Below are 57671 nucleotides of genomic sequence, written 5' to 3'. Positions count from 1 at the left end.
CGCGCAAGTGGTGGGCGCACTGTTCGTGGACACCACCGAATTCCGCCCGACGGTATGGGGCCGACTGCGCCCGAAGCGATTGCGGACCACCCCGTGACGACCGTGCTGGACCGGCTGACCCGGCTCGGCCGCACCCCGGACGGCCCGCTGCCCTTCCGGACGCCCTCGGTGGATCGGCTGGGTCAGCTCGCGGTCCTCGCGGCCGCCATGATCGTCGGGCTCGGGGCCATGCTGGCGGTATCCCCGAAGGCCCCCGGCGGAATCGGCACGGTCGCGGCGGCGGGCGGTATCGCCGCGGTGCTGGTCGTGATCGGCCTGCGAGATCCCCGGTGGGCCTTCGTCTTTCTGATGGTCGCCACCTTCCTGCGCCCGGCGATTCCCAAGATCCTGCCGACCACGGACCCGTTCATCCTGGCGTTCGGCGGTCTGCTCATCGCCACGCTGGCCTGGGTGCGCGGACATCCCGAGCGCCGGGTCTCGCTCGGTGCGCTGGAATGCGCGATGGCGCTGTACCTGCTGTGGAATATCGATTCGATTCTGCAACCGCACGAGTACAAGCCGATCCTGTATCCGCTGACCGGGGTGATGCTGGATCTGTGGCGGTATCTGATCATCGGCACCGGTATCCCGTTCGCCACCTATCTGATGTCGCGGATGATCTTCGATACCCGGCGCGCCGTCGGCTTCCTCATCACCACACTGCTGTCCTGCAGCGCGTATTCGGCGTGGGTCAGCATCATGCAGTTCCACGGTCCGAAGGCGCTGGTGTGGCCGAAATACATTGTGCTGGCGCCCGCCTGGTCCGATCGCGCGGTGGGGCTGCCCAATCAGCCGGAGGTCAACGGGCTGATTCTGATCGTGGGCTATGTGCTGGCGCTGGTGCTGCTCGGGGCCGAACAGCGGCCGCGCCGGCATAAGATCCTGCTCGCGGTGATCGCCGCCGCCTGCGCGTATTCGGTGTTCCTCACCCATACCCGTTCCATCTGGCTGGATTTCGCGGTCGTGGTGGTGGCCGGAATCGTCCTGGGCCGGGGGTATCGGACCGGATTCGTGGCGACCGCGCTGGGCACCCTGGCCATCATCGGCATGAACTGGAGCACCTTCACCAGCTCCGACCGTAAGGCGGGCGGCGTGGCCTCCACCAATGAGGTGTACGACCGGCTCAACGCCGATGCCACCGCGGTGTGGGCATTCCTGCAGAAACCGTGGAGCGGCTGGGGCCTGGGCCGCTTCGTCTCGGTGAATACCTATCGGCACCAGCAGTATTCGCCGACCACGCCGTGGGAGCGCGGGCTCGGCATTCCGGCCCACGAGACCGAACTCGGCATCCTCGCCGAACTCGGCATTATCGGTCTGCTGCTGTGGCTGACCGTACTGGTGCTGCTGACCCGCCGACTGATACTCGCGTTCGTGCGGCTACCGGCGGACGGCCTGATGGGCCGCCCGCTGGCATTCATCGCGCTCACCGCGCTCATGTGCCTGGTGCTCGGCGGCCTGTTCGTGGATCTGCGACTCTTCGACTATCCGAGCACCATGGTGTTCGCCCTGGTGGGCGCGGCGGTCGGAGCGGCGGATCGGGCGTCCGAACGCACGCTCGCCGATCCGCTCGCCGCCGGTGCGGATCAGCGCGCGGCTTTGCGCGCGCGGAAGACCCGCGCGTAGAACTCGACCAGGTTCTGTCGCGAAGTGTCCCAAGACAATTCGCGTTCGACCCGGGCCCGCCCGAACGCGCCCATGCGTTCTCGCCGGGCCGGATCATCGAGGAGTTCGGCAATGGCCTCGGCGAAGCCGAGTTCGTCATTGCCCGCGACATAGACCGCCGCCGCACCCGCCGAAACGCGGGCCTCGGTGAGTTCGAAGGACACCAGCGGCCGCGACATCGCCATGTACTCGACCACCTTGTTCATGGTCGACACGTCGTTGAGCGGGTTATGCGGGTCGGGCGAGAGGCAGATATCGGCGGTGGAGAGTCCGGTCTGCACGAACTCGTCCGGCACCCGGCCGGTGAATTCGACCAGATCCTCCAGGCCCAGTTCCTTGGACAGCGCGACCAGATCGTCGAAGGCGTCGCCGCCGCCCATGAACAGGAAGTGGGTATCGGTGCGCCCCAGCTTGTCCCGCAGCAGCGCGATCGCGCGCAGCGCGTAATCCACGCCGTCCTGCGGGCCCATCACCCCGAGATACGCGCCGAGATAGGTCTTTCCGCGCTTGAGCGACGGATCCGGTTCGCGCGGTACGAATCTGCTCAGATCGGGTGCGCTGCGCACCACCGTCACCAGTTCGGGAGCCATATGCCCGCGCCGGATGGCGACCTGCCGATAGCTCTCATTGGTGGAGATCACCGCGTCCGCGCAGGCGAAGGTGATGCGCTCCAGCAGTTTCGACACCCGGTACAGCGGTCCCCCGCCCCCGCCGAAGCGGGACAGGAACAGCTCGGGCACCAGATCGTGGTGGTCGAAGACGAATCGGGTGCCGCCGAGCCGCAGCACCAGTGCGATCAGGAACAGCAGATCCGGCGGATTGCAGGCCTGCACCACATCGATCGGCCCCTCCCGCCGCACCTTCCAGGCCAGGCGCAGGGTGTGCCAGAGGGCGAGGGAGTATTCGCGCAGATATCCGGCGGGTCCGCCGGTGGCGGCGCGCAGCGGATAGCGCAGGATGCGCACGCCTTCCAGGGTCGCCTCGGGTTCGCGATCCTGTTTGGCGCCCATGGGGCAGATGACGGTGACCCGGTATCCGGCCTCGACCAGGGCCCGGCTCTCCTGCCAGACCCGGCGATCGAAGGGCACCGAGAGGTTTTCGACCAGTATCAGAATGTGTCCGCTGTGTTCGCTCACCGATTCACGACTTCTTCCAGGGCCTGCTCCGCGGCCGCGATGCTTGATTTCAGGGTGAAATTCGCTTCGACGCGATCCCGCGCCGCCAAGCCCATGCGTTTGCGGGCCTGAGGATCGCCGAGCACCTCGAGCAGGCGCGCGGCCAGTTGTTCCGGATCACGCGGCGGGACAAGGTATCCCGTCTCGCCATCGGCGATCATCTCCGGGACGCCGCCGACCGCCGTGCAGACCGCGGGCCGGGCCGCGGCCATGGCCTCGAGCAGTGCCATGGGGAAGCATTCGACGCTGTAGCTGCTCAGGACCACGACGTCCATGGCGCGCAACAGATCCGGAATATCGGGGCGGTTGCCCGCCAGGATGACGCGCCCGGTCAGGCCGAACGCCTCGATGCGGGCTTCGACGGCGGCGCGTTCGGGACCGTCGCCGACAATGAGAAACCGTGCCGCCGGGAGCTTCTCGGCGACCAGGCGGGCCGCGGTCAGAAAGGCCACGTGGTCCTTCTCGGGGCGCAGCGCCGCCACGATGCCGACGACGAGATCATCGGGGCCGATGCCGAGGGGCGCCGCCGCCGTGCGATCGTCGGCGATCTCGAACAGCGCGGGTTCGACACCGTTGTAGATGATCTTGATCTTGGATTCGGGATAGCCGAGATCGTCCGCCATATAGCGGATCTGCGCGCGGGCGACTCCGAAGTACGCGCTGGTAGGCCGATCCAGGACGCGATCCACCACGGTCCGGAATCGCCCGCGCGGTTCCACATCGCCGTAGTTGTGCACCCACACCACCGAATTCGGCACTCCCGCGCGCCAGGCGGCGATCCGGCCGAGCGCCTCGGCGTTGTAACCGCGCGTGATCACCACATCCGGACGCTGTTCGCGCATGGCCCGGATGAGATCCCGCAGCGCGGGGGCCGCCTGCCGCTTGGTGTAGCCAAGTGCCCGTGCGGGCACACCCCCCGCGGCGAGGTCGGCGAACAGGTCGCCCTGCTCGCCGATACAGATGACCGAGGGTTCGAAGCGGGTGCGGTCCAGGTTCGGCAGCAATGTCGTCACATGCCGTTCGGCCCCGCCCACGCGCAGGTCGGGTACCACGTAGAGCACTCGAATCGGCTGTCGCGCGGCGCTGTTCATCGTGCGATCTCCCGATAGATGCCGTCGAAGCGACGGCAGACGACCTCGATATCGAATTCGTCGCGCACGCGTTGCAGGGCGGCCGCGCCCAACCGCGCGCGCAGCTCGGTATCGCGCACCACCCGACCGAGCGCCTCGGCCAGCGGTTCCACCTCGCCCGGCGGCACCATGAGCCCGCAGGTCTCGTCGATGAGATCCGGAATACCGCCGACCGGGCAGGTGACCACGCACAGTCCGCGCGCCATGGCCTCCAGGATCGCCATCGGCTGACCCTCGCGGTGTGAGGGCAGCACCAGCACCTGCGAGGCGGCGATGAGCGCCGGAATCTCCTGCGGGCCGATCCATCCGGTGATCTCGACGCCGGCCCCGATACCGAGTTCGGCAACCATCTCGCGCGCGCGGTCCACCGCGCCGTCACCGGCGACGATCAGCCGGGCGGGCGATTCCGGATCGAGCGGCAGCATTCGCCGCCAGGCTTCGAGCAGGGTGAAGGTGCCCTTGCGTTCCCCGATCTCACCCAGAAACAGCACCTGCACCGGTGCGCCGGAATGCTGTTCCACCTGCTGCGCGGGCCGAATGGCATTGGACACCACGATGATCCGCGATTGCGGCGCGATAGCGCGCAGCGCCACCGCCCACGGTTCGCCGAGCGCCACCACCACCGCCGCCCCGCGCAGCGCATCGCGGATGGCGGTCTGGAGCAGGCGCGGCGACCGGTCGTAGAAGACGCTGAAGTCCGAACCGTGCACATGCAGCACAACGGGTTTGCGGACCACGCGCGCGATCAGCTCGAACAGGTATTTGCGCGGGAAGCTGCCGTAGGACGACAGGTGCAGGTGCACGATCGAGGGCCGGTGTACCGCCAGCCGATAGAGGTAGACGAAGACCGCCTGCGTATAGGCGGCCAGTTTGGTGGCGATGCCACCGTCGCGATGGGTGGCGACATGTCTGATGTCCCATTCCATCCAGATGGGCGTCTCACGCATCTCCCGCACGAAGGTCGCTACCCCGCCGCGCGTGGACATGCTCGTCGACACCCACAGGGCCCGTTGCCGTTTCATAGCCCGTCCGTGGTTATTCGGGACCGCGCGAGGGGGTGAAGACCCGCTCGCCCGGCACTGCCTGCTGCGCCGGGGGACGGGCGGCCACATCGCCGCTCGCCTCCTGTGGCGCATCGATCAGCACCGCGCCGAGCACGGTGGTGTCCAGCGCCGCGAGTAGGCGGTGCGCCCGCCGGGCCGCGGCGGCCACGGTCGTGTTCTGTTCCAGCACGACGACGGTCAGTCCGGTGGTGGCCGCGATCACCTGCGATTCGACGGCATCCAGCAGCGGTGGCGCGATCACCACCACGAAGTCCGCGCGTTCGTGCAGTTGCGTCAGCAGCCGGGAGAAGCGCTCGCGGCTCAGCGCGGTGAACGGGTCCGCCCCGGTGCTGCCGGGCGGCAGTTCGGTCAGATACGGATTGCGCGTCTGCAGCAGCGCCTTGCCGAGATCAGCTCGGCCCGTGAGCAATTCGGCGACACCGACGCCGCGGGTGCGGCGCAGATCGGCGTGCACCAGAATCGTGCGCACGCCCTGGCGGGCGCGTTCGTCGGCGATGGCGCGCGCCACGATATCGGCTCCGGTGCCGGGTCCGGGCGCGGCCACCGTCACCGCCGCCCGGGTCGCGGGAGCGGCCAGGCCGACCGCGGTGACCACCTGTTTCAGCGCCCGATCCCGTTCGGCGGCAGTCTTTTCGGTATCCGGCGGCACCACGGCCAGCGCGGTCATACCTGCCTTGCGCTCGATATCGTCGGCCGTGCGCAGCCGCCGCGACACCGTGCCCACCACCAGTGCGATCGCACAGCCGATGAGCAGTCCGCCGACGCCGTACGCCAGCAGCGTCGGCCACGTCGTCGGATTCGTGCGCACCACATCCGAGGCCAGTTGCAGATCGATGAGCTTGTTCGAGGTGTCGGCGTTGATGCGGTTGATCTGATCCTGCATCTGGGTCAGCGAGACATCGCTGACCACACCGTTGGCGGCGCGAATATCGTCGAACGGTTTGCGCACGGCCGCGATGGCGGCGTCCTGGGCCGCGCGCAGCCGGGCATTGATCTCATCGCGGAAAGCGTTGCCCGCCTTGGCCGCGGCGTCCTGGGCGAGCTGCGGTGTACTCGCGGTGGCCTCGATGTAGAGGATCGGGCTCGATGCCACGGTCCGGGCCGCGAGGGTCACCGATTTCGGCAGCCCCGCGGTGGATTTGAGCTTGGCCTGGTACGCCGGATCACCGAAGTACTGGGCATAGCCCACCGAGAGCACCGCGTCCTGGTCCGGGGCGCGGTTGGGCGAGCCGACGGTCATGGCGACCCGGCCCGTATACGTCGGCTGCGCGTCGCGGGTGCTCAGGAATCCCAGCGCCACCGCCAATGCGACAGCGGCCAGCACCAGCCATTTGCCGCGCCAGATTCGTAGTAGGTGAACTCGTGCGGCGCTGTTCAATTCTTCTCCCTCGAAGAGCGGGGCTCCGCGTTCCCGGATATCGCCGTCCGGGAGTCGTCGTTACGTCTGGGCTTCAATCGCGCTGCCAGCCTGGCGAATCCGCGGACCACATCCGGGGCCAGGACGGCCAGCACGAGCAAGTAGATCGCGGTGAAGGCGAGCGTGTCCAGGATCAGCAGTCCGACCGCGAGCAGCAGTGATCGCGAATCCGAGTGCAGCACCTGATGTTCCAGATACCAGGTGGCCGCCAGGGCCAGCGCCGCGGCGGGCAGCGGGGGTCCGATCGCGCGAATCAAGGCGAACAGCGGCACTCCGAGCGCGGATCGCGCCAGCGTGGTCACCACCACCGCGACCACCATCGCGGTGCCCGAGGTCGCGAGTCCGACACCGGTCAGACCGTAGAACTTCACCAGCACCAGCAGCAGGCCGATGCCGAGGAATATCTCTATCGCGGTCTGCCAGTTCAGCAATTTGGTGCGACCCGCGCCCTTGATGGCTTCCTCGCTCACACTCATCCAGGCTTTGCCGAGTCCGAGTCCGGCCATGGCGACCACGAGCGCACCGGCCGCGCGCCAGCGCTCACCGAAGACCACCACCACCGCCGGTTCACCCAGCGCGATGATCAATCCGGTCAGCGCGGCCGCACCGATGGTGGCGAGCCGGATGGCGCGCAGGTACGCGGCTTGCAGCCGGGCCCGGTCGCCTTCCTCGGCAATGCGCGCGAACGCCGGAAACAGTGAGAAGGCACCGACTTCCACGATGAACCGCACCGGAATCTGCGCGATGCGCTGCCCGTACCGGTAGTGCCCGAGCGCCGCCGAACTGAGCCCGCGCCCGACCACCGCGGCTTCGACGGTGCTCTGTACGCGCGAGCCGAGCATGTTCACCACCACCGGTGAGCCGTAGCGCGCGAGCTCGCGCCACAGCTTGATGGACGCGCGCCCGCGTCCGGGCCGCCAGCGGGCCAGCCACCACACCGTGATCGCCCAGACCACATAGGAGGCGTAGCTGCCGATGACCATGCTCCAGACGCCGAAGCCGAAGATGGCCAGCACCACCGATACGACGGCGAAACTGATCGATACCGCCGGTCCGACGATGATTCGGCGTTTGACGCTGAAATCGCGCTGTAGCAGGGCTTCCGGCACATTGGTGAGCGCGAAGATGAGCAGGAATCCCGAGGTGGTCGCGGCGATCAGGCCGATGGTGCGATTGTGGAAGACCATGCCGATGATCGGCGCGGCCGCCAAAGCGCCCAGCGTCATGGCCAGACCGTTCACGAACGAGGCCCGGAACACCGTTTCGGCGGCGTCCTCGACCTGCGATTCCCGCTGTACCAGACCGGATCTGAGCCCGCCTTCGACGAAGGTGGTCAGCAGCATGGTGAGCACGGTGCCCGCCGCGAAGATGCCCACCTCGGCGGGACTGAGCAGCCGCGCCAGTGCGATGGTCTGCCCGAAGGACACCACCTCGCTGAAGGCCAGCGCCGCCGCCGAGGCCAGGGCCACCCGGCCGACCTGTTTGGTGAGGGTGGAATCGCCTGCGGGCACACCGGTTTCGGCGGTCACCGCCACCGATTCGACCGTGGGCGGTGCACCGGGTTCGATGCGGGTCAGCGCGGTGGGCAGGTAGATCTGGACGGTATCGGCATCGTGCACGTGCCGCAGGATCAGGTCGTAGGCTCGGATGGAGCCTCGGCCCGGAACGTCGCCGTCGTGTCTATGCATGCTCGATATGCGTTCGTTCGAGCAACTCGAATAGTCGGTCGTAGACCTGCTGGCTGCTCGCCACCTGTTCATCGGCCCTGGCGCACAGGGTGTCCCGCAGTGCGGGCGCATCCTCCCAGGCGTCGGCGATGGCGGCGCGCAGCCGCTCACCGAATTCGGGATCGTCGAAGTGGATCAGGCGCACACCGCCTTTGAACATATCGTCCAGGCCGAGGAACTTGTCGTCGTAGTACTCGGTGGAGGTGAGCGCGACCACCGGAATGCCCTGGCTCAGCGCGAAGACCGCGAGATGGTAAGCCCCCGTGACCAGTACCCGGCACCGCGACAGCTGTGCGGCGACGTCGGCCGGGCGCACGAATCGGTCCAGGGGCGCTACCGGATTCGCACTGCCGCGCACCAGCGGGACGGTGGTGGCGCGGTCCGGTGAGCCCGGGGTCTCGGCGATGATGAGCGGTACCAGTCGCGCGCCGAATTCGGCGGCGGCGGCGCGCACGGCGATGCCGACGCCGTCCTGTGCCAGGCGGGCCACCGGTGAGTATTTGGCGACCCGCAGGCAGACGCCGATATCGCGGCCGAGTTCGCCCGCCCGCTCATCGCGCGCGAGTTCGATGGCGTCATCCCCCGTGACGGTCACCGCTCCCGGCGAAACCCCGAGCGATTCCAGCAGTTCCGGTCCGCGCCTGCGCTCGCGCAGGGCGATGAGCGGCAGCTTGGTCAGCGCCCGCGATGCCTGTGCGGTGAGCTCAGGATCGCGCAGCGGCCCGATCCCCTGCCCCACCAGCGCCACCGGAATGCCCGCGTCACTTGCGTATTCGAGCAGGTCGAGCACCCGCCCGGCCTGCGGGATATCGGCATCGGTGAGATAGCCGCCACCCAGCCCGATGACCAGCGACGCCTCGCGCACGGCCCGAGCCGCACCCGGATGACGGCGCTCGATCCGCGGCGCTGTGTCATCGGAAAGCGGCGCTGCTCCATCAGGCAGCAGCGCTGTGTCATCGGAGAGCGGCACTATGTCCCCGGCGAGCGGCACGGCGTTCTCGGAGCCGGGCACATCGGGCTCCGCCGCCGGGCTCGCACCCCGATCACGCAGCTGATCGCGCAGTCGAATCGCCTTGGACAGCAACCAGGCTCGCGCCCGCAGCCATGCGATGGCCACCGGCCCGATAATCGCCGGACCCAGAGCCGCCGCCACACGTTCATTCAGCCGGGGCTCGCCCCAGGGATCGCGATCGCCGACGGTGATTCCGACCGCGCCCGGAAAGTACGCCGCCACCAGGGCGGGCGATTCGGTCATGATGCCGATGCGCGCCAGCGGCCAGCGGGCGCGCACTCGGCGCACCGTCACCTCGAGCATGGCCACATCGCCGTAATTGCGCAGCCAATACTCACTGTTCTCGATGAGCACCCGATGCCCAGATCCCCCGCACGGCAGTCCGGTTCCCATCTTCGACCTCCCCCGGCCACACCCGTGCCGTAGCTTGCGTTCGGCTTCGACTGCACTCGCAACAGTAACTCAATTAGCCACACCCACAACCGCTTTGCAACTCTTGGCACACAGCTACGCAGCGGTGCGCAGCGGATTTCCGGTAACGTCGATCGCATGCCGCAACGCGCCGCGGTCACCGGGTCCGCCCGCCGCCGCATCGAGCTCGGACCGGTGCTCGTCGCCGGACATCGGGTAGCACTGCGCGAGACCCGGCTATCGGATTTCGAACCGTGGCGACGGCTGCGCGCCCGGGATCGCGAATTCATCGAACCGTTCTGGACCACCTCGGCGCTGAGCTGGGAGCAGCGGCATTCGCGGGCCTGGTGGGTGCGCGAATACCTGCGCCAGCGCCGGGCGCGGGCGGCCGGGTACGCGGTGCAATTGAGTGTGCTGGTGGACGGCGAATTCGCCGGTCAGTGCGCGCTCGCGCCCATCGATCACGCCAATCACGCCGCCGAACTGGGTATTTGGCTGGATTCGCGACGGGCGGGACACGGGGTGGGGACGGTCGCGGGCGCGCTCATCACCGATCACGGTTTCGGCGATCTGGGCCTGCATCGCATCACCGCGCCGGTGTGCGTCGGCAACAAGCCGGCGCGCCGGTCGGCTATTCGGGGCGGGATGTGGCTCGAGGCCACCATGACGCGCGGTATGAGCGTGGGCGGACAACCCCGGGACCATGAGCTGTGGGCCGTCACCGCGGATAGGGCACCAACCGGCGGGTATGTGACCGCACTCATATCCACCGGCGTTGCCGCCGAACGCGTTTCACCGCGTTCCCCATCCGTGCTCTCCCGGATCACTGATCACCGGCGCACCCTCGGCACGGTCTCGCCGACGGTTCTGCTCATCGCCGCGCGGTACTACCTGGGCGCGCGACTGCGCCGGAATGTCACCGGCGGCCCGGCGCTGCCGGACGCGCTCTACACCCACGACAGCGCGGATCAGCGCATCTCGCTGCGGAAACATCAGTCCCGCCTGCCATCTCGCCGCGGCCCGCGCATCCGCTACGAGGTCACCGCGGCGGGCCGCCCGATCGGCAATCTCATCATCAACACCGCGGGCGCGCACCCCCGGCTCACCCTCGAACTCGATCCGGATCCCGCGCATACCAAGGCCGCTGCGGCCGGGCTGGCCCTGCTGCTCGACTACACCCGCGATGAACTCGCCCTGGATCGGATGGAGGCGCTCATCGATCCGGCCGCGACCCACCTGCCCGGTATCGCCGCGGCCGCCGGATTCCAGCGCGAGGGCGTCCTCACCGGAGCCCGCCTGGGTCCGGACGGCCGCTTCCACAATGTCGAACTCTGGGCCGCGATCACCGAGAATCAGTCGCGCACAAGCGCTCCCGGATAGGTAGAGTGCCGCGTAGCCCAGGTCTGCGGGGGACGGCTGTGGGGGTGACGCATCGAGGAGCACACGTTGGGCCTGAACGTTGTCATGATCGCGACCTATCCGTTCGAACCCGGAAAGATCGTGGGCGGGATCGAATCGGTGACGAGCACCCTGGTGCCCGCGCTCGCGGCGCGCGACGAGATCGACAGGCTCACCGTGCTGCGCTTCCACACCGGTGAGGTGCCCGTGCACACCCGGCAGGAGGGTCCCAAGGTCGAGATCCGCTATCTGCGCGGACAATCCCGGCTCGGTGTGGCTACGGGCTCGTATCTCGATGTGCGCCAGGCCCGCCGGATCATCGCCGAGCTGAATCCCGATGTGGTGCACGCGCAGGAGATCGGCCTGCGCGGCGATATCGCCACCCAGATCAGCCTGAACACCATTGTCACCGTGCACGGCCTGGTGCATCTGGAGACGAAACTGCAAGCGCGCGCGAGCATCAAGGAGCGGGTGCGCTATCACCTGGTGGCCGCCATGGTGCGCCGGGTGCTGCGCCGGGCGAAGGTCGTCATCTCCATCTCCGACTATGACGCGAAGGCGCTGGCGGGCATGGTGCGCGGGGAGCACATCAGCATTCCCAATCCCACCGCGCCGGAGTTCTTCGCGCTCGCGCCCTCGGCGTCGACCGAGCCGCGACTGCTGTTCGCAGGTGTGCTGTCGCCGCGCAAGAATCCGGAGGGTCTGCTGACCGCGTTCTCCCTTGCGGTACAGCGGGTTCCGAAGGCCCGGCTGACGATTGTCGGCCCGCAGCCCGATGCCGAGTACGCGCGCGCCATTCGCGCGCACGCCACCGCGCTGGGGCTGGACGACAACCTGGAATTCACCGGCATGGTCGACAATGACCGGCTGCGCGAGGAGATTTCGGCCGCCCGCGCCGTGGTGCTGTTCTCCCAGGAGGAGACCTCGCCCACCATCCTGGCTCAGGCCATGGCCGCCGGGAAACCGGTGCTGTCCTCGCGCGTCGGCGGTATCGGGGAGATGGTGACCGACGGTGAGAACGGCTATCTGGTCGCGCCCGACGATGTCACCGCACTGGCCGCGCGCATGGTGGAACTGCTCGAAAATCAGGAACTGGCACTGGATCTCGGCCGGCGCGGCCATGAGATGGCCCTGGAGAAATTCGAACCGGACGCGGTCGCGCGCCGCACGGTAGAAACATATCGCCGGGTCGCCGGGATGTAGTGGACGTCGAGACCGCAACGGGGAGAGACCGTGACCGCATCGCAGCAAGATTTCAACTGGACCGGGGCCGCCGTACTGGTGACCGGCGGGGCCGGATTCATCGGATCGCACCTGGTCGAACTGCTCGTCGCCGCCGGGGCACGGGTCACCGTGCTGGACAACTTCACCTCGGGCAGCCGGGACAACCTCGCGGCCGTGGCGGACGCGATCACGCTGCGGGAGACCGATATTCGGCAGCTGGACTGGCCGGAGTACCTCACCGAGCACCCGGCCGATTTCATCTTCCACCTGGCCGCCAACGCCTATGTGCCGCCCTCGGTGGAGGATCCGGCCTTCGATCTCGAACTCAATTTCCAGACCACCTTCCGACTACTGGAAGCGCTGCGCGGGCTGAAATGGCCGGGCCGCCTGGTCTTCGCCTCCAGCGCCGCGGTCTACGGCAATTCGGTGCGCATCCCGATCAGCGAGGACGATCCCACCGTGCCCATCTCCCCCTACGGGGTGGGCAAGCTGGCGGCCGAACGGTATCTGGCGGTGTTCGCGAACCTGTACGGCCTGAATATGGCCTCGGTGCGGTTCTTCTCGGCGTTCGGGCCGCGCCAGCGCAAGCAGGTGGTGTTCGATCTGCTTGCCAAACTGGATCGCGATCACGAACGGCTCTTCATTCACGGCGACGGCACCCAGGTGCGCGATTTCCTGTTCGTCGGCGATGCCGCGCGCTCGGTGATGATCGTGGCCGCCAATGCCCCGCTGCGCGGTGAGGTCTACAACGTGGGCGCGGGCCGCGAGTACACCATCGATCAGCTGGCGAAATCGCTGTGCTCCATCACCGGATTGCATCCGGATTTCGATTACAGTGGCAGTAATCGGCCCGGTGATCCGGAACAGCTGGTGGTGGACATCTCCCGGCTCAATGCCATTGGCTACCAGCCGCATACCGACTTCGATCAGGGCTTGACCACGACTGTAGCGTGGTACGAGTCGCTCACCGGCGCGAGTTGGCGCCATTCACCACAGGAGTAGCTCGTTGCGGTTCGCCCGCGCCTTCGGGGTCCTGCTGCTCGCCGTGCTGACGGGCTGCGGAGCGCCGGATGTCACCGTGGTCTCACCGACCCCCGATGTCACCACCGTCGCCGAACCCTTCGTGGCGGATCGGTTCGTCGGCGATTTCGAGACCGGTAATTTCGATCAGTGGGCCGACTGCCAGAACATCGCGGTCCGCAGTGAACCGTGTACCAGCTATCACGATCAGTCCGATCGCATGCAGGTGGAGACCTCGATGGTGCGCCAGGGCCGCTATGCCGCCAGATTCGAAGTGCACCAAGGCGATACGCCCGGCAGACTGTGCTGCGGTGATCGCGCCGAGGTGAGCGGTGAAGAAGCCACCCGCTCCGATGAGGGCGATGACCGCTGGTATCAGTGGAGCACCCGCTTCGAGAACGGCTTCCCGGCCGATCACGGCTGGACCGTACTGTCGCAGTGGCACGCCAACGAGGACGGTCCGCCCCCGCTGGCGGTGGCGTCCGGGCCGACCAATGTGGGCGTGAACCGCTGGGGCGTGGTGGTTTCCACCTATGACGCCCCCGGGCATCCGGGCGCGACGTATACGCCGTGGAGCACCCCGCTGATCACCGATACCTGGCTCGACATCAAACTGCATGTGCTCTGGTCGACCCGCGATGACGTGGGTTTCATCGAACTGTGGATCGGCGGCGTGCGGCAGGTGTTCGACGCCGAACCCTGTGCGGGACAGACGCGCTGTATGGTCCGCACGCTCATGCCGCACGGCGGCGGCACCTATTTCAAGCAGGGCTACTATCGCGATCCCACCATCGGCGGCCCCGGCGTGGTGTTCCACGACGGATTCACCGCCGCGAAGAACGAGGCGGCACTGGCCCCGCTCTAGGGCCCGGCTATAGCGCCTGCCCCCTGGTCACCGCACCGATGGATTTGGCGATCATCACCAGATCCAACACCGCGGACCAGTTCTCGACATAGGACAGGTCCAGTCGCATGGCGTCCTCGGGCGTGAGATACGAACGACCGCTGACCTGCCAGAGCCCGGTCACACCGGGCCGCATCAGCAGACCGCGCAGTGTCGCGTCATCATCCGGATCGGCGTGCAGCCGCACCTGCGGGCGCGGGCCGACAATGCTCATCTCACCGCGCAGCACATTGAGGAACTGCGGCAGTTCGTCCAGCCGATGGCGGCGAATCACCCTGCCCACCGGCGTCATTCGCGGATCGGCCCCGGTGCCGAGCAGTGCGTCGATATGCACTTCCGGCTCGGCGTACATACTGCGGAATTTCAGCATGCGGAACGGGTGGCCGTCCCGGCCGACGCGCTCGGACCGATAGAAGACCGGCCCGCGACTGGTGGCCTTGATGGCGGCCGCGATACCCAGCAGCATGGGCGCGATGGCGATCAGCACCAGCAGCGCGAAGCAGAAGTCGAAGGCGCTCTTGCGAATCGATTTGGAGTGGCCGTACCGCGGTTTCGTCACCTGGAGCACCGGCATATCGGCGACGATGCGATGCGTGAGCTGGGTTCCGGAGATGCCGATCAGCCCGGGCGCGACCAGCAGTTCGATGCCGTGCTCATCCAATTCCCAGGCCAGACCGCGGAAGTCGGCGAGATTCAGGGTGTCGGTGACGGTCACGGCCACCGCCTCCGCGCCGGTGCCGCGGGCCGCGGCCAGCACCGCACCCGACCCGTCCGCACCGGTGCACACGCCGATGACCTGGTACGCGCTGTGCGGATCGCGAGCGAATACCGCCGCCATTTCCTGTGCCGCATCGGGATTGCCGACGATCAGCAGATCGCCGCGGTGCACACCCTGCCTGGCCGCCCAGCCCCGCCAGCACCGTCGCCCCGCCAGCAGTCCGGCGCCGCCGAGCAGCAGCGCCGCTATCAGGTAGGACCGGGAAAGGCCCAGGCCGAGCAGCATGGACGCGATGGCCAGGCCGCCGAAGAGCTTGAGCGAGACCGACACCACATGCCGGTATTCGTCTGTGCCACTGCCGATCGCGCGCGATACCCGGGTGCCGGTGAGGGTGAGCACGGTGCCCCACGCGGCGACCAGCAGTACCGATATCACGGCGTAGGGAATGCCGATGGGCAGCGATCGCGGCGCACAGGCACACTGTGCCAGGACTACGGCGACGGTGAGGACGGCCAGATCGCTCACACCCACCCGGCGGGCGTAATCCGCTTGCCGCCGTTCACGATCCGAGCGCGGCACGGCTCGGGCGAAACGGGTCGAGCGCACGATGCGACCGGCGGAAATCTCGAAACTCATGTACGAACGCACCTCCCCCACGGGAGAACTGGGTTCCGATCCCCACTGATCAGTTCCTCAAACGGGCTGATGCCGGTCCCCGCGTGGCATACCGCTGGGGCCGCCGACTCTTTCGGTGGTAAGAAGCCGAATGTTACACACCCCGCGCTCACGCGACGGCGAAAACTGCGGGCTACCAATGTTTCCGGAGGATTGCGGTAAGCGTCGCAACCGGTTTCCCGTTTGTTTCCCCCATCCCTCCCCCGAACGCGTAATCGCAGGCCGCCGCATATGGTTTCGAGCACATTAGATACGCGTAACCCTTGAATTGCAAGACTCGCGAGGTAGCCGATCGACTACCGACTTCTGCGAGTCGCAGAAATCCACTTCCCGGATGCCGGGAGGTCACCCGCAGACCCGGCGGTGGCGGCCAAACCTGTTGTAACGTAAGGCCGGACCGAGCCGACCACAGTTCAGCCGGCCTTTGCCGCCGGGTCGGTATCGGTGAAAGGTGGGGATTTCGCGTGCACTGCCGTCTGTGCTCTTCCAGCAATTTGGTGAGCGTTCTCGATCTGGGGGCGACACCGCCCTGCGAGAAATTCCTGACCGCCGCGGAGCTGGATCAGCCGGAGCCCACCTATCCGCTGCATCTGCGGGTCTGCGCGGACTGTCTGCTGCTGCAGATCCCGGCGCTGATCACCCCGGCCGAAACCTTCACCGAATACGCCTACTACTCTTCGTATTCCGACAGCTGGGTGCAGCACGCCAAGCTCTTCGTCGAGGAGGCCACCCAGCGGCTCGGGCTGAACGGCGATTCGTTCGTGGTCGAGGTCGCCAGCAATGACGGCTACCTGCTGCAGCACGCCGTGGCCGCGGGCATCCCGTGCCTGGGCATCGAACCGTCGGTGAATGTCGGTGCGGCAGCGCGGGAGAAGGGCGTGCCCACCGAAACCGCCTTCCTCGACGAGGAACTCGCAGCCCGGGTGCGGGCCGAACGCGGACCCGCGAATCTCGTTGTGGCCAACAATGTTTATGCGCATATCCCGGACCTGCTGGGTTTCACCCGGTCGCTGCGGGCGCTGCTGGCCGATGACGGCTGGCTCTCCATCGAGGTGCACCACGCGCTGAACCTGGTGGCGCTGGGGCAGTTCGACACCATCTATCACGAACACTTCCAGTACTACACGGTGCTGGCGGCGCAGCGGGCGCTGGCCACCGCCGGGCTCACGGTAGTGGATGTGGAACTGCTTCCCACCCATGGCGGTTCGCTGCGCCTGTGGGCCCGGCCCGATGCGATCGCCGAACCCGGCGAGCGGGTCGCCGAGGTGCTCGCGCTCGAGGCCGAGGCCGGATTGCACGATGTGGCAGGCTATCTCGCGCTGCGCCCGCGTACCGAGGCCGTGCGCCAGGAGCTGCTGCGCTTCCTGCTCGCGGCGCGGGCCGACGGTAAGCGCGTGGTCGGCTACGGAGCGCCCGGTAAGGGCAACACCCTGCTCAACTACTGCGGTATCCGCCCGGACCTGCTCGCGTACACCGTGGACCGAAACCCGTACAAGCACGGGCGATTCACGCCCGGCACCCGCATTCCCATTCATCCGCCCGAGGTCATCGACACGGACAAGCCCGATGTCGTGCTGGTACTGCCCTGGAATCTGGAAACCGAGATCACCGCTCAGTTGAGCCGGGTGACCGATTGGGGCGGCGAGATCGTGTATCCGCTCCCCACCCTGCATCACGCTGAGAGGCCGGCGAAATGAAGGTTGTACTGTTCTGCGGCGGCTACGGCATGCGCATGCGCAACGGCTCCGAGGACGCCATCCCCAAACCCATGCAGATGGTCGGGCCGCGCCCGCTGATCTGGCATGTCATGCGGTACTACGCGCACTTCGGGCACAAGGACTTCATCCTGTGCCTGGGGTACGGGGCCGCGCATATCAAGAACTTCTTCCTGACCTATCAGGAGTCGGTATCCAACGATTTCGTGATCCGCGGCGGCAAAGTCGAACTGCTGCAATCCGATATCAGCGACTGGACCATCACCTTCGTGGACACCGGGGTCGAATCGCCGATCGGGGAACGACTGCGCCGGGTGCGCGATCACCTCGAAGGTGAACGGTACTTCCTGGCCAACTACGCCGATGTGCTCACCGACGCCCCGCTGGACAAGGTGATCGGTGATTTCCAGGCGTCCGGGGCCGCGGCGTCGATGATGATCGTGCCGCCGCAGTCCTCCTTTCACTGCGTGGATGTGAACGCGGCGGGCGAGGTCAAGAACATCACCCCGGTCTCACAGCTGCCCATCTGGGAGAACGGCGGCTATTTCGTGCTCACCCAGGACATCTTCGACCATCTGCCGCCCGGCGGGGATCTGGTCGAGGACGCCTGCGGTGCGCTGGCGGCACAGGGACGGCTGTACGGCTATCAGCACCACGGCTTCTGGAAGCCCGCGGACACCTTCAAGGAACGCGCGGAACTCGATTCCGGCTATCACTCGGGTGATCGCCCGTGGATGGTGTGGGAGCAAGCCAGAGCATGATCCGACTCGATACCGGGGCCGTCCGGGAGATCGCACTGCTGGCCGCGCACTGCGATGATCTGGCCATCGGGCTCGGCGGCACCCTGCTGACACTCGCCGATACCGTTCCCGGACTGCGCGTCCGGGCGCTGGTGCTGACCGGTGCGGGCACCGAGCGCGCGGTCGAGGAGAAGCAAGCCCTGGCGGCCTTCTGCCCGGGCGCGGAGGTGGATCTGCGGATTCTGGATATCCCGGACGGCTACGCGCCCGCGCACTGGGAGCGCGCCAAGCGGGCGGTGGCCCAGCTGCGCCGGGACGGCGATCCAGATCTGGTGTTCGCGCCGCAGCGCGGTGACGCGCATCAGGATCACCGGCTGCTGGCCGAACTCGCGCCCACCGAATTCCGCGATCAGCTGGTACTGGGCTACGAGATCCTCAAGTGGGAGACCGACACCCCGCAGCCCTCGATCTTCCATCCGCTGCCCGAGGGCTGTGCGGAGCGCAAGGCCGAACTGCTGCTCGAACACTATCCCTCGCAACGGGATCGGGACTGGTTCGACGCACAGTCCTTTCTCGGGCTGACCCGGCTGCGCGGTGTGCAGTGCCGGGCCCGGCACGCGGAGGCTTTCCTGCTGGACAAGGCGATCATCACTTTCGGAGGGCAATGAGCATGCGGGTACTGGTCACCGGGCATCAGGGGTATCTGGGGACGGTCATGGTGCCGGAGCTCCAGGCGGCCGGACATGAGGTAACCGGTTTGGACACCGGCTATTTCGCCGAATGCGTCCTGGGTGACGCACCGGAGCCGCCACCCGGAATCGCGGTGGACCTGCGCGATGTGACCGTCGAACAGCTGGCCGGATTCGACGCGGTCGTACATCTGGCGGCGCTGTCCAATGACCCGCTCGGGGCGCTGGCTCCGCAGATCACCTACGACATCAACCATCACGCCTCGGTGCGGCTGGCCCGGCTGGCCAAAGCGGCCGGGGTACGGCGGTTCCTGTACGCCTCCACCTGTTCGGTCTACGGTGCGGCCGGAGCCGGACTGGTCACCGAGGACGCACCGCTGCGCCCGCTGACCCCGTACGCCGAATCCAAGGTGCGGGTCGAGGACGATGTGGCGGCGATCGCGGATTCCGGGTTCTCGCCCGTATTCCTGCGCAATGCCACGGCTTTCGGATTCTCGCCCCGGCTGCGCGCCGATATCGTGCTCAACAACCTGGTCGGCTACGCGGTGCTCACCGGTGAGGTGAAGGTGCTCTCGGACGGGACGCCGTGGCGGCCGCTGGTGCATGCGCAGGACATCGCGCGCGCGTTCGCCACCTGCCTCGAGGCTCCGCTGGAGGCGATTCACTGTCGCGCCTACAACGTCGGCACCGAGGCCAATAACCTCACCGTCGCCGAGATCGCGCAATCGGTCGTCGAGGCGGTGCCGGACTCCAAGCTGCTGATCACCGGTGAGAGCGGAGCCGATCCGCGCTCGTACCGGGTCGATTTCTCCTATGCCAGAGAGGAACTCGGCTTCGAGGCGACCTGGAGCATTCCGGACGGCGCGGCCGAGCTGTACCGCGAATACACCGCGCGCGGACTCACCAGCGAGGCCTTCTTCCAGCGCTTCACCCGCCTGGCACACCTGACCTCTCTCAAGGAGGCCGGAGTGCTCGATGACGAACTGCGGCGGATCGGAGCCTGAGTGCGACTACATTCCGAAGGCGGTGAGCAGGTCCCGCCAGGAGTTCGCGGCGGCATCGCGATCCGAGACCACGGTGACCGGCTGCGGCCACTCGATCGCCAGATCCGGATCATCATAGGCGATGCCGATATCCTCGGCCGGATCGTGCGGCCGGTTGATGCGATAGCAGACATCGGCGACCGGGCTCACGGCCTGGAAACCGTGCAGGAAGCCGGGCGGTACGAACAGGTTCCGGAAGTCGTTGTCGTCCAACAGGAAAGCCTGCTGGCGGCCGAAGGTCGGCGAGTTCGGGCGGATATCGACCAGCACGTCGTGCACCGCGCCGTGCGCACACCGCACCAGCTTGGCCTCACCCCGGCCCGCCCGGCCGTGCATTCCGCGCACCACGCCGAGATGGGAGCGCGATTGCGAATCCTGGATGAAGCTCGCCGCGAAACCCGGTCGCTCCAGGTACTCGTCGAACTCCTCGGCGTCGAAGGTGCGGGTGAACAGGCCGCGGTCGTCCCGGAACGGGTCCGGGGTGAGCACCAGCACGTCAGCGAGCTCGGTGGTTTCGATGCGCATCAGGCCATCGTGCCATGAGCGCGGCACCGACGCGGGGATGCCGCGGCTGCGGGGCGGCCGGACTGGAGCGGATGCTGGATCTCGGCAAAATGCCTGCGGCAGACGACTTTCCAGCGCTGGACGCGCCGACGGCGCATAGTGTTTCCATGCATCCGCTGGCCATGGATCAGTGCCCGGACTGCGGGCTGGCCCAGCTCGCCGAGGATGACACCGTCACCGCCGAACCGCGCGGCGTGGAACCGCAGGCCCTGCGCGATCAGGCTGCCGCGGCCGTCTCCGGCGTACAGGCCGACGGATGGCTGAACGGCGGCACCGTACGGGAATTCGGCAGTCCGCACGGTGGCAGCTGGCTGCCGCTGCTGGAGTCGCGCGGATTCACCGTGACCGAGACACCGGCCGATGTGGTGATCGACTGCTTCGGCATCATGCACGAACCCGATCAGCGGGCGGCCTTCGCGCAGCGGGCGGCGGCGACGGCGGCCGACGGGGTGCTACTGCTCCAATTCCACACGCTGCGTGCGATTGTCGCCCAGGGCCAATGGAATGCACTGCGGCACGGGCATTTCGCGTACTACAGCCTGCGGACGCTGCGACTGTTGCTCGCGGCGGCGGGGATGCGGGTGGCCGCCGCGTGGGAGTTCAGCCTGTACGGCGGAACGATTCTCGTGGCGGCGGTGCACGGAACCGACAGTGCGCCGGTGGATTCGGACGTCGCTCGGATACTCGATGCCGAATCCGAAGTGTTGGATGCCAAACCCGACGCGGTCCGCGATCTCCAGCGCGCGGCCGATGAACAGGCGCACGCGCTGAGCTCCTGGCTGGAGCGCGAAAAAGCCTCCGGGTACACGGTTTTCGCCTACGGTGCCGCCTCCCGGGCCGTCGCGCTGCTACATCTCGCGGGCGCGCACCGCGGCCTGCTCACCGCCGTGGCCGATGCCTCGCCCGGTAAGCAGGGCCGTCGCATGCCCGGGACAGATATTCCGATCATCTCCCCGGCCGAACTCGTCGCGGCTCGGCCGGATCGGATCCTGCTCACCCTTCCCGACCTACTGCCGGAAGTGCGCGCGCAGTGGCCGGAGCTGGAGGGGAGGTGGGTGGTCGACCTGTGATCGAGAGGAACAGCCGCTGATGAGGGTCGGCGGCTGAGATGAGCAATACCTGATGAGGGAAAAGTGGGAACATCAATGAAGCGCTCCAAGCAGCGTGCCATCGCGCGCACCCTGGCCATCGCGGCCGCGTTCACCGTCGGGCTGGCCATGGAGACCAGCACCTCGGTCGCCGGCGTCGACAGCAGCAATTCCATCCTCGACCGTCAGCAGCGCACGGTCGAGGCCATCCAATCCGATACGCACATCAGCTTCGTGCCGCCACTGGACGGCAATCCGCTCAGTCGTGAGTGGTTCCACGACGGTAAAGCGGGCTTCCATATCAGCGGTCCCAACGCCGATAACTGGAACGGGCACGTCACCATCGGCTACCAGGTCGGTTATCCCGCCACCCTGGACGGCAAGCTCCGCTTCCAGTGGTGGACGCCCAGCCTCGGTCTGGAGCTGGGTAATGACCCGAAAGTCGATGTCAACAGCCTGATTCCGCAGTTGGGCGTGGAATTGGCGGTCGGCTTCGGCCCGGGCATCCAGACCGTCGAGGCGGCCGGCGGCGATATCTCCGGCGCGGACGGCTTCATTCAGATGTCGGGCTTCCACGCCACCGTGACCGGTGTGCTCGGCCAGACCACCATTCGCCCGTGGGTCAAGATCGTCACCAGCAATGGGGACAGCGTGACCACCTACGGTCCGCTCTGGACCATCTGATTCGACCATCCCGGCCGGAACTTCATCGCAGCAGCTCCGGTCGGCGCAGCAGGGCGGCGGCCGCCCGAGCCCGCAATCGATCCACCGCGATGCGGGCCAGGCGCAGGTCGCCGCCCAATATCGTCGCGGGTCCGATCAGCTGCGGATACTCCCGCCGCAGGCGATGCTGGAAGCGCAGCAGCTCACCGAGTTTCGCGGCGGTGGCGATGTCACCGCAGCGGTTGAAGCGCGAATCACGCCATGCGGCAAGGCTTTCCGCCATACCGTAGAAATGCCCGAGGGCGCTGACCCGGGCCAGCAGATCCACGTCCATGGGCAGTACCAGATCACCGCGGAAACCGCCCACCCGGGAGAAGTCCGCGCGCCGGAACATGGCCGTGGCGGTCGGCCCGAATTCCGATGGCCCGCGCCGCACGATGCTGCGCATCAGGCTGCGGGAATCGCGCTGCCCCAGCAGATTCGCGAGTCCGAGCCCATCGCGCTCCACCTGACCGGCCGCGTCGACCACCTGGAACTTGGACGCGCACACCGCGATACCGTGATCGCCCATCACCTCGAGCTGTTTGTCCAGCGCGCCCGGCAGCAGGATATCGCCCGCGCACACCACCTTCACCAGACGGCCGGTGGCCAGCGAGACCGCCTTGTTCCAGTTCTCGCCCGTGGGTAGCGGCTCCCGATTCCGGATCACCCGAACTCTGCTGTCCCGATGCAGATTCGCCACCCGGAAGGTGTCGTCGGTGCTGGCGTTGTCCAGCACGATCACCTGGAAGGCATTGTCCTGCTCCAGAATCGAAGTCAGCGTGGCGGCCAGTGTGCGTCCGGAGTTCCGGACCGGGACGCAGATCGAGAGGTTGACCATCGTTCCCCCTGAGCTGAGGCGGCGGGTTAACGGATCGGCGCCGGCCGCTTCCGCATCAGCCCGGACACTCGGTCCAGGCCCGCGCCAACGGCGTCGATCTGTTCGACCGCCCGCTGCTGCAGGGTATCGCGCAGTTCGGGCGCGAACTCCCACAACTCCCGGACCGCTTGCGGCAGTACGGATTCGGGGTCGTCAACGCCCAGCCGCACGACCCGCAGGCCGGAGCCGAACATATCAGCCAATCCGATGAACTTGTCGTCGTAATGGTCCGAAGCCGTTACAGCAACCGCCGGAATACCCTGGGACAGCGCGAAGACCGCCAGGTGATAAGCGCTGGTGACCAGCACGCGACAGCGCGAAACCTGGCGCGCAGCCTCCTCCGCCGCGCCGGGGCGGGCGACCGTAGCACCGAACCGGACAACTCTTGCCCGATCCACCGCGCTACGCACGGCGTACCCGATCCGGTCGTGCTCGGAATTGCGCAGGCACAGGCCCAGATCCGCGCCGATCTCCGCCCGCCGCATGCGATAGGAGAATTCGATGGCATCGTCGCCGGTGACCTCGAAACGATCGGCGGAGACACCGAGCTCGGCCAGCAGCTTCGGACCGCGTACGCCTTCGCGCAGGCCGATGAAATCCGCGCCCGGCAGTACCGCCGCCGCCCGGCGCAGCAGTTCGGGATCGCGGATCGGCCCGAGTCCCTGCCCGAGCAGCACATTCGGAATGCCCAGGGCCTGCGCGTATTCCAGCAGATTGAGGGTGCGATGCGCCTGATAGGGATCGGCGTCGGCGATATACCCGCCACCCTGCGCGATCACCAGATCCGCCTCGCCGACCGCGGCCGGAACCGGTGGCAACGGGGGCATTCCGGCCGAGGCGGTGCGATCCCTGCCGATGAATGCCTGCGTCTCGGCGCGCAATCGGCTGCCGACACCGCGCAGCTGCCGCAGCGGGGCTTCGGTGGCGTCCCGCCATTTCAAGGTCGCGGGCCCGGTCAGCTTCGCACCGGCCAGCTGCTCCAGCTGTCCGGCGAAACCGCTCCTGCCCCACTGCCATCCGCCACCGGCGTGTACGGGTTCGGTGTCCGGAAGCACCGTTCGCAGCACTCGCGGTTGCTCGGTGAGCATGCCGATTCGGGCGTGCGGCCAGAGCTCCCGCAACCGATGCACCGTCATGACCATAGTGGCTATGTCACCGCGATTGTGTAACCCATACTCGCCGTTCTCGACCAGTATCTTCAATTCCCCGCACTCGCTCTGCTCGCCCTGCCAAGCACATGAACGGAGCGAATCTATCGTATGTACCTGTCATCCGCTCGATTTCACCTCGGAGGGCACACAGAGATCACATCGGAGCACACAGTCCGGCGTCGACGACGTCGTCCAGATCGATATTCCGCTCCCGCGCGCCGAGAATATCGGGAATCTGATTCATGCTCACCGTGACCGAACGCTCCGCGGTCGCGCCGCCGTACACGAAGGTGCCGTTGATTGTCCCGCCGTGGCCCCAGGCTTGGATTCCGCACGAGGTGGTCCAATGGAAAAGTCCCAGGCCGAAATCCTCGGACCTGCGCCAATCCCCGCTCGGGACAGTGCGTTGCATCTGTGCCAGTTCGTTCGCGCCGACCACGCGCGCCTGGAGCAATGCCATGAAGAAGCGATTCAAATCCGCGCCGCTGGACACCATCGCGCCATCGGGCAGGCCCCAGCCGGGGTCGATGTCGGTGATATCGACGAGGCCGCCACCGAAGCCGTCATAGGCGCGCGCGTGCGGGCCGCGAATCACCTGTTCCGCCGGATACAGCGGCCAGTAGGTACTGGTCAGCCCGAGCGGAATCAAAATGCGCCGCGTCACCTCCACTCCCACCGGCAGTCCGGTGACGCGCTCCACCACCTGGCCCGCGATCAGATAATTCGTATTCGAGTACTCGGAGCGAGCTCCCGGCTCGAAGTTCTTCTCCTTCGCCATGCCCATCGCGATCAGATCGCCGATCGGCTTGGGCTGTTGCAGCGCCGCTACCGACGACAGATCCAGATCGGTCAGGTAGTCCGGAATACCGCTGTTGTGCTGCAACAGATTTCGAATAGTAATGACATTCCCATCACCACCGGGGGCGTGCACTACACCGGGCAGGTAGCGCTCCACCGGGGCATCCAGGTCAACCTTTCCCTCGCCGACGAGTTGCAGCAGCACCGACGACACGAAAACTTTTGTGTTACTGGCGATCCGTACCTGCGCGTTGTCCGGAAATGGTGCGTTGGTTCCGAGATCGCCTACGCCGCTGTTGATCTGGAGCACCCGGTCGCCGTCGGTCAGCACCAACTGAGCGCCCGGGACGCTTCCGCCCGCGATGGTCTCGTCCAGACCGATCTGCAAACGCTCCTGAAGCGAGGTCGGATCAGCGGCGGTGATCCCGGCCGCCAAGGCGACCGCTATGGCGGATATGGCCAGGAGCGCGAGCGCTCTCGGTACGGCGGGCATTGGTCCTCCAGTCTGTCCCCCGGGAGAGCCATACACCTCCGAGCCCAAGTTGGTTCGAGGACAACACGGTTAAAGACAAAAGACTAAAAGAACAAGAGAAAAAGACGCCCGGACAAGAAAAGAACAAGAACAAGAACAAGAACCAAAACACTTGGGCGGCTTGGTTCTTTGGTCTTGGGAGGTGACCACAGCCAGTCACCCCGTCGGGTGCGTGAGGTGCGGGCGTGGGTTGCGGGAGAGCAAGTCGGGTACGGCAGGCGACGTGCCCAGCACTGCTTCTTTGCCTGGACTGCGGGAGGGCTGGAACAGCAGAAGTGCACCCTTCGGTAGGTGCGGGGCACCCTTTTGAGATGCGGACATGCCTGTAGGACCGGCAGGAGGGTTCCTGACGGTGGATACAGGTGGTGGTGGAACCTATTGCCGGGCTGGGCAAGCCGGGCGAGGCAATACCCACGGTCGCGCCTGGCGCATCCGCTTCGAAGCACACGCCCGGGGCGGGCGAGCGGGCAGCGGCGGGGCCGCCGGTGCGGTAGCCATCAACTCGTCCGGGTGATGAAGGTGGTTCACCTTCGGTGTCCGGGTCGGGTCGATGTGCGCGGGCGCAATCCACGCGGTGCGGCCCGCGAAGGCCGAATCCTTACCGAGCTTGATCGTGGTCCACCCGGTCGGAGTGTCGTTCACCAGAGCGTGGCAGTGATCGCACGCCAGGGTGAGATTTTCGATATCGGTGGGTCCGCCCTTGATGTACTCGGTGACATGGTGGACAGCGGCCATGCTTGCGGGTGCGGTGCAGCCGGGGCGGGTGCAGCCACGTTCGGTGGCGATGAGCGCCATGCGCTGGGCCGGGTTGGCAAGGCGTGCTTCCCCGATGTGCAAGGGCATGGCGTTGGCGTCGGTGACGACGGAGAACGTCTTGCTCTTGCGCGCAGCCATTTCCAACGCGACCTCGACCGGCACGGTCCCACCCGTGGCGGTGGTGGCCACTCCGGCCGCGCGCTCCACATCGGTGATGGACATGGTCAGGATTGTGGTGACGGGCAGGCCCCGGTGTGAGCCCAGGTGGGCAGGGTTGAAGTCGGGGTGCAGGAGCGCGAACAGTGCATCGTGCTGACGCTGCACGGTCGTGCGCGTATCCCGGTCGGCCGCAGCCTTTACCACCTCGGGGTCGAGGTTCTCGTCCACCACGAACGGGCTTTCGGGGTCGGCCGGGTTGCACAGGCCGGGGCGCGCGAGCTTGGCCAGCACCGCATCCATCGCGGCGCGGGCTTCGGGGGTCAGGACCACGGTCATGGTGGACATCAGGTCGAAGCCCTGGGGGCTCAACCGCATGCTGCGCATACGAGCACGGTCGGTGTCGTCGGTGAGGGTGCCATCGGGATCGAGGTGGCCCAGGATCCGGTCACCGATTTTGGGGAGCTGGTTCGGGTTCAACGCACGGGCATGCCGGGCCAGGTGTTCTTCGGCGAGTGCGCGGTCTTCCGCGGTGACCTTGTTGGGCAGCCGGTCCATGACCTGCCGGATCACGCGCACATGGTCGAGACCGATCGCGCCTTCTTCCTGCGCGAGTGCGGTGTTCGGCAGCACCGGAGCAGGGGTCGACACTTCGGCATTGTCTCCGATGCGCGGCCAGATCGCGGCTTGCTCGGCGCAGTGCCAGCGATTCAGCGCGTCCCCGTGCGAAATCCGCAGTGTGTCTTGCAGGAACAGCGCCACGCTGCCTGCTCCGGCGCGCTTGGGCAGCGACCGTGAGCAGGTCTGCACGACCAAATCGAGTTTCATCGCGTCGAGTTTGCGGGTGGCGGTTTCGATCTGCTGCATCAATTCGACAATGTCGTTGTCCGACACGGGAATAAGCGGCTGAGAAACAAGGGAATCGATCGCAGCGGAGAGTGCGTGTGCACTGTCCGTGATTGCGATGTTCTCCCCTGAGTTCATGCCTCTATTCTACTCCCGAAAAACAGACCCACAAAGCCTAATTCCGTTGTGATATAAGGTTATTCAGAATTACCACCATTTCCCTCACGAGGGGAACAGCGGACTAACCAACCTGCCACACAACCATTTCCCATCCACGTAATCCATAGACAGCGTGATGTTCTGATGGTTGGTCGTATCGGCTTTGCCTTTGGTCGAGTTGATCTGCGTGATATCCGCCGCCAACTCATAGTGCGTGGCGCCCCCGGACGTAACCGTGCACTTGGCGTCCGTGCCACGAGTGTGCTCGGAATCCGCTTCCAGCAGCAGCCGAACGGTGGGGAGCAATGACTGCGCCTGAGACTTCCATGCCCCCGTAGCGCCGTTCACGACCTTCGTCTGCCAGCCTTCACCGTCGCTGTAGTCGTAGGTCGACATGAGAATTCCGTAGTCGCATGCCGCCTTGATCGCACCTTCACGGGTGGCGTCGGTGGGCACGCCACCCGGATCCGAGGCACCGGGCGTCGAACCCGCGCCTATCGTGAAATGCAATGCGCCACTGCCTAATCCGAGCCCGAGGCCCGCCGCGATGATCAATCCGGCGACACCCGCGAGGATCAGGCGCTTCCGAATCCGCCGCCGGGGAGCAGGTGCCGGACTCATCGGAGGTGCCGGTATCGGGAACGACGAGGCGTCCCGCAATTGCGTCGCTTCCACTCCGGTCCGGGTGGTTCCGAAACTCACGGCCGGATATGCCGAGGGCGGAGTCGCCATGACCGGCGGAGTCCAAGGCGCCCCGCCCTGGGTGGTGGCGCTCGATGCCTGGGCGGCCGCCGCCGCGAATTCACCGCAGCTCGCATATCGATCGTCACGATTCTTGGCCAGCGCCCGCGCGATCACCTGATCGAAAGCCATTGGCACACCGGGGTTTCGCTCACTCGGGCGCGGAATTCTTCCGTTCAGGTGACCGTTCACCAACTGCGCGGTGCTGCCGCCCGGATACGGCAGCTCCCCCGTGAGCATGTGATAGAGCGTGCACCCGAGCGCATACACATCCGAGCGCTGATCCATATCCGTGCGCAGTTCGAACTGTTCCGGTGACGCGTACTGGAAACTCGCGTACATCTCCCCCGTCCGCGTCAGCGCACTGGTTTGATCCAACGCCTTCGCGATTCCGAAGTCCGCCAAGAACACTCGCTGATCCGGTCCCCAGGCCAGCAGGATATTGGCGGGCTTGACATCGCGATGCAGCACTCCGGCCCGATGCGCGTGATCGAGCGCCCGCGCCGTCTCCCCCAGAATCCGCACCGCGTGATCCGGCCGCAGCGGCCCGTCCCGCAGTACCGCCGCCACATCGGTGCCCTCGACGTACTGCATGGCCATCCAGAGCCGGTCCTCGGTGCGCCCGCGCGCGTACACCGCGACGATATTCGGATGTGCCAGGCGTGCAGCGGTATCGGCCTCGCGCAGGAATCGCGCCCGCACCTCCGGATCGTCCGCCACATGCGGGCTGAGCAGTTTCAACGCGACCAGGCGCGGCAGGTCCCGATCCCGGGCCAGATACACCTCGCCCATTCCGCCGACCCCGAGCTGCCGCTCGATCACATAGCCCGCGAATGTCTGCCCCTGCGCGAGTGTCCTCGCCACGACCCACTACCTCCGACCGGCTACCTTCTGCCGCTCACCGTAACCCACGCGTGCGGCGCGCTCCCGGCCGACAGCATTTAGACTTGCGCTGCACGGGCGTCGGGGCCTGTACCGCGTATTCAGGGACAAGCCCGGGGGTGAGGCGACCATGGATGAATCCTTCAGCAGTGAACAGCGGCCTGCCGCGCAGACCGTCATCGCCGTGGTCGGGCGGCTCGCACCGGAGAAGGGGCAGGATCTGTTCCTGCGCGCGCTCGCCGGAGCCCGGGTGCTGCCGCGCGAGGTCTTCCTGATTGGCGGGATGTCTCCCGGGGACGAGACCTATCTCGCCGAACTCGAGGTGCACGCCACGGCGCTGGACCTGCCGGTGACCTTCACCGAACGGGTCGAGGATCTGGAACCCTATCTGCGCCATGCCGATATCCTCGTACAGTGCTCATTGCGGCCGGAACCGTTCCGGCGCGTGGTGTGGGAGGCGATGCGGGCGGGATGCGCGGTGATCGCCACCCGCCCGGCCGGAACCGAACAGCTCATCGAGCCCGGACGCAACGGGCTGCTGGTGGATCCGGGTAGTCGCCCCCAGTTGACCCGCGCCCTGGACACCCTCATCACCGATCAGGAACTGCGCGGTAAATACGCCGATGCCGCCCGGGTGCGCGCGGCCGAGTTCGAGATCACCGCATCCGCCCGCGCGACCCCCGCGTTCGCGGCCACACTGAGCGAAACCCGTTGGCGCGCCGCAGGAGGAACGTATGCCTGAATTCACTCGCAGCAACGACGTCCAGGACCGGCTACATCGGCTGGTGCCGGGCGGGGCGCACACCTACGCGCGCGGGGCCGATCAGTATCCGGAGGGCAAAGCGCCGATTCTGTTGCGCGGGTACGGGGCTCGGGTCTGGGACTGCGACGGCAACGAATACGTCGAATACGGCATGGGATTGCGGTCGGTCACTCTCGGGCACGGCTATCCGCCGGTGGTGGAGGCGGTGACCCGCACCATCGCGCACGGAGTCAATTTCTCTCGCCCCACCGAGCTGGAATTGCTTGCGGCACAGGATTTCCTGAGCCTGGTACCGCACGCCGATATGGTGAAGTTCGCAAAGAACGGCTCCGACACCACCACCGCGGCGGTGCGATTGGCGCGCGCGGTCACCGGCCGCGAGACCGTGGCGGTCTGCGATCAGCCGTTCTTCTCGGTGGACGACTGGTTCATCGGCATCACCGAAATGTCCGCGGGCATACCGGCTTCCCCGACTGTGCAGTTCCGCTACAACGACCTCGGATCACTCGCCGAGGTGCTCGAATCCGAGGATATCGCCTGCGTCATCCTCGAACAGGCCACGGCCCTGGCCGAACCCGCACTCGGCTTCCTGGAAGGCGTTCGGGCACTGTGCGATCGGCACGGCGCGCTGCTCATCTTCGATGAGATGATCACCGGCTTCCGCTGGTCTCCCGGTGGCGGACAACAGCTCTACGGCGTCCGGCCGGATCTGTCCTGCTGGGGTAAGGCCATGGCCAACGGCTTCCCGCTGTCCGCGCTCGCGGGCAAACGCGAATATATGGAACTGGGCGGGCTGCGCACCGACGCCGATCGCGTCTTCCTGCTCTCCACCACGCACGGCCCGGAAACGGCCTCCCTGGCCGCTTTTCGCGCCGTGGTCGAGGCGTACCGCAGCACCGATCCCATCGGCCGCATGGAGCACGCGGGCCGCCGCCTCGCCGAGGGTGTGAACGCGGTCGCCGCCGAAATCGGTATCGCCGACCACCTTCAGGTGCGTGGCCGGTCCTCCTGCCTGGTCTTCCTCACCAAGGATCCCGAGGGCAATCCCTCCCAGCCCTATCGCACGCTCTTCCTCCAGGAACTCCTGGAACGCGGTGTGCTCGGCCAGTCCTTCGTCACCTCTGCCGCGCATACCGACGCCGATATCGATCACACCGTCGACGCCTGCCGCGAGGCCGCCATCGTCTACCGAAAAGCGTTGGAGCACGGCAGCGTCGACGGATTCCTCACCGGCCGCCCGGTCGCCCCGGCACTGCGCCGGCAGGCCGCGCCCCGGCGACTGCCGGACATACCGACGCGTCGGTAGGCTCTCGCGCACAGGAATTCCACAGCCGATTGCCGGAGTTGTGTCGCAAATCAGTCGCTGAACGACTATTCATGGATTGCGGAGCATTCATGGACGGACGGGTGAGGCAGTGGGTGACGGCGACAGCGCTACCGGCGCGCTCGTGACGGGCGGTGCGGGCGATATCGGCCGCGCGGTCGCGCGCCGGCTCGCCGCGTCCGGGCGCGAGGTGGTCATCGCCGATATCGATCTGGACGCCGCCACCGCGCTCGCCGCCGAACTCGGCCCGAAAGCCGTTGCGCTGCACCTCGATCTGACCGATCCAGACAGTATCGAGGCGGCGGCGCGGGCGGTACGCGGGCGCGTCTCGACGCTGGTGCAGTGTGCGGGCGCGGCCATTGTGGAGCCGTTCCTGGACAGCGCCGTCGCGCACTGGGATCTCATGCACCAGGTCAACCTGCGCGGTCCCATGCAGCTCACCCAGCACCTGCTCCCGGCGCTCCAGGACGCGGACGGGGCGCGCATCGTCTTCGTCTCCTCCGATGGCGCGCGGGCGGGTGCGGCGGGTGAATCCGCCTACGCCGCATCCAAGTCCGGACTGTTCGGCTTCGCCAAATCGCTCGCCCGCGAAGTGGCGCGGCACCAGGTCACCGTGAACGTGGTCTGTCCCGGCCCCATCGAGGGCCATATGGTCGACCGCGCCATGGCCGATCACCCCGGCCACCTCGAAGCCCTGCGCAAGGCCATCCCCCTCAAACGTCTGGGTCGCCCGGATGAGGTCGCCGCCCTCATCGCCTGGCTGGCGAGCCCGGAAGCCAGTTATCTCACCGGCCAGCTGATCAGCGTCAGCGGCGGCATCACCATGCAGTGAAGGAGACGCCACCATGCCCACCATCCCGATAGTCGACGCGCACCTGCACCTGTGGCACCCCACGGCCAACGACTGGTATCCGCGGTTGCGTGAATTCGGCACGGCCGCAGGCGCACCCGAGCTGGCGAACGATTTCCTACTCGCCGACTACGAGCGCGCGGCCGGGGTCGAGATCGCGGGGCTGGTGCACATCTCGGCCACCACGGCACCGCACGCCTATCTCGACGAGGGCCGCTGGATCGACGGAATCGCCGCCACCGCCGGGCGGCCCGTGGCGATCATCGGATCGGCTGATCCAGCCCTGCCCGAGACGGAGTTGCTGGCGCATCTGGACCGGCAGGCGCAGAGCCCGAACTTTCGCGGGCTGCGGGTATTCAGCGGCCTGCACCCCAATACCCCGGCCGCCGAGACCATCGCCGCCTGGCTCCAGGATCGCGACGGCGTCTTCGATCTGGTCGCGCATCCGCACGATATGCTCGACTGGATCGACTTCCTCGCGGGCTATCCGCAGCTGCGCGTCGTGCTCGAACATCTCGGCCTGCCCCAGGGCACCACCGAGGACGACCGCGCCGCCTGGCATAACGCGCTCTCGCTGGCCGCCAAGGAAACCCAGTGGCTGTGCAAACTCTCCGGACTCGGCATGATCTGCCCGGATCTGTCCTGGCAGACCCTGGAGTACTGGCTCGAATCGAGCGTGCAGCTGTGGGGCTGGCGGCGGCTCATGTTCGGCTCGAATATGCCCATCGACACGATGGCCGGCAGCTACGCCGATCTGCTGGCCACCGTCGACCATCTGGTCGGCACCGACGCCACCGACCAGGAAGCCGAGTTCTTCTACCGCGGTAATGCCTTCGACACCTACCGACTGGGCTAGTCGCGCGGTTCGGAATTCGAGTGACGGGCCACACAGGACACTTGACCAGTTGCCATCGAATTGCCAGCTGCGTCCGGGAGTTACATCAAACCCGTTGTCACACACAAAAACTCGAATTGCCACCGGGTGACCAGTCCCACACGCCGGAAAACGCCGTTTTGGTTGAAGCGTCTATGAGCGGGCCGTAAAGTTACCCATCAGTTAGGCACGATGGTGTTCCTACCTCGGCCCGACATTCTGCTACGGGGCCGCATTCTCTCGTCCACATCCACCGACGCATGTCGGACGAACAACGTTGAGCACCAACAAGTTCGTATTTAGGAGGGGCGATGGTTTCCTACATCGTGACGGGCGGCACCGGATTCCTCGGCCGGCGAGTGATCGCCGGACTGCTGGAGCGCGACCCCCAGGCTGTCATCCACGCACTGGTTCGCGAGGCGTCGGTCGCCAAGCTGCGCGAGATGGCTCAGGGCTGGGATGCCGAAGATCGAGTGTTCCCGCTGGTCGGTGACCTCACCGCCCCCGGCCTCGGGCTGCTGGACATCGACGGCGCGTTCGAGGCGCCGCACGCCGATCACGTCATCCACCTCGGCGCGGTCTATGACATGACCGCCGACGAGGACAGCACCTACGCCGCCAATGTGAGCGGTACGCGTTCGGTCGTCGCACTCGCCACCGCCATCGGCGCGGTAATGCATCACGTTTCCTCCGTCGCGGTCGCCGGTGATCACCAGGGCAAATTCTTCGAAGACGATTTCGATCTCGGACAGCGCCTCGAGTCGCCTTATCACCGCACCAAATTCGAAGCCGAGAAACTGGTCCGGGAGTCCCGCGACCTGCGCTGGCGCGTTTATCGACCCGCAATTGTGGTCGGCGATTCCCGCACCGGCGAAATGGATAAGATCGACGGTCCGTACTACTTCTTCCCCGCCATTGCCGGACTCGCCGCACTGCCCTCGGAACTGCCGGTGCCACTGCCCGATCTGGGCGCGACCAATATCGTGCCGGTGGATTATGTCGCCGCGGCGATGGTCGAGTTGATCAACAAGCCCGGCCTGATCGGGCGCACCTTCCACCTCACCAATCCCGAACCGCAGCCGTTCGGCAAGATCTACGCGGCGCTGGCCCGCGCGGCCGGAGCACCCACCGGGATCGGGCCGGTGCCCGGCAGCCATACCGCCCTGCATGCGCTCGGCGAACTGCCGGGCGTGCCCGCGGTGCGCGATTTCGTATTGGAGCGGCTGGGGATTCCCGCCGAGGTGGCACCGCATACCGCGTTCGAATCGAACTTCTCCTCCGACTTCACCCGGGCGCAGTTGCGCGGCAGCGGGATCACCGTGCCCGCGTTCGACAGCTACGCGGCCAAGCTGTGGAGCTACTGGGAGCACAATCTGGATCCCGATCGCGCCCGCCGCGGCCGGGAGAAGCTGTCCGGGCGCATCGTGCTGGTCACCGGCGCATCCTCCGGTATCGGCCTGGCCACCGCGCACGCGGTCGCCAAGCGCGGGGCCACCGTGCTGATGGTGGCGCGCACACCGGAGGATCTGGAGGCCGCGGCCGTGGCGGTGCGCGCGGAAAGCGGTGCGGCACAGGCGTACACCTGCGATATCACCGATGAGAAGTCGGTGGAGTTGCTGGTCAAGCAGGTGCTCGCCGATCATGGGCATGTCGATTTCGTGGTGAACAACGCGGGCCGCTCCATTCGCCGCGCGGTGGCCAATTCCACCGACCGCATGCACGATTTCGAGCGCACCATGGCGGTCAACTACTTCGGCGCGGTGCGGCTGATCCTCGCGCTGCTGCCGTCCATGCGCGAGCGCCGGTTCGGGCACTTCGTCAATATCTCCTCCATCGCGGTGCAGACCAAGGTGCCGCGGTTCGCCGCGTACGTGGCGAGCAAGTCCGCGCTGGATAATTTCAGCGAGATCGCGGCGGTCGAGAACGCCGATGCCGGAATCACTTTCACCTCGGTGCGGATGCCGCTGGTGCGCACGCCGATGATCGCGCCGACCGATCTGTACAAATCCATTCCGGTGCATTCGCCGGAGCAGGCGGCCGATCTGGTGGTGCGGGCCCTCGAACACCGGCCCAGCCGGATCGATACGCCCATCGGCACTTTCGCGCAGCTGGTGGACACCGTGATGCCATCGGTGAAGAAGGCCATTCTGTCGCAGGGCTTCAAGATGTTCGGAGAGTCCAAGGCGGCCAAGCCCGATCCGGCGGCGGTGGCCGAAAACGCTTCGGACAAGCCGGAATCGCGCAGCCCGCTGCTGCTGCTCGCGCCGATCGTGCAGCCGCTCATGGGCCTGCCCGGCCCGGCCGCGCGCTTCACGAACAAGATTCCGGGACTGCACTGGTAATCGCTGCCCGCGCGCAGCGGTCCGGCCCGGTGGGATGATCCCACCGGGCCGGACCTTTTATCCCCCGGGCCTCAGATGCGCACTGCGGCAAAGTTCGCCGCGGCTACGAAGCTATTGCTGTAAGACACATGGGCGGGGGCGTTCCATCCGGCGCCGCAGACGGGATCGCCTCCGGTGCACCAGTCTCCGGTCCGTCCGGCGTACTCACCGGGCACGGTCCAGCCGATGGCACGCATGGGATCACCGAACAGCAGTACCGCCGCGATCCGGTCGCCGAGATAGGCGGGCAGCTGCACCCGGCCCGGATACCCGGTCATCGCACCGGTGCCGAGCGCCGCGTGCACGACCGCCGCGCCCTGGGAGTAGCCGACCAGGACGAAGCGCTGGCCCGGGCAGGACGCCGCCTGGGATGCCATATGCCCCACCAGATCCGCGGTGCCCGCGCCGACATTGAAGCTGTAGTCCGCCGGATAGGCGACCGGGTAGGCCGTGGTCGACACCGGCAATCGATCCTGTAGCAGGCCGTACAGCTGATTGCCCACCACATCGCCGAGCCAACCGGGTTCACCCGTGCCCCGCGCCACCACCACGTCCACATCCGAACATCCGTCGGCATGGGCTCGCGGTAGTGGGAAGAACACGCTCGCCACCACCAGCGCGGCGGCGAAAACCCAAGCGATACGCCATTTCTCAGACAGCAGAACCTTCCGGTCGGCCATTGCTCTCACCCTCTCACGCCATTGTGAGCAGCCCGGTGACTCTTGTCAGTGACAAGTGACAATTCACCGGGCTATGTGACCCAAGGTAGGGAGGGGCGTTAACAGCGGCAACGCATTCCACTGGAGAGATACCCAATCGGTGCGCAACCGTATCACTGCGAAACTTGTTATCTACAAGCTACTTTGAGGCAACGAACCGGCCTCGAACGGGTACGGCAGGCTACCGCGATCGGTGCGCAAAATAGAACCAGTTCTCATAGGGTGTTGGTATGGAACGACTTACCGGGCTCGATGCGAGCTTCCTCTATCTCGAAACCGACACCCAACTCCTGCACGTCTGCGCACTGCTGATAGTTGATCCCGGCGCCGACGGCGTCGAATTCTCCTTCGACGACTTCAAAGCCGAACTCGGCAGGCGGCTGCACCTCATCCCCGCCATGACGCGACGGCTGCACGCGGTGCCGTTCAACCTCGATCATCCGGTGTGGGTGCGCGACTCCCGCTTCGATCTCGACTATCACGTGCGGCGCATGGGGCTGCCCGCACCGGGCGGAAAACGCGAATTGGCCGAAGTCACCGGCGATATCGCAGGTCGGCCCCTGGACCGGTCCCGGCCGCTGTGGGAGATGTGGGTGGTGGAGGGCCTGCCCGAAGGCAAGGTGGCGATCATCTCCAAGTACCACCACGCCATCGTGGACGGCATCACCGGCACCAATATGATGATGCACCTGTGCGATGTGCAGCCGGGCGTCACCTACAACCCGCCCGCCGAAACACCCGCCGCCGAAAGCGAACCCAATGATCTCGCCCTCGGGATCGAAGCGCTGGCCAAGTTCCCGGGCAAACTCGGCATATTCGGTATGGTGCCGCAGACCGTCGGAATCCTGAGCGGGCTGGTGCAGCGGCGGCGCAATGGGGACGGAACCCGGGGTATGCCACTGCCGTTCACCGCACCGCGCACCCCGTTCAATCGCGCAATCACCCCGCATCGCTCCACCGCCTTCGTGGCCTCGGAACTGAGCGATATCAAGGAGATAAAGACCGCGTTCGGGGTCAAGGTCAACGATGTGGTGCTGGCCGTGGTCGGCGGAGCGCTGCGCAGTTATCTGGAACTGCACGACGAGTTGCCCGAAACCTCGTTGATCGCATCGGTTCCGGTGTCCACGCACGAGTCCTCGCGGCATGACGAGGGCACCAATAAGGTGTCGACCATCTTCTCCCGGCTCTACACCGATATCGCCGATCCGGTGGAGCGGGTGCGGGCCATTGCCGCGGATAACCAGGGGGCCAAGGAGGAACACAATCTCATCGGCGCCGACTTCCTCCAGGATTGGGCGAAGTACGCCCCGCCCAACACCTTTCAGCTCGCCGCGCGCGCCTATTCGTCACTGAAGCTGGCCGAGCATCATCCGGTGGTGCACAATCTCGTGGTCTCGAATGTGCCCGGACCCAACTTCCCCATGTACTTCCTGGGCGTGCGGGTGGCCTCGATGTATCCGTTCGGGCCGGTCTTCCACGGTGCGGGATTGACCGCCACCGTCATCTCCAATAACGGCAACCTGGACTTCGGTTTCATCGCCGCCAAGGAGCTGGTCCCCGATATCGAGAAGATCGCCGACGCCGTCCCCGAGGTGATCACCGAGCTGCTCAAGGCGGCCCGTGAAACCAGCTGAGCCGTAACGGCTTACAGCCCGGCCCGTTTCGGCCTACAGCCGACCGGCCACCGATTGCACGGCCTCGAGGAATACCGGGACAAAGACGTCCGCCTCGAGTGCACAGGCCGCATGACCGGCCTTGGCGAGGAAGATCTCCGCTCCCGGAATGGCTTTCGCCATCTCCAACTGCCGGAATACCGGCAGCGCCCGATCCCTGGTCGTAATGACCACCGCCGCAGGCACTTTCAGGGTCGGCAGCCATTCGCTCGAATCGAACTGCCCCAGCACCGCCAGCGCCTGCGCCAGTGCCCAGCCACTCGTACTGCGCATCTCCGACATGGCCCAGCGATCCATCCGGCCCACCGGCCAGGACGACTCCGGCAGCAACGGCAGCTTCTGCTTATGCAATTCCGCACGCCGCAGGGACAATTCGGCGAAGGACGCGGCCAGCACGCCCCAGCTCTTATGGAACGCCCGCTCCCGGCGGGTCTCCTGGAACCGATAGGTGGTGGCGGCCAGCACTATTCCGCCCACCTTGTCCGGCTGTCGATGCGCGGCCAGCTGCGCCACCACGCCGCCCATGGAATATCCGGCAAGTATCGGGCGCTCCACCCCGAGCACCTCGCACACGGCAATGGCGTCATCGGCCAGATCGTCGAGAATGAAACGCTCCGAATGGATTCCATGCCCGTGCCAGCGCTGATCGAACAGCACCACCCGATACCGCTCATTGAGCTCACGCAGCGACGGGAACCAGTTCAGCATGGCGGTGGTGGCCATCCCGTGCAGCAGCACCACGGTCGGCGAATCCGCCGACGGCCCCGGCAGATCCACCACGTAGGTGCTCCCGCGCTCCGGCAGTTCCACCATCGAACCCTGCGGAACCTCGGTCAACCTGGCGATCCGCGGTGACAATCGCCGCCGCCCACGCTTGTCACCCGCCACGTCCTGCGCCTGGTAATCCACACCGGAGTTCGTCATCGAGGGCCTCCCTGCGAGCCGCGTCAACTACCGAAAATAGAACACGTTTCACTCGATGATGCCATAATCCCGCCCCACCGGAGGATCGGCGGCCGCCCAGCGGACGGGCTACTCGGCGAATTCGATGTCGTCCGTGGGGATTACCGCCGCGATGCGACCGGGGGCGGAGGTGTGCTGCCAGTAGAGGTTGGTGTGGCGAATCACGGCCTCCGGGGAAGGCGCGCCCCATTCGGACAGGTCCTCGGTGGTGTGGGCATCCGCCACCAGGACGGTGTCGTAGCCGCGGACGAACGAGCCGTGCAGTGTGGACCTGATGCAGGCGTCGGTCTGCGCACCGGCGATGTACAGGCGACTGGCCTCGAGTTGGGTGAGGAGCATCTCGAGTTCGGTGTCCTCGAAGGAGTCGCCGTAGCTCTTGTCGACGCGGAGTTCATCGTCGGCCGGAACCAGTTCCGGGACAACCTGCCACGGTTCGGTCCCGTGCGCGCGGTTCTCCCCCACATCCTGAATCCAGAGCACGGGCACCTTGGCGGCACGCGCCTTGTCGACGAGGCGGCCGATCGCGCCGACGACATCGTCGCGCCGATAGGCGTCGGCGACGACGCCATTCTGCGCGTCGACAATGATGACCACGGAATTCGGCTGATTCACTGGGGACGTCACAGCTGTCGATGGTAGAGCCGGTGACCGGCCCCGTGGCGCGAATGGCTACTCGCCGAACAGCGGCTCACAGACGTACCTTCCGAGGTCAGGATGAGTAGATAGTCCCGTGACGCCTATGAGGAACGCGTCCGAAGTCGTTGCAGCGCTTCGGATTCGGTCGGCAGATCGAGCCCCAGCGCGGCAGCCGCTCGATCTCGGAGATCCACCAAATCGGGCATATCCTCCAAAATTCCATCGCTGCCGCGCGACTTTCCGCACCGACCGCACCATCACCCTGTACCGGCCGTGAGCTACCGCCGTTCGGCGAAGTAGCGGGCGTTCTCGGCGATGAAATGCTCTTGGCCGGAGGGTAGATCGGCCTCGTGGTAGATCGCCTCGACCGGGCAGACCGGTTCGCAACCGCTGCAGTCGATGCACTGATCCGGATCGATATAGGCCATGCGATCACCGATGGCGATGCAGTCGACGGGGCATTCCTCGATGCAGGCTTTGTCCAGGACGTCTACGCAGGCGGCGCCTATCACGAAGGTCATGGTGTGCTCCTCGGTCGAACTTCGGGGCCGCGTACTGCGGATATGCATGATCGTGCTGCGCATCCGCGATCGCGGGTAGCGGGCAGCAGTCGACCACGTCATAAGCTGTGCTTATGTCATTGCCGCCGGGGACACCCGATCTGGAGGTCCTGGACCTGCTCGTGTCGGTGGCTGAGCTCGGGAGCCTCGGTGCCGCCGCGCGGCGGCACGGCATCAGTCAGCCCGCCGCGAGCATGCGGATCACCGCGCTGGAACGGCGGGCGAATCTGCGGCTGCTGGATCGCGGGCGAACCGGATCGATGCTCACCGATGCCGGGCACGCCGTGGTCGAGCTCGCCCGGCCGGTGCTGGCGGCGGCGCTGTCCCTCAACGACGGGATCGCGGCTTTGCACAGCGCCGGTCGCCCCGGACTGCGCGTGGTCGCCTCCACAACCATTGCCGACCACCGCATTCCGCACTGGCTGACCGCGCTGCGCAAGATCCGCCCGGAGCTGGCGGTGGTGCTGGATGTGGCCAATTCCCGGCAGGTGGCGGCGGCCGTCGGCGCGCGCGAGGCCGATCTCGGATTCGTCGAAGGACCGCATGCGCCACCGGGATTGGGCAGTCGGGTGCTCGCCGCCGATGAACTCGTCGTCATCGTCGCGCCGACGCATCCCTGGGCGTCCCGGCGGCGAGCGCTGACCTCGCGCGAACTCGCCGACACCCCGCTGCTGTGGCGGGAACGGGGCTCCGGCACCCGCGATACAGTGTGGGAGACACTGGAAATGCATGGCACACCGGCCCCGCCCGCCGCCGAACTCGGTTCCGCCGCAGCGATTCTCACCACCGCGCGGAACGGTGACGCGCCCGCGGTGGTCAGCCGCCTGATCGTCGCGCACGAACTGCGCGCCGGAACCCTGTGCGAGGTGCGCCTCACCGATTCGACGGTGCTGACCCGAAAGTTTCGCGCCATCTGGCACCGGCGCACGCCCCCGAACGGCCCCGCCGCGGATTTGGTGGAATTGGCGGCGCGCATCGAGGCGGCGCGCACCCGTAAGCCACGTCCCGCGGCGTCGTAGGCCCGGGATTCGAGCGCCGCGCTATTTCGCGCAGTGCTGCGGCGCGGCCACGACGGTCGTGACCACCACCGGCGGTGGCGCGGGTGCGGGCGTCGTGGGGACGGCGGCCGCCGGATCGGGGAGGTCGTAGAGCCGAATTCCGGTGTAGCGCACCTGACCCGGGTCGATGACCACGCCCGGCACCTCGACGACGTGATCGTAGACATCGGTGACGCGGGCGGTGAACGGGCCCGCACCCAGCCCGGAAATGGACCAGTAGTTGTCGTAGCCGCGCCGCAGCGGACGGAAGTCACCGCCGGAGTCCGGCCGTAATGCCACCTCGCGCAACGGATTTCCGCCGCCGGAGAAGAGCAGGCCGATCCAGCTGACCGAGGAGCTCTGCTGCACGCGGTAGAAGAGTTCGGGGGCCGGATTGGGATCGCGGACGCGGTTGATCCGAATCTGGGCGACGCCGTCGATGGTGTGCGCGATGGCTTCGAAAGCCGCTCTGCTGAGGTCGTATTGGTGCGGGGCGCAGCCCGGACAGCGATCCACGATCTGGGCGCGGACGCTGCCGAGCGGGCCGTCGATATCGATATAGGAGCCGCACGGGGTGGAACCGTCGTATTCGCTGGTCGAGACGCCGACGTAATAGCCGTCCAGCGGCAGGTCCGGCAGTGAGCAGGCGACGCCGGGACCGAACGCGTAATAGCGCGCCTCTGCCGCCTCGGGGGCGGGCGCGGGCTGCGGCGGCGGAAGCTGCTGCGTGGTAACCGAATTCGCGGTGGCGGTGGGGGGCAGCGTAATGACGGTGGTGATGGGCGCTGCGCTGCGGCAGGCCACCGGTTCGGGGCGCATCACCCAGGTGGCGGTGCCGACCACGACCAGCGCGGCGAGCGCCGTCCACAGCCACGGTCTGCCGGACCGGACCTCTTCGTGTCCTGTGCGGTGCATGGCTGTTCCCCAACCTCCGAATTGTGTTTGCTGTAGCGATGCTGAACCCTCTTCAGGAAAGCAGCCTGGCCGGTCGTACAGGGCTCGAATCGGAAACTCGGAGTGAAAAGCACGGAGTGTCGCCGGTGTGTCATGGATCTAGAACGCATCGCGCATCGCCCCCGTATGTCCTGGTGTCCATCGACCACAGGAGCGCCTCATGGCCGCCGATCTCGCGCCGTTCTATCAGCAGGTGCAGTCGCACTACGACCTGTCCGACGAGTTCTACGAACTCTTCCTCGACCCCTCCATGACCTACAGCTGCGCCTACTTCGCCGATCCCGCAATGACTTTGGAGCGGGCCCAGCTCGCCAAGATCGATCTGGCGCTCGGCAAGCTGAAGCTGCAACCCGGGATGACCCTGCTCGATATCGGCTGCGGCTGGGGCGCGACCATGATCCGCGCCGCCCAGGAGTACGACGTGCGGGTCATCGGACTCACCTTGAGCCGCAATCAATTCGAGTACGCGCGCGCCCGCATCGACCGGCTCGGACTCACCGATGCGCAAGTGCTGCTGCGGGGTTGGGAGGAATACACCGGCGGCGCCGATCGCATTGTCAGCATCGGCGCGTTCGAGCATTTCCGCAAGGAACGCTATCCGGAGTTCTTCGCGCGCTGCCATGCCATGCTGCCGACCGACGGGCGCATGCTGCTGCACAGCATTATCGGGCGCGCGCTGGCCGAATTGCGGGAGCGGCAGATTCCGGTCACCCGGGAGGACGCGCTGTTCCACATCTTCATGAAGCGGGAGATCTTCCCCGGCGGGCAGTTACCGCAGCCACCGGTGGTGACCGGACTCGCCGGGGCGGCGGGATTCCACACCCAGCGCGTTCATTCGCTGCAACCGCATTACGCGCGCACCCTCGAACTGTGGGCGCAGGCCCTGGAAACCCATCGCGAGCAGGCGATCCGTCTCACCTCCGAGGAGGTGTACGAGCGCTACCTGAAATATCTGACCGGCTGCGCGCACTACTTCCACGCCGGGCACCTGGACGTCATGCAATTCACATTGGTCAAATAGCTACTCGGTTACCGGACTCAGTTGATCCGGAAGCGGTTTCGATATTCGGTGGGCGTCGTATCCAGGATGCGGCGAAAGGCGCGGGTGAGCGTATCGGTGGTGTTGAAGCCGCTCAGCGTGGCAATGCGCGCCAGGGTGTGATCACTTGTCTCCAAGTGATTCCGGGCCGCCTCCACGCGTGCGGATTCGATGTACGCGGCCGGGGTCATACCGAGATCGGTTTTGAAGACCCGGCTCAACTGCCGTTCGCTCACATGCGCCTGCGCGGCCAGATCGGTGACGGTCAGCGGTTCGCTGATATGCCGGGAAATGTAGAGCCGCAACTCCTCTATCCGCCGCGTCGTGGACAACGGCTCCAGCGAAACGCTGAATTGGCTTTGGCCGCTTGGCCTTTTGAGATACATGACGAGCTGGCGCGCCACCCGCAGCGCGGCCGCGTCGCCGAAGTCATCGGCGACCAGCGCCAGCGAAAGATCCAGGCAGGCCGTCAAACCCGCACCGGTCCAGACATCGCCGGAGCGAATGTAGATCGGATCGGCGTCGACCTCGACGGCCGGATGGTCGGCGGCCAACTGCTGTGCGGTGGACCAGTGCGTGGTGGCGCGCTTACCGTCCAGCAGTCCGGCATCGGCGAGGATATGCGCGCCGACGCAGACCGAAGCGATCCGACGGGCATGAGCGGACAGGGCTTTCACCCAGCCCACCACCATCGGATCGCAGACCGCGCGCACCCGGCGGTCGGCGTCGACCTCGACCGCGCCCGGCACGATGAGCGTATCGATGGCACGCGCCGCGATGTCCTCGAAAGTGCTGTCCGGCAATACCCGCACCCCCGCCGAGGTGGTGATCGGGTCCATCGTCTCGGCGGCGAGCAGCACCCGATATCCGGTCGGCGCATCCACCTCGCGCTCCAGCAGCGCGAACACCTCCGGCGGACCGGTGACATCGAGCAGGTCCACGCCCTCGAACAGGACCACGACGATCAGGCGTTCCTTGGTGCGCATGGCCGCTCCGCTGCGATTCGGGTGATGTCCGGATTTGCAGGTTACATGACATTTCCGACACGCCAATTCGGGCCTAGCGTGATAGACATTCACTTCCCGAAAGGTTGTTCCATGGCTTCCACCACGCTGCGTGAGCTCGACGGTCTCGATCAGACTCCGGCTTCGCTCGTTGATTCGACCCTCGTCTTGATCGACTACCAGAACACCTACACGCGCGGTGTCATGGAACTCACCGGCTGGGAAGCCGCGCTCGACGCCGCGGCCGATCTGCTCGCCCGGGCCCGCGCGGCCGGATCGACGATCATCCACGTCATCAATGACGGCGGCGAGGGCACGCCCTACGACATCACCGCCGAGATCGGGCAGATCCATCCCCGCGTCGCGGCCCTCGAGGGCGAGGCGGTGGTCGTGAAGACCGCGCCGAACAGCTTCATCGACACCGATCTCGGCGAGCGAATCGACGCGGCGGGCAATAAGAACGTCATCCTCATCGGCTTCATGACCCACATGTGCGTGCAGTTCACCGCCGAGGGCGCGTTCCTGCGCGGCAATGCGCCGACCGTCGTCGCCGACGCCTGCGCCACTCGCCCGCTGTCCACCGCCGTGGCCGAGGTCTCGGCCGAGCAGTTGCACAATGCCGCGCTCGCCACCATCGGCGACGTTTACGCGGTGGTCGTGGCCAAGGGTTCGGAGCTGACGTAGCGCCGGTCATAGCCCCTTGACCTGAACTTTGGTTCAGGTACGAGAGTGACGGTATGAACGCGACCTCCACTCCGGCACTACCTTCCGCCGGTTTCACCCTGTCCGATCTGCCGATCCGGCCGCTGGATGCGGCCGGGCTGGCGGAAATCGCGCGCTCGGTGGCCACCGCCCAGGTGGTCGGCATCGGCGAATCGACCCGGTTCGCACCCGAGACCTTCGCCATTCGCGATGCGCTGTTCCATCTGCTGGTGCAGCAGTACGGGTTCCGGACGGTGGCGCTCCAGGACAGCGCGGATGTGGCCGCCGTGCTCGACGACTACGTGGTGACCGGTGCGGGGTCGGCCACCACGGCGCTCGAAAATGCCTGGGGGCCTTGGCGGCACGCGGAGATGGCGACCGCGCTGGACTGGATTCGGGATTTCAATCGCGAACATCCCGCCGATCCGGTGCGGATCATCGCCGTCAAACCGGCACAGGCGAAACCGGCGGATTACGACCTGGTGCTGGCAGCCGTGCGGCAGGCCGCACCGGAACTGCTGGCCGAACTCGCCGCCCATCTGGACCCGATTCGCACCGCGCACGATACCGATGAGCATGTGCAGCGCGCCCAGGGCATCCATCCCGGCCGCGCCTTCCGGGAACGCGCCGAAGACGCTGCCACCCTTGTCAATTCACTGAAGGTCTCCGATGAGGCGCGGGCCGCGATGCGGGCGATCGTGGATTTCCACCGCAACAGTGTGGCCGGGCGCGGCAGCTTCGTCGGCGATGACGCGATCTGGGCGACCACGATCATCGACCACCAGATCACCACCGGACAGCGCATCGTGTACTGGGATGGCATCGCGCACAGCGCCGCCACCACGCTGGGCGAGCAACCCACCGCGGACACCCCGCCGACCGTCGGCAGCGTGCTGCGCGGGCATTACGGCGACGACTACGCCTCCATCGCCATCGGCTTCCACCACGGCGATGTGGGCATAGTCGATATCCCCTCCCCCGCACCGGATTTCGCGGATTCCGTGCTCGGATCGTCCGAACTCCCGGTGCACTGGTCCGATCTGCGCGCAGCCGATCCCATCGGCCCGGCCAAGCTGCGGGTCATCAGCGGCGTCTACAACCCGGCCCAGGACACCGCGGCCTTCATCGCGGTGGCATCGCTGTCCGCCGCCTTCGACGTGCTGATCCACGTCCGCGAAGTCTCACCGCTGCACTGGTTCTCCTGATCCGGCCGGGTGCGCCCGCAGTACGGCGGCGAACCAGGTGAAGATCGGCGACATATCCGGCAGCGGCGGCCAGCCGTTGATGGCGCCGAGCAGTCGCCAATAGCGTTCCACGCGCGGGTCATTGGCGATACCAAGCCGCTCCAGCATCCAGCGGCGCAGCTCGGTGTCGTCCGGCTTGCCGAAGGTCTCGGCGTAGCGGGCGGTAAGACCGTCGAGAACCGTTGCCGCCGCGTCGGATTCGGGATCCAGGCCCGCCGCGAGCGCCGCGCCGACCTCGGTGCGCACCGCCTCGGTGAGATCGTGATGCAGACCGGTGGTCTCACCGCCGGCGCGCTCCTTGGCCTGGTATTCGACCATATATCGCACGGCCGCACGGAAATCGGGGTCCTGCACCAGATCGGCCAGCTCGATCCACGCCTCGACCTGATGCGGCTCCGGATCCTCGGGCAACTCCGGCATGGCGGTGCGCACCAGTTCCGCCATCTCGGGATTGCCGTCGGCCGAGCCGAAGGTGTCATCGATGAAATCGTGGATGAGGCGTTGGCGTTCGGCATCGGAGAGCTGAACGAGCTTGTGCATGAGGGTCATCTCCTGGGGGTCGGATTCTCGTTTGGCAACGGCGCGCAGCACCGCGCGCCGCAGTCGCAGCACCCGGATCTGCAAATCCAGGGCCTGCGCATGGACGGCCGCCACCTGCGCCACGGTGATCTCATCGGCCAGCACCCGGCGAATGGTGGCCAGATCCACCCCCAGATCGCGCAGCGTCCGGACGAGTTCGAGTTTGGCCACCGCCGCGGCGTCGTAGAGCCGGTAGCCGGCGGGCGTGTATTCGGTGGGCGGCACGATTCCGCGATCGGCGTAGAACCGGATGGTCTTGACCGTGAGCCCGGTCCGTTCGGCCAGGGCCCCGATGGTGAAGAGCGCTTCGTCGTCCATGCGATATAGCTTGCTGTCTCCCCCTGATGGAGACTCAAGCGGTGACTACGGAAAATTTCCTCGCAGGGTTGTTTTCGCTGGAAGGGCGGGTCGCGCTCGTCACCGGGGGCAGTTCGGGCATCGGGCGCGGAATCGCCGGAGCGCTCGCGCAGGCCGGGGCGAAGGTCGTCATCGTGGCGCGCCGGAAAGCGGAACTGGCCGAGACCGTCGCCGAGTTCGCGGTGGACGGATGCGAAATGAGCTGGGTGAGTGCGGATCTCGGGACGCGGGCCGCGGTGCGGGCGGCCGCCGAGGAGGCGGTGGGGGTCTACGGTGAGCCCGATATCCTGGTCAATTGCGCGGGGATCAATCTGCGGCCGCCATTCGCCGAACTCGGTGAGGACGTGTGGGATCAGACCATGGCGGTGAATCTGGACGCGCCGTTTCTGCTCGGGCAGCGGTTCGGACCGGGTATGGCGGCGCGCGGTTTCGGGCGCATCATTCACATCACCTCGCAGCAGGCGCATCGGGCGTTCGTGAACAGCGGCGCGTACGGGGTGTCCAAGGGGGCGCTGGAATCACTGGCCCGATCGCAGGCCGAGACCTGGTCACCGCACGGGGTGACCTGCAATACGCTGGTGCCGGGTTTCGTGCTGACGCCGCTGAATCGGCGGTTGCAGGACGATCCGGAGCGGGTGCGGGCGCTGGCCGCGCGAACCATGGTCGGCCGCAATGGGATTCCGGACGATTTCGCGGGTGCGGCGGTATTTCTCGCGAGCGCGGCGTCGGCGTATATCACCGGGCAGGCCATTCACGTGGACGGCGGATTCTCCGTGCACTGATCCTCCGCGCCGATCGCGGTGATCAGGAAGGTGGTGAGCTGACCGCGTACGCGCTCGCGGGTGAGTCCGTCCGCACCGCCGCGCAGGGCCGAGAAGAGGGCGGAGACCAGCACCGAGAGCAGCACCTCGCCCGCGATATCGGCGTCCAGCCGGGAGTCCAGGAAGCCGCGTTCCATTCCGCGACTCACCTGCTCGACCGCCTGCACACCGTAGAGCCGGGCATTGTGCATACAGCGCTCGATCACCCGATCATCGATCGACGACGCTTCCAGCAGTAGGAAATTCACCAGTCCGGGTTCGGTCTCGACCAGGTCGTAACAGCGGTCGATGACGCGTTCGTAGCGGGCCCGGAAGTCCGCCATCGAGGTGGGCGGCGTATCGGCCTCGGGTCCGAGCAGACGCTCACGGATATGGTCGAAGCAGTGGTCGATGACCGCGTCGAGGATATCCCGCTTGTTCTCGAAGTAGTTGTAGAAGGTGCCGTGGCTGACGCCCGCGGCGGTGGCGATATCGTCGACGCCGATACCGCGGAAACCCCGCGTCATCACCAATTCGTATGCGGCGCTCACCAATTCGGTGCGCCGCTGCTCCGCGCGCACGGCATGGCGGGCGGTCCGGACCGGATCGCTCACGAAGCCGCCCGCCGCGCGCGCAGCGTCTTCTCCAGCAATTGCAGCATCATGGTGGCGGTGCGCTCCCGGGCCCGCGGATCGGAGATGCCATGCAGTTCGCGCAGCAGCACCGGCACCACCAGCGTCAGGATGGCGTGCGCGATCACCGGCGGATCGATATCGGCGCGAATCCAGCCCTCGCGCACCCCGCGCGCCAGCTCACCGGCGACCAGCGATGCGGTGACCGCCTCCAGGCCGAACAACCGTTGCGCCAGTTCGGGATCGATGGCCCCGGCCTCGACCAGCAGCAGTCGCAGCACCCGCGGTTCCCGTTCGAGCAGGTCGTACATGCCGTGCACGGCCATCCGCAACGCTTCCATGAGGTCGTCGAGGCTCTTGGCGGTGCCGACCAGATCCGGAATCCGCACCGAGTCGATCACCTTCTCCACCCCGAAATCGATGACATGGTCCAGGATTTCGCGCTTACTGCCGAAATACCGGTAGACCGTGCCCTGCCCGATCCCGGCGCGCGCGGCCACCGCCGAAATGGCGGTGGCCTCGTACCCCTGAGCGGTGAACACCTCGAACGCGGCTTCGATGATCTGCCGGCGCCGCCGCAGTGGAAGCCCGGGCTGCGGCGGCCGCCCTGTGCGCGGGGCTATTTCGCGGCCCCGTCCTTGACCGCGTCCTTGGCGACGCCGTCCGTGCTGAGCCCGTCCTTGGGGCCGAAGTCCACGACCAGCCAGTCGCCGCCGCTCTTGGCTACCGTGACCAGCAGCAGATTCGGCTTGGTGGCCGGATCGGTCTGCTGGATGCTCTGGGTGCGCTGCAGGGCGTAGACGGTGACCGCGTACTGATCGTTGCCCTTGGCCTCCACCGAGGTGCCCATCACCTTGCCGGTGGCGGTCACCTGGGCCCCGGTCATGATCTTGGTGAGGGCGTCGTGCGTCTGGGTGAACTTATCGCGCAACGGTTGTGAGGTATCGCGCTGCACGCCGTCGAAGAAGGCGGGCAGATTCTTGTAGTCGTAGGTCAGCGAGCGGGTGGCGTAGTCGGTCGCGATCTCGGCCGCCCGATCCCGGTCGGAGTTGTTGGCCCGCAGGGCATTCAGGTCGCCGGAGGCGCCGTGCCAGAGCACCCCGAGCGCCAGCGCCAGCACGGCGAGCAGCGCGGCGGCGGACAGCACGATCGTGTCCTTGCGACGGCCGATCGCGGCGAACCGCACCGGCCGGTCAGGTTCGGCCGCGCTCACCGGCGCATCCACCGCGGTCGTCTTCTCCAGCACCACGGGGGATTCGCTGTTTTCGTTCACACTCATGATCGCCTGCTCTCTCTATCGAGGAAAATCAACGCCGACATGGGCTTTGCCATCGCCGGGGAATACCGTGGCCAGCAGATCCACAATCGATCCGGCGTCCACTCGCAGCGGTTTGATCGCGCGGGTCGAGGGTTCCAGCGCGGTGGCGATGAACCCCAGATCCGGGCCGATCATGGAAAGGTACTGATCGATCCGGGTGACCAGCGGCCCCAGCGGATCGTCGAAAATATGCTCGCCGACATAGGAGTAGTTCTGGAACGCGGCGATGATGTGCAGCAGTTCGGGCAGCGCCGAATCGATATCACCGGCGGCGGCGGTGAGCGAGGGCGCGCGGCCGTCGAATCGATCGCCGAGGGTCTGCACGTTCGAGTACAGCCGCGCGATGGCATCGCGCTTGTCCCGCAGCAGATTCGCGGTCCCGGTCAGGGCCTTGGTGAGGTTCGCGATATCGGCGTCGCGGCCCTCGAAACCGGCCGCCACGGTGGTGGCCAGATGTTGGAGTTTGACCGGATCCAATTGCGCGGTGAGGGCGTCCAGCTTGGCGAGCGCGTCACCGACGGTGCTGGCGATCTTCACCTGCCGCTGCGGTACGACGCTGCCGTCGTGCAGATACGGCCCGGCCATACCGGTGGGCCGGAAATCGATGAACTGCTCCCCCGCCGCCGACAGGTTGGCGATCTGCACCACGCTGTCCACCGGAATCCGGTATTTGGCATCATATTCCAGCGTGACGGCCAGTCCGCGGGTCGTCGCGCCGATACTGTGCACCCGGCCGATCGGCATACCGCGCAGGGTCACCTCGGAGGTCTTCATCAACCCGCCGGAGGAGTCCAGCAGGACGGTGACGCTGTTGTTATCGCGGCGCGGATCCAGTCTCAGCACGCCGACCGCCATATAGCTGCCGCAGATCAGCGTCAGCACCATGAGCAGGACCAGTGACACCGGCCCGGAGAGTGAGAGTTTCACGGCACCATCCCCAGCGCTCGCATGGTCGTGATCAGCTGATCGGCCTGCACATCGGCCGACACCCGGTCCACCCGCACATCCGGTGACTCCAGGAATGGAATCAGCTTGTCCCGCAACAGATTATGGAAGGCATCCAGGTTCTGGGACAGGGTGATGTCGGAGTACCCGATGGTCACCGCGGCCGGTGCCAGAATCTGCACGATGGAGCGGATATCGCCGACGTGCGGCAGCAGCAGCGTGCTGACATTGCCCGCCAGCTGGCCACCGCTGATGATCAGCTTCACCACGTTGAACAGCACGGCCGACAGGCCCGCCGCCCGCTCCGGGCCGTAGGTGAGAATGCGGTCCACCGCACCGCGCCCGGACTCCAGCTTGCCGGTGATCTGCTGCGCCGAGATCAGGATGCGATCCAGATCGGCGCTGTGCGAAGCCATATCGCTCAGCGCCGCGCGCCCGGCCCGGTTGATGCGATCCAATTCGGCCGGATCGCTCGGGAAGGCCGCGTTCACATCGGTGACCAGCTGTTCGATATCCGCCCAGCGTCCACCGGTGATGATATTGGACAGCGCCCGCAGAATATCCTCCACATTGGTGGCGGGCACGGTCTGCGAGACCGGGATGACATCACCGTCGCGCAGGAATACCGCCGGTGCGTTCTTCGGCGCTTCCAGCGCGATATGGATATCGCCGAGGATGGTGCTCTGCCGCAATTCCGCCGTGGTGGTCTTGGGCAGTTTGGCGTCCGCGTGCACCTTGACCGTGGCGACCGCGGTATTGCCGATCAGATCGATGTGATCGAGCATGCCGATCTCGACGCCGTCGGCGATCACCTTGGCGCGATCGGGCAGATTCAATACCGAGCCGAATTCGATTCGCACGGTGTAGGTGTCACCGCTGGGATAGGTCCCCGGGATGGGGATATCGGTGGCCCGCACCCCGCAGCCGCTGAGCAGCAGGGTGACCGCGGTCAGGGCCGGAACGACCCGCGATGCGATACGCCTCATTTCGCACCCGCCCCCGGTAGTTGCGCCGCCAGCGGCGGCAGCTGGGCGAGCAGGGCGGCGATATCGCCCTGATGCTGCTGCAGGAAGTCGTGCGCCTGCGGCAGATACAGATCCAGGAAGCCGTAGACCTGCTGATCGTATTTGCCGACATTGCGCGCCAGCACCGGCAGGAATTCCACCGCGATATCCACCGCACCGGCGAATTCGGTGGAGAAGTCGCCGATCAGTTGCAGTCCGGCGCGCAGATTGTCCAGCACCAGCGCCATATCCGGCCAGTTGCTGACGAACATGGTGGTGAGGGTGTCCAGGTTGTCGACCAGCCGCCGGAACACCACATCGCGCTGCGATGGATCGCCGACCACGGCCGAAAGGCGTTGCAGCAGTTGATTCCACTGCGGCCCGGTACCGCTGATCGCCGCGTCGGCGGCGGTCAGGGTGTCATTGAGCAGGGTGTCATCGGCCTTCCCGCCGCCGGTCAGATCCCCGGCCAGTTTGCCCATGGCATCGAGGGCTTCGCTGATGCCGATGGGGGTTTTGGTGTGGTCCAGCGCAATGCATTTCGAGGTGTCGAACCTCGGTCCGGCGGTATACGGCTTGGTCAGCTCCACATGCCGGTCGGTCACAATGGAACTCGACATGGTGACCGCCTCGATATCGGCGGGCAGTTTCACCTTGTCGCCGATGCTCATGGTGACCCGCATACGGTCACCGAGCGATTCGATCTTCGATACGGTGCCGATCTCGACCCCGAGCATGGTCACGCTATTGCCCTGATAGAGCCCGACGGTATCGGTGAATTCTGCGCATACGCTCTGTTTGGTTTCGCGTACCGTCCCCGCCCAGGTCACGCCCGCGGCCACCACCACGGCCACCACGACCGCCGCACCGGTGGCGAGCGCTGTTCTTCCTCGCGTCCACTGCATCAGCACGCCTTGCCTTCGTAGGGAATGCACACCTGAATTCCATCGGCCGGTGTGTTCGCCTTGACCTGAACCCCGAGCAGGCCATTGAGTTTGGCGATCACATCGCGCAATCCGTTCACCACGGTGTCCAGCCGATTCGGATCGGCGAATACCTTCGAGAACAACTGCTCCAGCTGCGTCACCGACGGTTCGATGGAATCGCCGTACGCCATGATCGGCCGGTCCAGTACCACCAGCAGCCGCTTCACCAGGTTGAATACGGTGACGATATCGGCCTTGCGATTTCCGAGTTGATCGGCGACCTCGCCGAGCTGGCGCACGAAATCGGCCACGAGCGCTTTGTCATCGGCGATGGCGGCGATGTATTCGTCCGAGATCTGCAGGGTGGTGTTGAGCTGCCGGGTGCGATCGGCCAGGATGCCGGTCAATTCATTGGCGTTGTTGATGATTCCGCGCAGCGCGTCCGGCTGCCCGGCCAGCGCCTTGTTCAGCTCACCGACGGTATCGCGCATGGTGCCCGCATCGACCTTGCCGAAGATCGGCGTGCCCTTGTCCAGGATATCGCTGAGCTCGAAAGGGGTTCCGGTGCGCTCGGGCGGAATGTGCTTGGCCCCCAGCGTCTTGTCCCCGGTCGGCACCAGCGCCAGATAGTGCCCGCCGATCGGGGTGAGCATCTTGACCTCGACCGAGGCCCGATCCCCCACCCGCACATCGGATTTCACGGTGAAACTGACCTCGACATGATCGCCGACCAGGTCCACCGAACGGATCTTGCCCACATTGATGCCCGCCACCCGGACCTCATCGCCCGCGCGGGCACCACCGGAGATCTTGAAGTCCGCGATATAGGTGTGCTGTCCGAACGGCACCACGTACAGGGTGCCCGCGATCAGCAGCGCCACCGCGCAGACCGCGACACCGGCTATACCCCAGCGCAATTGCTTCTGCTGATCACCGCGCCCGGTCAGGGTGTCGCGGATCAGCGCCCCGAAGTATTGGATCAGCGCCTTCAATTGCACACCACCAGGTTCTGATTGGACAGGATCACGCCCGCGAGGGCGGGCAGCGCCGCCTCACCGTTGGAGCAGGTGATCCGCGGTTTCACCCCGTTACCGGGCACGTTCTCGTTCAGACCGGTCACCAATTGCGGTGTGAGCGACAGGATCTGGGTGAGCTGGTCGGTCTGCGGAACCAAGCGCCGCAGCAGACCGTCGATCGGGCCGTAACCGATGTCATAGGCGTCACGGGTCTGCTCCAGCAGCGGAATCAGCGGGGCCAGCGCGCCTTTCGCCGAATCGATCGCGGACAGGATGGTCTGGGTCTTACTGGTGAACTGGCGCAGAATCCCGGCCAGCTGCGCCACCAGATCGCCGACCGCCTGGGATTTACCGCCGATCTCATCGGAGACCAGACCCAGATTCCGAATGAGCAGCACGATCACCGCCTCGCTGTTGCGGGCGTGTTTGGTGAGCGTATCCAGATCCGAGAGCACCGGGCCGATACCCGAACCGTCGCCCTGGATCACCCGCAGCAGATTGTCGCCGAACTGATTGAGCTGCGCCGGATCCAAGGTGTCGAACATCGGTTTGAACCCGTTGAACAGTTTGGAGACGTCGAAGCTGGCGATGGTGCGCTGCACCGGGATGGTCGCGCCCGCTTTCAGTTTCGCGCCGCCATTGCCCTCGGTCAGGAGTTCCACATAGCGCTGACCGATCAGATTCTGATAGCGCACCGCCGCCTTGGTGTTGTCGAAGATGGGCCGGTTGGTGTCGATGGTGAAATGCACCCGCGCCTGTGCGCCGTCCAGTTCGACCGTCTCCACCTTGCCGACCGCGACACCGGACATGCGCACCGAGTCACCGGCGAAAAGCCCGGACACATCGGTGAATACGGCGTCGTAGCCGACCTTGTCCCCCGGGATCGGGGTGCGCAGCGCGGTCACGATGAAGACCGAACAGGCCGAGACGATGAGCAGGAAGATCACCAGTTTGACGGAGGATTTGGCGATATCGTTCATTTCTCCGGACCTCCCGGCGCCGGAGCTCCCAGGGAATCAGCCAGGTAGGGCATGGTTTTCACAATGAGCTCGAGTTGCAGCCGCACGTGTCCGTCCACCTCCGGGAAGGCTTCGTTCATGGCGCGCAGCAGATTCGGAATCCGGTTGTAGGCCGGTGCCACCGTGCCGAGCGAAACGCTCACCGGCACCGCCACATCCAGCACCCCGCTGAGCACCTTCTCCAGCTCGGGATTATTGCGCTGCAACAGATTCGAAATGCCGATCAGCACAGCCTGATCCACCCCGTCGGTGGCCTTGTCGGTACGCGCGCGATTGTCCGGGTCACCGAAGTACGCGGACTGCTCGAGCACCGCCAGGATGGCGTGCCCGGCCGAGGGCGTCAGCGCGGCGAACGCGCCGGTCATATCCGCGCCGATATCGATGTAGTGCCCGATGGGGGCCTGCTGACCGTCGGCCAGCATGCGCGCGGTCTCGAAGAACGATTGCAGCACCGGTCCCAGACTGTCGGCATTGTCCAGCAGCAGATCGAAAAGCCTGCGCACGGTATCGGAGTCGAGCACCTGGGTGAGCCGGGCCGCACGCCGGAACACGCCCGCGACGGTGGCATTGGTGGCGTTCTCGCCGATCTGCAGTACGGCGTTCTCGCGCAGGGGCGCGCCGTTCTTACCGGCGACCAATTCGATTGCGCTGGAACCGAAGACGTTCGAAGAGGTGAAGCGCGCGGTCACATCATCGGTGAGCGCCGCGGCCTGGGCGCGGTCGATCTGCACCTGAATGCGCTGATGGCCGTAGCCCACCGTCTCGACCTCGCGCACCGTCCCAATGGCATAGCCGCGGAACTTCACCTCCGCGCCCGGTGCGAGACCCTCGCCGAGAGTGGCCGCATCGATGGTGATCTGGAAACGATCCGCGAAAGAGCCACGAGCATAGGAGGTTACGAGCACCGTCACCACGACCAGCACGATCGCCAGCAGCACCCCGCGCAGGCGCAGCATCCACGGTCCGGCACTGCGTCCGGAGTGATCCTTGAATACGCTCATCACATCACCCCGAAATCCTGATGCCGACGTCCAGGCCCCAGATCACGATGGTGAGGATCATGTCCAGGATGACCACCAGCACCAGGCTGGCGCGAATCGCGCGGCCCGAGGCCCGGCCCACGCCCTCCGGTCCACCCGAGGCGTAGAAGCCCTGGTAACCGTGGATGAGAATGATGGCGATGACGAAAATCGTGGCCTTGATCAGGGATGCGACCACATCGGCGGGTTGCAGGAACGCGTCGAAATAGTGGTAGTAGGTGCCCGAGGACTGCCCGTGCAGCACATTCACCACCGTCGCGCAGGACAGGTACGACAGGATCAGCGTGAGCAGATGCAGCGGCACGATGGTGATCACGCCCGCGATGACGCGGGTGGTCACCACGAACGGCATGGGCCGGATCCCGATGGCCTCCAGCGCGTCGATCTCCTCGGAGATGCGCATGGCCCCGATCTCGGCGGTCATACGGCAGCCCGCCTGTGCGGCGAAACCGATGGCGGCCACCATGGGAGCCATCTCCCGGGTATTGGCATAGGCCGAGACGAACCCGGTGAGCGGGCCCATACCGACCATGTTCAGCGCGGTGAAACCCTCCACGCCGATGGAACCGCCGACCGCGATACCGAGGAAGGCCAGCACCGCCACGGTGCCGCCGCCGACGATGATCGCCCCGGAGCCCCAGGTGATATCGGACAGGATGAGCATGGTCTGCCGCCGGTACACCCGCAGCGTATGCGGGATGGCGGCGAGTACCTCGTAGACGAAAGTCGCTTGGTGCCCGAGGGATTCGAAGATCCCCAGCGGGGCCTGCGCGCCGCGTTCGGCGGCCCGGCCGACCGCGCCGAAGGCGTGATAGTTGGCGGGAACCTGGGTCATCAGCCCACCTGCGTCGGGATGAACATCGAAACCAGCTGGGTGATAACGAGATTCACGCCGAAGGCGGCGATGACGCCGATCACCACGGCCGCGTTCACCGCATTGGCCACGCCCTTGGGACCGTGCGTGGCCTCCAGCCCGCGCTGACAGGACACCACCAGCACGATAATGCCGAAGAGCACCGATTTCACGATGGCCACCACCAGATCGCTCATCTTGGCGAAGGCCGCGAAGGCGGACAGGTAGCTGCCGGGGGTGACGCCCTGGAAGCCCACCGCGATCACATAGCCGGTGAACACGCCCATGAAGATGATCAGCATGCACAGCAGCGGGGTGAGCGCGATCATGGCCGCCAGCCGCGGTGCGACCAGTCGGCGGATCGGATCGATTCCCATGGTGCGCAACGCATCCACCTCATCGCGGATGGTGCGCGCACCGAGATCGGCGGCGATGGCCGAACCCGCCGCACCGCCCAGCAGCAGTGCGGTCACCATGGGCGCGCCCTGCCGAATGACACCGAGGCCGCCCGCCGCACCGGAGACCGAACTCGCGCCGACCTGCTGGGTCAGGCTGCCGACCTGCACCGCGACGATGACGCCGAATGGAATCGCCACCAGCACAGCGGGAATGGCGGTGACGCTGACGATGAACCAGCCCTGCTGCAGGGTGTCGCGCCACGGATGTTTGAGGGCCACGATATCGGTGACCAGGTAGCGGAAGGCCGCCACCGCGAGTTGAATGGTGCGCCCGAATGTGCGCAGCCCCGAGAGAACGAACTCGACCGCCTGCCGAATCAACGGCTCAGGCCCCCGAATGACCTTGTCGACCAATGCCTACCACCCCGTTGCCCCAATGGGTCTGTACCGACCCAGACGGACAGTAATACAGATTTCGGACTGACGTGTCAGTCTTCACTGGTTTCGTCCGAGGGCTTGACCAACCGCGCGGTACGGGTGAAAAATACCCGCGCGAGCGCATGCCGCCTGGTCAGGGTGATTTCAGCAAGGTATCGGCAAATGCGAAATGCCCCCGATCAACACTGTCGATCAGGGGCATTTCACACTTTGCGCGCGGTTAGCTCTCGGCCGCGATCCGCTCTCGGGCAGCGCGAATATCGGCCGGACGGCCAATGGAGACAGCGCCTCTGAGACAGCCGTCGCGGGAGGCGAGCACGGTGATATCCGGCGTACCCGGCGTGCCCTGGATCTCCAGCTCGTCCTCCGGCGCGATCCGTCCCGCGAACTGGATGTTCACCCCGTATTGCGAGGACCAGCCCCAGGACACTCCCGCCGGGCCGACCGGCAGGCCGAGCATGGACTTCGCCGCGGCCGCGCCCTGCTCCAGCGCGCTGTTCCAATGTTCTTCGCGCACATACGCGTTGAGCTTCGGAGCGAAGCGAGCGGCGACATCACCGGCGGCGAAGACGCCGGGAATCGAGGTGCGATACGCCTCGTCGACC

Annotated in this window: 54 protein-coding genes and 1 pseudogene (2 of these 55 only partly in view); 23 read left to right on the top strand and 32 right to left on the bottom strand. The window is 66.4% G+C overall.

The annotated features are described in order from the left end of the window. Together AB0L82_RS10420 and AB0L82_RS10415 are read left to right on the top strand one after the other, a co-directional pair. Positions 1–97: the final stretch of a hypothetical protein gene (locus AB0L82_RS10420; protein ID WP_364633609.1), read on the top strand. The gene continues 1334 nt to the left of window position 1, outside the view; the window shows 97 of its 1431 coding nt (coding positions 1335–1431); the start codon falls outside the window, past its left edge; the stop codon is at positions 95–97. Further along, the gene (locus tag AB0L82_RS10415; protein WP_364633607.1) at positions 94–1662 is read left to right on the top strand and encodes an O-antigen ligase family protein; all 1569 of its coding nucleotides are present in this window, start codon (positions 94–96) and stop codon (positions 1660–1662) included. Before AB0L82_RS10420 ends, AB0L82_RS10415 begins: the two co-directional genes overlap by 4 nt. Here the strand turns inward: AB0L82_RS10415 and AB0L82_RS10410 are convergent. Genes AB0L82_RS10410 through AB0L82_RS10385 form a run of 6 tightly spaced genes read right to left on the bottom strand, consistent with a single transcriptional unit; the run spans position 1623 to position 9619 of the window. Next, positions 1623–2837: a glycosyltransferase family 4 protein gene (locus AB0L82_RS10410; protein ID WP_364633605.1), complete on the bottom strand. Its 1215-nt coding sequence runs from the start codon at positions 2835–2837 to the stop codon at positions 1623–1625. The two genes, AB0L82_RS10415 and AB0L82_RS10410, sit on opposite strands and share 40 nt — an antisense overlap. Continuing rightward, entirely contained in the window at positions 2834–3967 is a 1134-nt protein-coding gene (locus tag AB0L82_RS10405) for a glycosyltransferase (protein ID WP_364633603.1), read from the bottom strand. Before AB0L82_RS10405 ends, AB0L82_RS10410 begins: the two co-directional genes overlap by 4 nt. Further along, a complete protein-coding gene (locus AB0L82_RS10400) occupies positions 3964–5028 on the bottom strand; it encodes a glycosyltransferase family 4 protein (RefSeq protein WP_364633601.1) in 1065 nt (354 codons plus the stop codon). The genes AB0L82_RS10405 and AB0L82_RS10400 overlap by 4 nt, the downstream gene beginning before the upstream one ends. A gap of 13 nt (positions 5029–5041) precedes the next feature. Further along, positions 5042–6448 (bottom strand): hypothetical protein, encoded by a 1407-nt coding sequence (locus AB0L82_RS10395; protein ID WP_364633599.1) that lies wholly within the window; start codon positions 6446–6448, stop codon positions 5042–5044. Beyond that, positions 6445–8175, bottom strand: coding sequence for an oligosaccharide flippase family protein (locus AB0L82_RS10390; RefSeq protein WP_364633597.1), 1731 nt, complete (start codon positions 8173–8175; stop codon positions 6445–6447). The genes AB0L82_RS10395 and AB0L82_RS10390 overlap by 4 nt, the downstream gene beginning before the upstream one ends. Continuing rightward, on the bottom strand, positions 8168–9619 hold the full coding sequence (locus AB0L82_RS10385; protein WP_364633595.1) for a polysaccharide pyruvyl transferase family protein: 1452 nt from the start codon (positions 9617–9619) through the stop codon (positions 8168–8170). The genes AB0L82_RS10390 and AB0L82_RS10385 overlap by 8 nt, the downstream gene beginning before the upstream one ends. 156 nt (positions 9620–9775) lie before the next feature. Here AB0L82_RS10385 and AB0L82_RS10380 point away from each other — a divergent pair, with 156 nt between their 5' ends. The 4 genes from AB0L82_RS10380 to AB0L82_RS10365 all read left to right on the top strand — a co-directional run bounded on the left by AB0L82_RS10380 (position 9776) and on the right by AB0L82_RS10365 (position 14144). Beyond that, positions 9776–11017 carry a GNAT family protein gene (locus AB0L82_RS10380; protein ID WP_364633593.1) on the top strand — a complete coding sequence of 414 codons (1242 nt, stop codon included), beginning with the start codon at positions 9776–9778 and terminating at the stop codon, positions 11015–11017. Positions 11018–11083: 66 nt separating this feature from the next. After that, positions 11084–12238: a glycosyltransferase family 4 protein gene (locus tag AB0L82_RS10375; protein ID WP_364633591.1), complete on the top strand. Its 1155-nt coding sequence runs from the start codon at positions 11084–11086 to the stop codon at positions 12236–12238. Positions 12239–12268: 30 nt separating this feature from the next. Continuing rightward, the gene (locus AB0L82_RS10370; protein WP_364633589.1) at positions 12269–13261 is read left to right on the top strand and encodes an NAD-dependent epimerase/dehydratase family protein; all 993 of its coding nucleotides are present in this window, start codon (positions 12269–12271) and stop codon (positions 13259–13261) included. Between the two features lie 4 nt (positions 13262–13265). Then, a complete protein-coding gene (locus AB0L82_RS10365; protein ID WP_364633587.1) occupies positions 13266–14144 on the top strand; it encodes a polysaccharide lyase in 879 nt (292 codons plus the stop codon). 7 nt (positions 14145–14151) lie between these two features. Here the strand turns inward: AB0L82_RS10365 and AB0L82_RS10360 are convergent, their stop codons facing one another. After that, positions 14152–15537 carry a sugar transferase gene (locus tag AB0L82_RS10360; protein WP_364633585.1) on the bottom strand — a complete coding sequence of 462 codons (1386 nt, stop codon included), beginning with the start codon at positions 15535–15537 and terminating at the stop codon, positions 14152–14154. Positions 15538–16040: 503 nt separating this feature from the next. Between AB0L82_RS10360 and AB0L82_RS10355 the strand changes: the two genes are divergently transcribed. The 4 genes from AB0L82_RS10355 to AB0L82_RS10340 are packed head-to-tail and all read left to right on the top strand — an operon-like array spanning position 16041 to position 19724. Further along, positions 16041–17273 (top strand): class I SAM-dependent methyltransferase, encoded by a 1233-nt coding sequence (locus AB0L82_RS10355; RefSeq protein WP_364633583.1) that lies wholly within the window; start codon positions 16041–16043, stop codon positions 17271–17273. Then, a complete protein-coding gene (locus tag AB0L82_RS10350; RefSeq protein WP_364633581.1) occupies positions 17270–18052 on the top strand; it encodes a glucose-1-phosphate cytidylyltransferase in 783 nt (260 codons plus the stop codon). Before AB0L82_RS10355 ends, AB0L82_RS10350 begins: the two co-directional genes overlap by 4 nt. After that, positions 18049–18699 carry a PIG-L family deacetylase gene (locus tag AB0L82_RS10345; protein ID WP_364633579.1) on the top strand — a complete coding sequence of 217 codons (651 nt, stop codon included), beginning with the start codon at positions 18049–18051 and terminating at the stop codon, positions 18697–18699. The genes AB0L82_RS10350 and AB0L82_RS10345 overlap by 4 nt, the downstream gene beginning before the upstream one ends. Before the next feature lie 2 nt (positions 18700–18701). Beyond that, complete coding sequence (locus AB0L82_RS10340; RefSeq protein ID WP_364635953.1) at positions 18702–19724, top strand: SDR family oxidoreductase; 1023 nt, start codon at positions 18702–18704, stop codon at positions 19722–19724. Positions 19725–19730: 6 nt separating this feature from the next. Here AB0L82_RS10340 and rfbC read toward each other — a convergent pair whose 3' ends face one another. After that, positions 19731–20288, bottom strand: coding sequence for a dTDP-4-dehydrorhamnose 3,5-epimerase (rfbC, locus tag AB0L82_RS10335; protein WP_364633577.1), 558 nt, complete (start codon positions 20286–20288; stop codon positions 19731–19733). A 14-nt stretch (positions 20289–20302) separates the two neighbouring features. Here rfbC and AB0L82_RS10330 point away from each other — a divergent pair, with 14 nt between their 5' ends. Together AB0L82_RS10330 and AB0L82_RS10325 are read left to right on the top strand one after the other, a co-directional pair. Continuing rightward, on the top strand, positions 20303–21397 hold the full coding sequence (locus AB0L82_RS10330) for a methyltransferase domain-containing protein (RefSeq protein WP_364633575.1): 1095 nt from the start codon (positions 20303–20305) through the stop codon (positions 21395–21397). A gap of 75 nt (positions 21398–21472) precedes the next feature. After that, positions 21473–22099, top strand: a complete 627-nt coding sequence (locus AB0L82_RS10325) for an MspA family porin (RefSeq protein WP_364633573.1) — start codon at positions 21473–21475, stop codon at positions 22097–22099. Positions 22100–22121: 22 nt separating this feature from the next. Here the strand turns inward: AB0L82_RS10325 and AB0L82_RS10320 are convergent, their stop codons facing one another. The 5 genes from AB0L82_RS10320 to AB0L82_RS10300 all read right to left on the bottom strand — a co-directional run bounded on the left by AB0L82_RS10320 (position 22122) and on the right by AB0L82_RS10300 (position 29000). Continuing rightward, positions 22122–22958, bottom strand: coding sequence for a glycosyltransferase (locus tag AB0L82_RS10320; protein ID WP_364633571.1), 837 nt, complete (start codon positions 22956–22958; stop codon positions 22122–22124). 26 nt (positions 22959–22984) lie between these two features. Next, entirely contained in the window at positions 22985–24199 is a 1215-nt protein-coding gene (locus AB0L82_RS10315) for a polysaccharide pyruvyl transferase family protein (RefSeq protein WP_364633569.1), read from the bottom strand. Positions 24200–24302: 103 nt separating this feature from the next. Further along, a complete protein-coding gene (locus tag AB0L82_RS10310) occupies positions 24303–25439 on the bottom strand; it encodes a serine hydrolase domain-containing protein (protein WP_364633567.1) in 1137 nt (378 codons plus the stop codon). Between the two features lie 414 nt (positions 25440–25853). Next, positions 25854–27257, bottom strand: coding sequence for a DUF222 domain-containing protein (locus tag AB0L82_RS10305; RefSeq protein WP_364633565.1), 1404 nt, complete (start codon positions 27255–27257; stop codon positions 25854–25856). A gap of 201 nt (positions 27258–27458) precedes the next feature. Next, entirely contained in the window at positions 27459–29000 is a 1542-nt protein-coding gene (locus AB0L82_RS10300; RefSeq protein WP_364633563.1) for a serine/threonine-protein kinase, read from the bottom strand. Positions 29001–29088: 88 nt separating this feature from the next. Between AB0L82_RS10300 and AB0L82_RS10295 the strand changes: the two genes are divergently transcribed. The 5 genes from AB0L82_RS10295 to AB0L82_RS10275 all read left to right on the top strand — a co-directional run bounded on the left by AB0L82_RS10295 (position 29089) and on the right by AB0L82_RS10275 (position 35171). Continuing rightward, entirely contained in the window at positions 29089–29760 is a 672-nt protein-coding gene (locus tag AB0L82_RS10295; RefSeq protein ID WP_364635950.1) for a glycosyltransferase family 4 protein, read from the top strand. Continuing rightward, complete coding sequence (locus tag AB0L82_RS10290) at positions 29753–31087, top strand: glutamate-1-semialdehyde 2,1-aminomutase (RefSeq protein ID WP_364633561.1); 1335 nt, start codon at positions 29753–29755, stop codon at positions 31085–31087. The genes AB0L82_RS10295 and AB0L82_RS10290 overlap by 8 nt, the downstream gene beginning before the upstream one ends. A 109-nt stretch (positions 31088–31196) precedes the next feature. Continuing rightward, positions 31197–31937 (top strand): SDR family oxidoreductase, encoded by a 741-nt coding sequence (locus AB0L82_RS10285; protein WP_364633559.1) that lies wholly within the window; start codon positions 31197–31199, stop codon positions 31935–31937. A 13-nt stretch (positions 31938–31950) separates the two neighbouring features. Beyond that, a complete protein-coding gene (locus tag AB0L82_RS10280) occupies positions 31951–32811 on the top strand; it encodes an amidohydrolase family protein (RefSeq protein WP_364633557.1) in 861 nt (286 codons plus the stop codon). 329 nt (positions 32812–33140) lie between these two features. Further along, positions 33141–35171, top strand: a complete 2031-nt coding sequence (locus tag AB0L82_RS10275) for an SDR family oxidoreductase (protein WP_364633555.1) — start codon at positions 33141–33143, stop codon at positions 35169–35171. 71 nt (positions 35172–35242) lie between these two features. On the opposite strand, the gene AB0L82_RS10270 is transcribed toward AB0L82_RS10275, so the two are convergent. After that, the gene (locus AB0L82_RS10270) at positions 35243–35890 is read right to left on the bottom strand and encodes a cutinase family protein (protein ID WP_364633553.1); all 648 of its coding nucleotides are present in this window, start codon (positions 35888–35890) and stop codon (positions 35243–35245) included. Positions 35891–36159: 269 nt separating this feature from the next. On the opposite strand from AB0L82_RS10270, the gene AB0L82_RS10265 reads away from it, so the two are divergent. After that, positions 36160–37563 (top strand): wax ester/triacylglycerol synthase family O-acyltransferase, encoded by a 1404-nt coding sequence (locus tag AB0L82_RS10265; protein ID WP_364633551.1) that lies wholly within the window; start codon positions 36160–36162, stop codon positions 37561–37563. 33 nt (positions 37564–37596) lie between these two features. Here AB0L82_RS10265 and AB0L82_RS10260 read toward each other — a convergent pair whose 3' ends face one another. The 3 genes and pseudogenes from AB0L82_RS10260 to AB0L82_RS10250 all read right to left on the bottom strand — a co-directional run. Beyond that, complete coding sequence (locus AB0L82_RS10260) at positions 37597–38526, bottom strand: alpha/beta hydrolase (protein WP_364633549.1); 930 nt, start codon at positions 38524–38526, stop codon at positions 37597–37599. Positions 38527–38634: 108 nt separating this feature from the next. Then, positions 38635–39189 (bottom strand): isochorismatase family protein, encoded by a 555-nt coding sequence (locus tag AB0L82_RS10255; protein ID WP_364633548.1) that lies wholly within the window; start codon positions 39187–39189, stop codon positions 38635–38637. Between the two features lie 299 nt (positions 39190–39488). Continuing rightward, positions 39489–39722: pseudogene (locus tag AB0L82_RS10250) on the bottom strand (ferredoxin family protein); the annotation flags it as partial. Positions 39723–39835: 113 nt separating this feature from the next. On the opposite strand from AB0L82_RS10250, the gene AB0L82_RS10245 reads away from it, so the two are divergent. Beyond that, the gene (locus AB0L82_RS10245) at positions 39836–40780 is read left to right on the top strand and encodes a LysR family transcriptional regulator (RefSeq protein WP_364633546.1); all 945 of its coding nucleotides are present in this window, start codon (positions 39836–39838) and stop codon (positions 40778–40780) included. Positions 40781–40801: 21 nt separating this feature from the next. On the opposite strand, the gene AB0L82_RS10240 is transcribed toward AB0L82_RS10245, so the two are convergent. After that, on the bottom strand, positions 40802–41713 hold the full coding sequence (locus AB0L82_RS10240) for an expansin EXLX1 family cellulose-binding protein (RefSeq protein ID WP_364633544.1): 912 nt from the start codon (positions 41711–41713) through the stop codon (positions 40802–40804). 199 nt (positions 41714–41912) lie between these two features. On the opposite strand from AB0L82_RS10240, the gene AB0L82_RS10235 reads away from it, so the two are divergent. Further along, complete coding sequence (locus tag AB0L82_RS10235; protein ID WP_364633542.1) at positions 41913–42773, top strand: cyclopropane mycolic acid synthase family methyltransferase; 861 nt, start codon at positions 41913–41915, stop codon at positions 42771–42773. Positions 42774–42790: 17 nt separating this feature from the next. On the opposite strand, the gene AB0L82_RS10230 is transcribed toward AB0L82_RS10235, so the two are convergent. After that, positions 42791–43777, bottom strand: coding sequence for a DJ-1/PfpI family protein (locus tag AB0L82_RS10230; RefSeq protein ID WP_364633541.1), 987 nt, complete (start codon positions 43775–43777; stop codon positions 42791–42793). Between the two features lie 111 nt (positions 43778–43888). On the opposite strand from AB0L82_RS10230, the gene AB0L82_RS10225 reads away from it, so the two are divergent. Beyond that, positions 43889–44479 (top strand): isochorismatase family protein, encoded by a 591-nt coding sequence (locus AB0L82_RS10225; RefSeq protein WP_364633539.1) that lies wholly within the window; start codon positions 43889–43891, stop codon positions 44477–44479. Positions 44480–44532: 53 nt separating this feature from the next. Next, entirely contained in the window at positions 44533–45702 is a 1170-nt protein-coding gene (locus AB0L82_RS10220) for an erythromycin esterase family protein (protein WP_364633537.1), read from the top strand. On the opposite strand, the gene AB0L82_RS10215 is transcribed toward AB0L82_RS10220, so the two are convergent. Further along, on the bottom strand, positions 45679–46638 hold the full coding sequence (locus AB0L82_RS10215; protein WP_364633535.1) for a MerR family transcriptional regulator: 960 nt from the start codon (positions 46636–46638) through the stop codon (positions 45679–45681). The two genes, AB0L82_RS10220 and AB0L82_RS10215, sit on opposite strands and share 24 nt — an antisense overlap. Positions 46639–46679: 41 nt before the next feature. Between AB0L82_RS10215 and AB0L82_RS10210 the strand changes: the two genes are divergently transcribed. Further along, positions 46680–47459, top strand: a complete 780-nt coding sequence (locus tag AB0L82_RS10210) for an SDR family oxidoreductase (RefSeq protein ID WP_364633533.1) — start codon at positions 46680–46682, stop codon at positions 47457–47459. Here the strand turns inward: AB0L82_RS10210 and AB0L82_RS10205 are convergent. From AB0L82_RS10205 to AB0L82_RS10150, 12 genes are all read right to left on the bottom strand, one after another. Beyond that, a complete protein-coding gene (locus AB0L82_RS10205; RefSeq protein WP_364633531.1) occupies positions 47429–48091 on the bottom strand; it encodes a TetR/AcrR family transcriptional regulator in 663 nt (220 codons plus the stop codon). The two genes, AB0L82_RS10210 and AB0L82_RS10205, sit on opposite strands and share 31 nt — an antisense overlap. Next, on the bottom strand, positions 48088–48669 hold the full coding sequence (locus tag AB0L82_RS10200; protein ID WP_364635947.1) for a TetR/AcrR family transcriptional regulator: 582 nt from the start codon (positions 48667–48669) through the stop codon (positions 48088–48090). The genes AB0L82_RS10205 and AB0L82_RS10200 overlap by 4 nt, the downstream gene beginning before the upstream one ends. Positions 48670–48728: 59 nt before the next feature. Beyond that, on the bottom strand, positions 48729–49388 hold the full coding sequence (locus AB0L82_RS10195) for a hypothetical protein (protein ID WP_364633529.1): 660 nt from the start codon (positions 49386–49388) through the stop codon (positions 48729–48731). A 15-nt stretch (positions 49389–49403) separates the two neighbouring features. Beyond that, positions 49404–50354: an MlaD family protein gene (locus tag AB0L82_RS10190; protein ID WP_364633527.1), complete on the bottom strand. Its 951-nt coding sequence runs from the start codon at positions 50352–50354 to the stop codon at positions 49404–49406. Continuing rightward, the gene (locus AB0L82_RS10185) at positions 50351–51358 is read right to left on the bottom strand and encodes an MlaD family protein (RefSeq protein WP_364633525.1); all 1008 of its coding nucleotides are present in this window, start codon (positions 51356–51358) and stop codon (positions 50351–50353) included. Before AB0L82_RS10185 ends, AB0L82_RS10190 begins: the two co-directional genes overlap by 4 nt. Next, a complete protein-coding gene (locus AB0L82_RS10180; protein ID WP_364633523.1) occupies positions 51355–52281 on the bottom strand; it encodes an MCE family protein in 927 nt (308 codons plus the stop codon). The genes AB0L82_RS10185 and AB0L82_RS10180 overlap by 4 nt, the downstream gene beginning before the upstream one ends. Next, on the bottom strand, positions 52281–53300 hold the full coding sequence (locus AB0L82_RS10175; protein WP_364633521.1) for an MlaD family protein: 1020 nt from the start codon (positions 53298–53300) through the stop codon (positions 52281–52283). Before AB0L82_RS10175 ends, AB0L82_RS10180 begins: the two co-directional genes overlap by 1 nt. After that, positions 53291–54298: an MCE family protein gene (locus tag AB0L82_RS10170; RefSeq protein ID WP_364633519.1), complete on the bottom strand. Its 1008-nt coding sequence runs from the start codon at positions 54296–54298 to the stop codon at positions 53291–53293. Before AB0L82_RS10170 ends, AB0L82_RS10175 begins: the two co-directional genes overlap by 10 nt. Further along, positions 54295–55338 carry an MlaD family protein gene (locus AB0L82_RS10165; RefSeq protein WP_364633517.1) on the bottom strand — a complete coding sequence of 348 codons (1044 nt, stop codon included), beginning with the start codon at positions 55336–55338 and terminating at the stop codon, positions 54295–54297. The genes AB0L82_RS10170 and AB0L82_RS10165 overlap by 4 nt, the downstream gene beginning before the upstream one ends. Before the next feature lie 4 nt (positions 55339–55342). Beyond that, on the bottom strand, positions 55343–56212 hold the full coding sequence (locus AB0L82_RS10160) for an ABC transporter permease (RefSeq protein ID WP_364633515.1): 870 nt from the start codon (positions 56210–56212) through the stop codon (positions 55343–55345). After that, positions 56212–57042: an ABC transporter permease gene (locus tag AB0L82_RS10155; RefSeq protein WP_364633513.1), complete on the bottom strand. Its 831-nt coding sequence runs from the start codon at positions 57040–57042 to the stop codon at positions 56212–56214. Before AB0L82_RS10155 ends, AB0L82_RS10160 begins: the two co-directional genes overlap by 1 nt. A 244-nt stretch (positions 57043–57286) precedes the next feature. Next, positions 57287–57671, bottom strand: partial view of an FAD-dependent oxidoreductase gene (locus AB0L82_RS10150; RefSeq protein ID WP_364633512.1) — the 3' portion only. It continues 764 nt past the right edge of the window; 385 of the gene's 1149 nt are visible here — the last part of the coding sequence; the start codon falls outside the window, past its right edge — the gene reads right to left on this strand; it ends in the stop codon at positions 57287–57289.

This window comes from Nocardia sp. NPDC052001 (genome assembly GCF_040680615.1).
Taxonomy (GTDB): Bacteria; Actinomycetota; Actinomycetes; order Mycobacteriales; family Mycobacteriaceae; genus Nocardia.
This window is presented reverse-complemented; position numbering and strand designations above follow the sequence as displayed.

Excerpts from the sequence above, each read along its gene's own strand:
- AB0L82_RS10405 (WP_364633603.1), bottom strand. The coding sequence starts at position 3,967 with ATGAACAGCGCCGCGCGACAGCCGATTCGAGTGCTCTACGTGGTACCC.
- AB0L82_RS10400 (WP_364633601.1), bottom strand. The coding sequence starts at position 5,028 with ATGAAACGGCAACGGGCCCTGTGGGTGTCGACGAGCATGTCCACGCGC.
- AB0L82_RS10390 (WP_364633597.1), bottom strand. The coding sequence starts at position 8,175 with ATGCATAGACACGACGGCGACGTTCCGGGCCGAGGCTCCATCCGAGCC.
- AB0L82_RS10385 (WP_364633595.1), bottom strand. The coding sequence starts at position 9,619 with ATGGGAACCGGACTGCCGTGCGGGGGATCTGGGCATCGGGTGCTCATC.
- AB0L82_RS10380 (WP_364633593.1), top strand. The coding sequence starts at position 9,776 with ATGCCGCAACGCGCCGCGGTCACCGGGTCCGCCCGCCGCCGCATCGAG.
- AB0L82_RS10360 (WP_364633585.1), bottom strand. The coding sequence starts at position 15,537 with ATGAGTTTCGAGATTTCCGCCGGTCGCATCGTGCGCTCGACCCGTTTC.
- AB0L82_RS10350 (WP_364633581.1), top strand. The coding sequence starts at position 17,270 with ATGAAGGTTGTACTGTTCTGCGGCGGCTACGGCATGCGCATGCGCAAC.
- AB0L82_RS10345 (WP_364633579.1), top strand. The coding sequence starts at position 18,049 with ATGATCCGACTCGATACCGGGGCCGTCCGGGAGATCGCACTGCTGGCC.
- AB0L82_RS10340 (WP_364635953.1), top strand. The coding sequence starts at position 18,702 with ATGCGGGTACTGGTCACCGGGCATCAGGGGTATCTGGGGACGGTCATG.
- rfbC (WP_364633577.1), bottom strand. The coding sequence starts at position 20,288 with ATGCGCATCGAAACCACCGAGCTCGCTGACGTGCTGGTGCTCACCCCG.
- AB0L82_RS10330 (WP_364633575.1), top strand. The coding sequence starts at position 20,303 with ATGAGCGCGGCACCGACGCGGGGATGCCGCGGCTGCGGGGCGGCCGGA.
- AB0L82_RS10325 (WP_364633573.1), top strand. The coding sequence starts at position 21,473 with ATGAAGCGCTCCAAGCAGCGTGCCATCGCGCGCACCCTGGCCATCGCG.
- AB0L82_RS10320 (WP_364633571.1), bottom strand. The coding sequence starts at position 22,958 with ATGGTCAACCTCTCGATCTGCGTCCCGGTCCGGAACTCCGGACGCACA.
- AB0L82_RS10310 (WP_364633567.1), bottom strand. The coding sequence starts at position 25,439 with ATGCCCGCCGTACCGAGAGCGCTCGCGCTCCTGGCCATATCCGCCATA.
- AB0L82_RS10305 (WP_364633565.1), bottom strand. The coding sequence starts at position 27,257 with ATGCAGCAGATCGAAACCGCCACCCGCAAACTCGACGCGATGAAACTC.
- AB0L82_RS10290 (WP_364633561.1), top strand. The coding sequence starts at position 29,753 with ATGCCTGAATTCACTCGCAGCAACGACGTCCAGGACCGGCTACATCGG.
- AB0L82_RS10280 (WP_364633557.1), top strand. The coding sequence starts at position 31,951 with ATGCCCACCATCCCGATAGTCGACGCGCACCTGCACCTGTGGCACCCC.
- AB0L82_RS10275 (WP_364633555.1), top strand. The coding sequence starts at position 33,141 with ATGGTTTCCTACATCGTGACGGGCGGCACCGGATTCCTCGGCCGGCGA.
- AB0L82_RS10270 (WP_364633553.1), bottom strand. The coding sequence starts at position 35,890 with ATGGCCGACCGGAAGGTTCTGCTGTCTGAGAAATGGCGTATCGCTTGG.
- AB0L82_RS10265 (WP_364633551.1), top strand. The coding sequence starts at position 36,160 with ATGGAACGACTTACCGGGCTCGATGCGAGCTTCCTCTATCTCGAAACC.
- AB0L82_RS10260 (WP_364633549.1), bottom strand. The coding sequence starts at position 38,526 with ATGACGAACTCCGGTGTGGATTACCAGGCGCAGGACGTGGCGGGTGAC.
- AB0L82_RS10245 (WP_364633546.1), top strand. The coding sequence starts at position 39,836 with ATGTCATTGCCGCCGGGGACACCCGATCTGGAGGTCCTGGACCTGCTC.
- AB0L82_RS10240 (WP_364633544.1), bottom strand. The coding sequence starts at position 41,713 with ATGCACCGCACAGGACACGAAGAGGTCCGGTCCGGCAGACCGTGGCTG.
- AB0L82_RS10235 (WP_364633542.1), top strand. The coding sequence starts at position 41,913 with ATGGCCGCCGATCTCGCGCCGTTCTATCAGCAGGTGCAGTCGCACTAC.
- AB0L82_RS10230 (WP_364633541.1), bottom strand. The coding sequence starts at position 43,777 with ATGCGCACCAAGGAACGCCTGATCGTCGTGGTCCTGTTCGAGGGCGTG.
- AB0L82_RS10225 (WP_364633539.1), top strand. The coding sequence starts at position 43,889 with ATGGCTTCCACCACGCTGCGTGAGCTCGACGGTCTCGATCAGACTCCG.
- AB0L82_RS10220 (WP_364633537.1), top strand. The coding sequence starts at position 44,533 with ATGAACGCGACCTCCACTCCGGCACTACCTTCCGCCGGTTTCACCCTG.
- AB0L82_RS10215 (WP_364633535.1), bottom strand. The coding sequence starts at position 46,638 with ATGGACGACGAAGCGCTCTTCACCATCGGGGCCCTGGCCGAACGGACC.
- AB0L82_RS10195 (WP_364633529.1), bottom strand. The coding sequence starts at position 49,388 with ATGAGTGTGAACGAAAACAGCGAATCCCCCGTGGTGCTGGAGAAGACG.
- AB0L82_RS10185 (WP_364633525.1), bottom strand. The coding sequence starts at position 51,358 with ATGAGGCGTATCGCATCGCGGGTCGTTCCGGCCCTGACCGCGGTCACC.
- AB0L82_RS10180 (WP_364633523.1), bottom strand. The coding sequence starts at position 52,281 with ATGCAGTGGACGCGAGGAAGAACAGCGCTCGCCACCGGTGCGGCGGTC.
- AB0L82_RS10170 (WP_364633519.1), bottom strand. The coding sequence starts at position 54,298 with ATGAACGATATCGCCAAATCCTCCGTCAAACTGGTGATCTTCCTGCTC.
- AB0L82_RS10165 (WP_364633517.1), bottom strand. The coding sequence starts at position 55,338 with ATGAGCGTATTCAAGGATCACTCCGGACGCAGTGCCGGACCGTGGATG.
- AB0L82_RS10160 (WP_364633515.1), bottom strand. The coding sequence starts at position 56,212 with ATGACCCAGGTTCCCGCCAACTATCACGCCTTCGGCGCGGTCGGCCGG.